The organism is Enterococcus sp. 4G2_DIV0659, assembly GCF_002140715.2.
Lineage (GTDB): Bacteria > Bacillota > Bacilli > Lactobacillales > Enterococcaceae > Enterococcus_L > Enterococcus_L mansonii.
This window is the reverse complement of sequence record NZ_NGLE02000001.1, coordinates 1,700,344-1,758,014: the sequence shown is the minus strand read 5'-3', so window position 1 is coordinate 1,758,014 and position 57,671 is coordinate 1,700,344. Positions and strand designations below refer to the sequence as shown.

Annotated in this window: 56 protein-coding genes (2 of these 56 only partly in view); 7 read left to right on the top strand and 49 right to left on the bottom strand. The window is 36.2% G+C overall.

Annotated features, from left to right (window positions below):
* A protein-coding gene (gene dhaK, locus A5880_RS08085; RefSeq protein WP_086330468.1) for a dihydroxyacetone kinase subunit DhaK crosses the window boundary here: on the bottom strand, positions 1-558 show its 5' portion. The gene continues 426 nt to the left of window position 1, outside the view; the window shows 558 of its 984 coding nt (coding positions 1-558); the start codon lies at positions 556-558; its stop codon lies off the left edge, out of view.
* Between the two features lie 201 nt (positions 559-759).
* Here dhaK and A5880_RS08080 point away from each other — a divergent pair, with 201 nt between their 5' ends.
* Complete coding sequence (locus A5880_RS08080; protein ID WP_086330467.1) at positions 760-1,752, top strand: dihydroxyacetone kinase subunit DhaK; 993 nt, start codon at positions 760-762, stop codon at positions 1,750-1,752.
* Between the two features lie 107 nt (positions 1,753-1,859).
* Here A5880_RS08080 and dhaS read toward each other — a convergent pair whose 3' ends face one another.
* From dhaS to A5880_RS08065, 3 genes are all read right to left on the bottom strand, one after another.
* A complete protein-coding gene (gene dhaS / locus A5880_RS08075) occupies positions 1,860-2,408 on the bottom strand; it encodes a dihydroxyacetone kinase transcriptional activator DhaS (protein ID WP_086330466.1) in 549 nt (182 codons plus the stop codon).
* Between the two features lie 243 nt (positions 2,409-2,651).
* On the bottom strand, positions 2,652-4,775 hold the full coding sequence (locus tag A5880_RS08070; protein WP_086330465.1) for a coiled-coil domain-containing protein: 2,124 nt from the start codon (positions 4,773-4,775) through the stop codon (positions 2,652-2,654).
* A gap of 333 nt (positions 4,776-5,108) precedes the next feature.
* The gene (locus A5880_RS08065; RefSeq protein WP_086330464.1) at positions 5,109-5,687 is read right to left on the bottom strand and encodes a TMEM175 family protein; all 579 of its coding nucleotides are present in this window, start codon (positions 5,685-5,687) and stop codon (positions 5,109-5,111) included.
* A 166-nt stretch (positions 5,688-5,853) separates the two neighbouring features.
* On the opposite strand from A5880_RS08065, the gene A5880_RS08060 reads away from it, so the two are divergent.
* Entirely contained in the window at positions 5,854-6,051 is a 198-nt protein-coding gene (locus A5880_RS08060) for a hypothetical protein (RefSeq protein ID WP_086330463.1), read from the top strand.
* A 129-nt stretch (positions 6,052-6,180) separates the two neighbouring features.
* Here the strand turns inward: A5880_RS08060 and A5880_RS08055 are convergent, their stop codons facing one another.
* The 7 genes from A5880_RS08055 to A5880_RS08025 form a co-directional block, all read right to left on the bottom strand.
* Entirely contained in the window at positions 6,181-6,708 is a 528-nt protein-coding gene (locus A5880_RS08055) for an HdeD family acid-resistance protein (protein WP_086330876.1), read from the bottom strand.
* A gap of 161 nt (positions 6,709-6,869) precedes the next feature.
* Entirely contained in the window at positions 6,870-7,244 is a 375-nt protein-coding gene (locus A5880_RS08050; RefSeq protein ID WP_086330462.1) for a DUF956 family protein, read from the bottom strand.
* Between the two features lie 128 nt (positions 7,245-7,372).
* Positions 7,373-8,284 carry a PTS system mannose/fructose/sorbose family transporter subunit IID gene (locus A5880_RS08045; RefSeq protein WP_086330461.1) on the bottom strand — a complete coding sequence of 304 codons (912 nt, stop codon included), beginning with the start codon at positions 8,282-8,284 and terminating at the stop codon, positions 7,373-7,375.
* 23 nt (positions 8,285-8,307) lie between these two features.
* Positions 8,308-9,111 carry a PTS mannose/fructose/sorbose transporter subunit IIC gene (locus A5880_RS08040; RefSeq protein ID WP_086330460.1) on the bottom strand — a complete coding sequence of 268 codons (804 nt, stop codon included), beginning with the start codon at positions 9,109-9,111 and terminating at the stop codon, positions 8,308-8,310.
* A gap of 33 nt (positions 9,112-9,144) precedes the next feature.
* Positions 9,145-10,143, bottom strand: coding sequence for a mannose/fructose/sorbose PTS transporter subunit IIB (locus tag A5880_RS08035; protein WP_086330459.1), 999 nt, complete (start codon positions 10,141-10,143; stop codon positions 9,145-9,147).
* A gap of 279 nt (positions 10,144-10,422) precedes the next feature.
* A complete protein-coding gene (locus tag A5880_RS08030) occupies positions 10,423-10,917 on the bottom strand; it encodes a mannose/fructose/sorbose PTS transporter subunit IIB (RefSeq protein WP_086330458.1) in 495 nt (164 codons plus the stop codon).
* A gap of 241 nt (positions 10,918-11,158) precedes the next feature.
* Positions 11,159-14,050, bottom strand: a complete 2,892-nt coding sequence (locus A5880_RS08025) for a sigma-54-dependent transcriptional regulator (RefSeq protein ID WP_086330457.1) — start codon at positions 14,048-14,050, stop codon at positions 11,159-11,161.
* 223 nt (positions 14,051-14,273) lie between these two features.
* On the opposite strand from A5880_RS08025, the gene A5880_RS08020 reads away from it, so the two are divergent.
* Together A5880_RS08020 and A5880_RS08015 are read left to right on the top strand one after the other, a co-directional pair.
* On the top strand, positions 14,274-16,019 hold the full coding sequence (locus A5880_RS08020) for a GW dipeptide domain-containing protein (protein WP_086330456.1): 1,746 nt from the start codon (positions 14,274-14,276) through the stop codon (positions 16,017-16,019).
* Positions 16,020-16,267: 248 nt separating this feature from the next.
* Positions 16,268-17,899, top strand: coding sequence for an ABC-F family ATP-binding cassette domain-containing protein (locus tag A5880_RS08015; protein ID WP_086330455.1), 1,632 nt, complete (start codon positions 16,268-16,270; stop codon positions 17,897-17,899).
* A gap of 85 nt (positions 17,900-17,984) precedes the next feature.
* Here the strand turns inward: A5880_RS08015 and A5880_RS08010 are convergent, their stop codons facing one another.
* The 16 genes from A5880_RS08010 to A5880_RS07935 form a co-directional block, all read right to left on the bottom strand.
* The gene (locus A5880_RS08010) at positions 17,985-18,656 is read right to left on the bottom strand and encodes an ImmA/IrrE family metallo-endopeptidase (RefSeq protein ID WP_086330454.1); all 672 of its coding nucleotides are present in this window, start codon (positions 18,654-18,656) and stop codon (positions 17,985-17,987) included.
* 242 nt (positions 18,657-18,898) lie between these two features.
* Positions 18,899-19,654, bottom strand: a complete 756-nt coding sequence (locus A5880_RS08005; RefSeq protein WP_086330453.1) for a peptidoglycan amidohydrolase family protein — start codon at positions 19,652-19,654, stop codon at positions 18,899-18,901.
* Positions 19,617-19,889, bottom strand: a complete 273-nt coding sequence (locus tag A5880_RS08000) for a phage holin (protein ID WP_086330452.1) — start codon at positions 19,887-19,889, stop codon at positions 19,617-19,619. Before A5880_RS08000 ends, A5880_RS08005 begins: the two co-directional genes overlap by 38 nt.
* Positions 19,890-19,894: 5 nt before the next feature.
* Entirely contained in the window at positions 19,895-20,221 is a 327-nt protein-coding gene (locus tag A5880_RS07995; protein WP_086330451.1) for a hypothetical protein, read from the bottom strand.
* Between the two features lie 23 nt (positions 20,222-20,244).
* Positions 20,245-21,414: a hypothetical protein gene (locus A5880_RS07990; RefSeq protein WP_086330450.1), complete on the bottom strand. Its 1,170-nt coding sequence runs from the start codon at positions 21,412-21,414 to the stop codon at positions 20,245-20,247.
* Positions 21,411-21,884: a hypothetical protein gene (locus A5880_RS07985; protein ID WP_086330449.1), complete on the bottom strand. Its 474-nt coding sequence runs from the start codon at positions 21,882-21,884 to the stop codon at positions 21,411-21,413. Before A5880_RS07985 ends, A5880_RS07990 begins: the two co-directional genes overlap by 4 nt.
* A complete protein-coding gene (locus A5880_RS07980; protein ID WP_086330448.1) occupies positions 21,874-22,065 on the bottom strand; it encodes a hypothetical protein in 192 nt (63 codons plus the stop codon). The genes A5880_RS07985 and A5880_RS07980 overlap by 11 nt, the downstream gene beginning before the upstream one ends.
* A 4-nt stretch (positions 22,066-22,069) precedes the next feature.
* Complete coding sequence (locus A5880_RS07975; protein ID WP_256924808.1) at positions 22,070-22,732, bottom strand: hypothetical protein; 663 nt, start codon at positions 22,730-22,732, stop codon at positions 22,070-22,072.
* The gene (locus A5880_RS07970; protein ID WP_086330447.1) at positions 22,729-25,308 is read right to left on the bottom strand and encodes a phage tail tip lysozyme; all 2,580 of its coding nucleotides are present in this window, start codon (positions 25,306-25,308) and stop codon (positions 22,729-22,731) included. Before A5880_RS07970 ends, A5880_RS07975 begins: the two co-directional genes overlap by 4 nt.
* Positions 25,309-25,312: 4 nt before the next feature.
* Complete coding sequence (locus tag A5880_RS07965) at positions 25,313-26,095, bottom strand: hypothetical protein (protein ID WP_086330446.1); 783 nt, start codon at positions 26,093-26,095, stop codon at positions 25,313-25,315.
* Between the two features lie 2 nt (positions 26,096-26,097).
* Positions 26,098-26,679 carry a hypothetical protein gene (locus tag A5880_RS07960; RefSeq protein WP_086330445.1) on the bottom strand — a complete coding sequence of 194 codons (582 nt, stop codon included), beginning with the start codon at positions 26,677-26,679 and terminating at the stop codon, positions 26,098-26,100.
* A gap of 132 nt (positions 26,680-26,811) precedes the next feature.
* Positions 26,812-27,732 (bottom strand): hypothetical protein, encoded by a 921-nt coding sequence (locus A5880_RS07955; protein WP_086330444.1) that lies wholly within the window; start codon positions 27,730-27,732, stop codon positions 26,812-26,814.
* A gap of 26 nt (positions 27,733-27,758) precedes the next feature.
* Positions 27,759-28,676, bottom strand: a complete 918-nt coding sequence (locus A5880_RS07950; RefSeq protein WP_086330443.1) for a hypothetical protein — start codon at positions 28,674-28,676, stop codon at positions 27,759-27,761.
* Positions 28,677-28,691: 15 nt separating this feature from the next.
* Positions 28,692-29,774, bottom strand: coding sequence for a hypothetical protein (locus A5880_RS07945; RefSeq protein ID WP_086330442.1), 1,083 nt, complete (start codon positions 29,772-29,774; stop codon positions 28,692-28,694).
* Between the two features lie 79 nt (positions 29,775-29,853).
* A complete protein-coding gene (locus tag A5880_RS07940; protein WP_218776218.1) occupies positions 29,854-30,015 on the bottom strand; it encodes a hypothetical protein in 162 nt (53 codons plus the stop codon).
* A gap of 151 nt (positions 30,016-30,166) precedes the next feature.
* On the bottom strand, positions 30,167-33,781 hold the full coding sequence (locus A5880_RS07935) for a rhoptry family protein (RefSeq protein ID WP_086330441.1): 3,615 nt from the start codon (positions 33,779-33,781) through the stop codon (positions 30,167-30,169).
* 207 nt (positions 33,782-33,988) lie between these two features.
* On the opposite strand from A5880_RS07935, the gene A5880_RS07930 reads away from it, so the two are divergent.
* Positions 33,989-34,729 carry a hypothetical protein gene (locus A5880_RS07930; RefSeq protein WP_086330440.1) on the top strand — a complete coding sequence of 247 codons (741 nt, stop codon included), beginning with the start codon at positions 33,989-33,991 and terminating at the stop codon, positions 34,727-34,729.
* A 258-nt stretch (positions 34,730-34,987) separates the two neighbouring features.
* Here the strand turns inward: A5880_RS07930 and A5880_RS07925 are convergent, their stop codons facing one another.
* The 10 genes from A5880_RS07925 to A5880_RS07880 form a co-directional block, all read right to left on the bottom strand.
* The gene (locus A5880_RS07925) at positions 34,988-35,260 is read right to left on the bottom strand and encodes a hypothetical protein (protein ID WP_256924807.1); all 273 of its coding nucleotides are present in this window, start codon (positions 35,258-35,260) and stop codon (positions 34,988-34,990) included.
* A gap of 32 nt (positions 35,261-35,292) precedes the next feature.
* A complete protein-coding gene (locus tag A5880_RS07920; protein ID WP_086330439.1) occupies positions 35,293-35,850 on the bottom strand; it encodes a hypothetical protein in 558 nt (185 codons plus the stop codon).
* A 671-nt stretch (positions 35,851-36,521) separates the two neighbouring features.
* Positions 36,522-37,844 carry a hypothetical protein gene (locus A5880_RS07915; protein WP_086330438.1) on the bottom strand — a complete coding sequence of 441 codons (1,323 nt, stop codon included), beginning with the start codon at positions 37,842-37,844 and terminating at the stop codon, positions 36,522-36,524.
* 15 nt (positions 37,845-37,859) lie between these two features.
* Complete coding sequence (locus A5880_RS07910) at positions 37,860-38,009, bottom strand: hypothetical protein (RefSeq protein ID WP_179190407.1); 150 nt, start codon at positions 38,007-38,009, stop codon at positions 37,860-37,862.
* Positions 38,010-38,148: 139 nt separating this feature from the next.
* Positions 38,149-38,394 (bottom strand): hypothetical protein, encoded by a 246-nt coding sequence (locus A5880_RS07905; protein ID WP_086330437.1) that lies wholly within the window; start codon positions 38,392-38,394, stop codon positions 38,149-38,151.
* A gap of 43 nt (positions 38,395-38,437) precedes the next feature.
* Positions 38,438-38,743, bottom strand: coding sequence for a hypothetical protein (locus A5880_RS07900; protein WP_086330436.1), 306 nt, complete (start codon positions 38,741-38,743; stop codon positions 38,438-38,440).
* A gap of 496 nt (positions 38,744-39,239) precedes the next feature.
* The gene (locus tag A5880_RS07895) at positions 39,240-39,659 is read right to left on the bottom strand and encodes a transcriptional regulator (RefSeq protein ID WP_086330435.1); all 420 of its coding nucleotides are present in this window, start codon (positions 39,657-39,659) and stop codon (positions 39,240-39,242) included.
* 71 nt (positions 39,660-39,730) lie between these two features.
* The gene (locus A5880_RS07890) at positions 39,731-40,075 is read right to left on the bottom strand and encodes a hypothetical protein (RefSeq protein ID WP_179190406.1); all 345 of its coding nucleotides are present in this window, start codon (positions 40,073-40,075) and stop codon (positions 39,731-39,733) included.
* A gap of 349 nt (positions 40,076-40,424) precedes the next feature.
* Positions 40,425-41,294: a DegV family protein gene (locus A5880_RS07885; protein ID WP_086330434.1), complete on the bottom strand. Its 870-nt coding sequence runs from the start codon at positions 41,292-41,294 to the stop codon at positions 40,425-40,427.
* Positions 41,295-41,496: 202 nt separating this feature from the next.
* Complete coding sequence (locus A5880_RS07880) at positions 41,497-42,789, bottom strand: adenylosuccinate synthase (RefSeq protein ID WP_086330433.1); 1,293 nt, start codon at positions 42,787-42,789, stop codon at positions 41,497-41,499.
* A 310-nt stretch (positions 42,790-43,099) separates the two neighbouring features.
* Here A5880_RS07880 and A5880_RS07875 point away from each other — a divergent pair, with 310 nt between their 5' ends.
* Positions 43,100-43,582, top strand: coding sequence for an AmiS/UreI family transporter (locus A5880_RS07875; protein WP_086330432.1), 483 nt, complete (start codon positions 43,100-43,102; stop codon positions 43,580-43,582).
* Between the two features lie 58 nt (positions 43,583-43,640).
* Here A5880_RS07875 and dnaB read toward each other — a convergent pair whose 3' ends face one another.
* From dnaB to rpsF, 6 genes are all read right to left on the bottom strand, one after another.
* A complete protein-coding gene (gene dnaB, locus A5880_RS07870) occupies positions 43,641-45,014 on the bottom strand; it encodes a replicative DNA helicase (protein WP_086330431.1) in 1,374 nt (457 codons plus the stop codon).
* A gap of 223 nt (positions 45,015-45,237) precedes the next feature.
* Positions 45,238-45,690, bottom strand: coding sequence for a 50S ribosomal protein L9 (gene rplI, locus A5880_RS07865; protein WP_086330430.1), 453 nt, complete (start codon positions 45,688-45,690; stop codon positions 45,238-45,240).
* A gap of 99 nt (positions 45,691-45,789) precedes the next feature.
* Complete coding sequence (locus tag A5880_RS07860; protein WP_086330429.1) at positions 45,790-47,772, bottom strand: DHH family phosphoesterase; 1,983 nt, start codon at positions 47,770-47,772, stop codon at positions 45,790-45,792.
* Between the two features lie 212 nt (positions 47,773-47,984).
* Positions 47,985-48,224: a 30S ribosomal protein S18 gene (rpsR, locus tag A5880_RS07855; protein ID WP_010762117.1), complete on the bottom strand. Its 240-nt coding sequence runs from the start codon at positions 48,222-48,224 to the stop codon at positions 47,985-47,987.
* A gap of 25 nt (positions 48,225-48,249) precedes the next feature.
* Positions 48,250-48,798: a single-stranded DNA-binding protein gene (gene ssb, locus A5880_RS07850; RefSeq protein ID WP_086330428.1), complete on the bottom strand. Its 549-nt coding sequence runs from the start codon at positions 48,796-48,798 to the stop codon at positions 48,250-48,252.
* 46 nt (positions 48,799-48,844) lie between these two features.
* Positions 48,845-49,147: a 30S ribosomal protein S6 gene (rpsF, locus tag A5880_RS07845; RefSeq protein ID WP_086330427.1), complete on the bottom strand. Its 303-nt coding sequence runs from the start codon at positions 49,145-49,147 to the stop codon at positions 48,845-48,847.
* Between the two features lie 342 nt (positions 49,148-49,489).
* On the opposite strand from rpsF, the gene A5880_RS07840 reads away from it, so the two are divergent.
* Positions 49,490-51,016: an AMP-binding protein gene (locus tag A5880_RS07840; protein ID WP_086330426.1), complete on the top strand. Its 1,527-nt coding sequence runs from the start codon at positions 49,490-49,492 to the stop codon at positions 51,014-51,016.
* 62 nt (positions 51,017-51,078) lie between these two features.
* Here the strand turns inward: A5880_RS07840 and menC are convergent, their stop codons facing one another.
* The 6 genes in view from menC to menB are tightly spaced (at most 18 nt apart) and all read right to left on the bottom strand, a layout consistent with a single transcriptional unit that may run on beyond the window.
* Positions 51,079-52,188, bottom strand: coding sequence for an o-succinylbenzoate synthase (gene menC / locus A5880_RS07835; RefSeq protein WP_086330425.1), 1,110 nt, complete (start codon positions 52,186-52,188; stop codon positions 51,079-51,081).
* Entirely contained in the window at positions 52,169-53,011 is an 843-nt protein-coding gene (menH, locus tag A5880_RS07830) for a 2-succinyl-6-hydroxy-2,4-cyclohexadiene-1-carboxylate synthase (RefSeq protein ID WP_086330424.1), read from the bottom strand. Before menH ends, menC begins: the two co-directional genes overlap by 20 nt.
* Positions 53,012-54,736 (bottom strand): 2-succinyl-5-enolpyruvyl-6-hydroxy-3-cyclohexene-1-carboxylic-acid synthase, encoded by a 1,725-nt coding sequence (gene menD / locus A5880_RS07825; protein WP_086330423.1) that lies wholly within the window; start codon positions 54,734-54,736, stop codon positions 53,012-53,014.
* On the bottom strand, positions 54,720-56,102 hold the full coding sequence (locus tag A5880_RS07820) for an isochorismate synthase (protein ID WP_086330422.1): 1,383 nt from the start codon (positions 56,100-56,102) through the stop codon (positions 54,720-54,722). Before A5880_RS07820 ends, menD begins: the two co-directional genes overlap by 17 nt.
* Positions 56,099-57,565: an o-succinylbenzoate--CoA ligase gene (locus A5880_RS07815; RefSeq protein ID WP_086330421.1), complete on the bottom strand. Its 1,467-nt coding sequence runs from the start codon at positions 57,563-57,565 to the stop codon at positions 56,099-56,101. Before A5880_RS07815 ends, A5880_RS07820 begins: the two co-directional genes overlap by 4 nt.
* An 18-nt stretch (positions 57,566-57,583) precedes the next feature.
* Positions 57,584-57,671: the 3' end of a 1,4-dihydroxy-2-naphthoyl-CoA synthase gene (gene menB, locus A5880_RS07810; RefSeq protein WP_086330420.1), read on the bottom strand. 728 nt of this gene lie beyond the right edge of the window; only the last 88 of its 816 coding nucleotides appear in the window; its start codon lies beyond the right edge, outside the window — the gene reads right to left on this strand; its stop codon occupies positions 57,584-57,586.

Here is a 57,671-nt window from a genome sequence, read left to right as displayed (position 1 = left end):
AATTGTTTTTAAATTCTCAACCACTTTTTCACCCAATGCCACTAACTCTTCTACCGTTGCCCCATTGCGGGCTGCTGCTCCCAAAATTTTGTGGACTAAAATCGTTCCTGCAACACCACGTTTTCCTTGAGTATAGGTACTATCTTCAACCGCAATATCATCGTCTACCACAACGGTGCCAACGTTGATATCTTCCATTTCTGCTAAATCCTTTGCCATATCGAAATTCATGATATCGCCAGAATAATTTTTCACTACCATCACAACACCTTGCCCTTGATCGATGGCTTTGATTCCTTCAAAAATTTGGTCAGGTGTGGGTGAAGTAAATACTTGTCCGCACACTGCAGCTTGCAGCATACCTGCCCCAACAAACCCAGCATGAGCTGGTTCGTGACCACTACCGCCTCCGCTGATCAACGCCACTTGTTTGCTAATTTCTTTTTGTTTTAATACAAATGTTTCTGGAACTTGTTGAATGGTTTCATGATGGGCACGAACAAATCCTTGAACCATTTCTGGAACGACATTTTGTGCTTGATTGATAATTTTTTTCATGGGGTTCCCTCCTATTATTCTGTCGACATCAGTTAATCACATCTTTTGTATACGTTTACAATACTCGCATATGAAAAAAGTTGCAACGGACAAACAATAAAATGTGTCCGCTTTCATTTTGTTCTATGTAATGACTATAGTTTTCAGATTAAATACAGCGTATAATAGAAATAGATATTATTGAAAAGGGGCACATGCTCAATGAAACAATTAATCAATTCCGGCGGGCATATTCGCCAACAATTATTAGCTGGACTTACGTATACATATAATGACAGCTTAAATTGGCAACCAAAAACAGGGATTGTCACTAAAAAAAGACTGCCCGACAACAAGGTAATCTTACTCAGTGGTGGTGGATGTGGTCATGAGCCTGCTCACATTGGCTATATTGGGGAAAATATGCTGGATTGTGCGGTGATGGGCGCTATTTTTGAACCTCCTGCCAGCTCAGAAATTCTTCAAGCAATCGAAGAAACATACAATGGCCATGGCACGTTGCTGATTATTAAAAATTTTGAAAAGGATGTCGCCAATTTTTTAGAAGCAGAGAAACAGGCAAAAGCAAAAGGCCTATTAGTTTCTCATGTAATCGTAGATGATGATTGCTCAATTGAAAGTGGTACGTTCGAAAAAAGACGACGCGGTGTTGCTGGAACTGTTTTAGTGCATAAAATGCTAGGAGCAGCTGCTACAGAGGGAAAATCGTTAAATGACCTCCAAGTGTTAGGAGAAACGCTGATTCCTTCGATTAAAACATTAGGTGTAGCTTTTTCACCGGCGTCTCCTATTGGACTGATTCCGCAACAATATGAATTAGCAGAAGACGAAATGTACTTTGGTATTGGGATTCATGGGGAGCCTGGCTATCGGATTGAAAAAATGCAATCCTCTGAACGAATTGCCATTGAACTCGTCAATAAGTTAAAACAGCAATACCCAAAAGAAGCGTTAACGCAAGTAGCCGTTTTGGTAAATGGATTAGGTGGGATTCCTCTACTTGAACTGGGGATTTTTATGAATGATGTTCAACAATTATTAGATATTGAAGATATCGAAGTCGGTTTCAAACATATGGGCAATTTTCTAACGGCCTACAATACTCATGGACTTTCTCTTACTCTTTTAACCATCAAAGAAAAAAAATGGCTAGAGTATTTAAATACACCAACAGATGCTTTTGGTTGGAAGTAATGGGCAAGTTGAGATAGAGACTTCTTTCTACTCAACCGCCTGTATATACTAAACAGGGGTTAGTGCTGATTCAATCAGCCCTGACCCCTGTTTTTTTGCATCCACCCTCACATCTTTTCCTCAAAGCCAATCAAAAAGACTAATTTCATTTGCTTAGCAAAATGGCGTGAATTGACTTTACATCCTTCTAAAATCCATTTCGTTGTCAAAGAAACGAAGGCATTTGCATAAAACTCTTCCAAAAAGGTACGATCCTCTTCTTCAAATTGAATATATGATGGATTCCGAATAACCAGAATTTGATGGATAAGCCCTTTTAGATGCTGTATATAATATTCCTCAAATGAATTTTGTCCATCAAAAAACAAAATCTTTCGGTAAAACACTTGATTCTCCTCAAAATAAATCAGTAAATTCTCTACAATCGTCTGCCAATCTTCATACGCAAGATTATCCTCGATTTTTTCAATCGCCTCTTGTTGAAAAATCCAATCCACCAATTCATATTTGTCTTGAAAATGATCATAAAATGTCTGACGCCGCATCTTACTTGTCTGCATGATTTTTGCAATCGTCACTTTATCAAAACCATGCTCAACAACAAGTTGTTTGAATGCTTTTGTAATTTTCTTTTTCGTAATCAATGATCCTGTCATTTGTCTACACCTTTTATTTCTTGATTACGTTCATTGTACCAGATTAAGAAAATCAATGGTTTAAATAGCCTTTAAAAATATGCATACCATTAACTCAAAGCTAGCAACATTAATCGTTTATCAGCTTTGTCCTTCAATTAACAGCTACTATATAAAAATATGATAACGATAAGAACAACTAATTAAATAAACTGACAGACCTTTTCTCTACTAAAAAAGGCCGATCAGTTTATTTTTATATTTTTAATGATTCACTTCATTTTGACGGGCAAGATATGTCTCTAGATACTCACCTAACAGCTTGTATCCTTCCATTTTTTGTTCCACTTCTTTAGGACAATAAATCCATTTACCCATAACTTTTCGTTTCTTAGATAAAGTACTCAAATCCGATAAAAAGTCTGGCAAATTGTCAATTAGTTGCTGACAACTTAATTCTTTCCCCAATAAAAGATCTTTCTTTTCTCGTTCAAAAACAGAGGCCCAGAGATAAGGCAATACCTCGATTTTTCGGATATTTACATAGAAATCATCCTTTGGCATCATTCCTTTATGCCCTAAACTTCTCCCAGACTGAAAGAAGGAATGGATATCCCACTCTAATTTTTTCAACCGTCGTAAAGAGGAACCTTCTGAATCTTCTTGTTGATAGTTTTCAGAAATTGGCCAACCGCTTCTCGTCTCAATTGTTTGCGGATGTTTTTCTGAAACACGGTCAAGCATTTCTTCAATTGCTAACGTCACAGTTGGTCTTTCTTCTGACGTTTCTGTTGTCGGTTTTTGTGGTTTTGTTGCTTGTAAGAAACTTTCTTTTGTTGGGAAGTTTCTATTCTTTTGCATTGGCACATTTGTTTGTGTTGAAGCTGGCAACACAGGAGGTGCCACAGGTCCGATCTTCGGATTATTTGATCTAGTAGCTGGTGCAACTTGCGTGACTGTTTCTTTTTTCACCGGAATACTTGTCTGGCGCATTTTTTGTTCTAATTCAGCAATCTTTTGATGGGCTTTAATTAACTGAACATCCACTTTGCTGACAGTTTGCGTTAATTTCTTGATTTCAACAGCATTTGATCTTAATTGATCTTGGTCTTTTTGATGTCGTTCAGCCAGTTGTTTTACGGACTCACTTTTTGTCAATTTAACTACAGGCACTTTTTTCTTTTTAGCCTTCACTGTTGTCAGCTCAGATTCCATTGTTTGTAATTTTTCTGTAAGTTGTTCTATGACTTGGCTTAATTTATTTGTTTCTGAAGCTGTTTCCTTCAGTCGTCCGTGATCTTGTTCAATCCGCGCTATCGCTTCAGGATCTACTTTGCCTTCCATGACATTATTTTCAACTGTGCTCAATTTTTTATTGATCTGTTGTAGTTGTTGTGCAATTGAAGTCACTTCTTCACTTGTAGTTGCTACTTTGTCAGCCAATTTAGCTTGAGTTTGGTCTGTCTCCACTTTTTTTACCGCAGAAAAAGTCATTTTTGGTGGTTTCTTTTGTTTGTTTTTTTCTATTACTTGATTTAATTCTAGTATTTTTTGATCGGAGCGCTCTATACTTTCTACTAGTGAATCGATTCTTTTTAACGCTTCATCCAAACGACTTTCCACAGTAGGTGCGCCATCTTCTCCTGGTCCAAAAACAATTTTAAATTTTGGTGGTTTTTTTGGTTTTGGTAAGTTAGATAATTGTTGATTTACATCAGATTTAAATTTAGCAAATTCTTGCATAAGTTGATCAATTTTTTTAGTTGTTTCTTTTAATTTCTTAGCGTTCTCAGCTTCTGCGGATTGTCTTGCAGCAACCTTACTTTGTACCACCTTCACTACAGGAGGTGCTTTCTTCGTTTTGACCGATTGTACTTCTTTATAGATATCATTTAAATTTTCACTAAATTGATTCATCATTTCAGTCAATAATAAAACTTCACTGTTTGTTTCTTGTAAGCCTTTGACCATTTCTAATGGTATATCTTGTGAAAAAGAAGAAACATGTTCTAATGGTAATTCTGGAACCTCTAAATGACTGATCCATGTGCGTAAATCGCTTATTTGTAATTTGCTTAACGGATGTGCTAGCGCGATAAGTAACGTAATGTACACTGCTTTTTGCGTAACACGTACATACAGGTTCTTTGCGACACAATCTTCAAATTCTTGATTAAACTGTTCTGGGAGATTATTAAGAAGTGTTTCAAATTGCTCAGGTTTTTCATAATCTGTTGATAGTTCAAATTTTCTCAACAAATAAACCGAGTATTGACTTAATACTTCATCTGAATAAAGTTCCTCACCTAAGCGACTTGCTTCAATCTCTTTTCTGAAAAAAACTTTCTTATTTTCTGATGTACTTTTCGTAAGATTCAACTTTTCCATATATGCTAACTGCCCCTTTTTAACTTGTATCTTACCGTCTTACTAGTCAAAATGCTTATTTTCTCGTTGTAAAACAAGTCCCTTTGTGCGTTTTATAATTATATATTTCCTGTCTTGATTTTACACAATCATTTTTCATTTTAACCCAAAAACAACCCCGTTTGTTTTCATAAATTGTTTAAATATATAAAAAAATTGAGAATAGCCTTATTAAAAATAACATTTTTTTGATTCAAATCCTCCATTTTGTCGTTTTTAATCGAAAAAAAGAATGTAGAATAAAACAAAAATAAAAAAGAATTTGTCTTATTCACTACATTCAAAATAGGCGAATTACTCTTTGTATTGTTTTTCAATTCTTCGATCAGGAATAATCCACATAATTAAAATACCGATATTTATAATCAATACACAATAAGGATGGATCAAAACACCCAATAATATCCCCAAGATGTTCAAAAAAATAGTTATATATGATTTTTTATAACGCTGAAACAATTCACGCAGTTTAGAGTCTTCACCGTTCGCTCGAATCAACTCTTTTGTCAGTATCAAATAAGAAATATTCGCTAAAAGTGTCACGAGCCCATAGATAATCTGAGGCACAAGACTATGGATGAAATCTCCCACCCATGCTGTGGCAAACGGTACAAGTGTTAGGGTAAAGATAAACAAATTATTGGCCCACAAAACACGTCCGTTGATTTTATGAACCAATTGAAACATATGATGATGATTGTTCCAATAAATTGCTAACATCACAAAACTTACTATATAGATAAATAATTTACGTTCAACACCTACCAAACCGGCTAAAGTATCTGTTGTCGGCTGACGTAATTCTAATACTAAGATAGTCATCACGATTGCAATCACCGCATCGGTAAAAGCTTCAATTCTTGATTTTGACATACTTGCTCAACTCCTCTTTTTTATTTTACGTTCTTTTTAGCTATTTGCAATGAATACGCCCAGCCTTAAGATGGAGTGAAAATCAGCCTAAAGGTGGATTCCCCAAAACTAGTTTCTTGCTATACTTTATTCATAGAGAACGAGAGAAAAAATGGAGGTTTTATTAATGAGACAACGATCAATGGTAATGAATATATTAATGGTCATCGGGTTATTTTTTGCAGGAAGTATTATTTTGAGTATTGTACTTGGACTTTTAGGTAGTTTATTATGGTTTGCAGTCAAAATCATGATTCCTTTAGCCATCGCTGTTTGGTTAGTACGTGTAATTTCTGGTCCATCAAACCGTCGTAGATACTATTAAATTTTTATCTATAAAAAAACCACCTAAGAAACAAAGGCACTTTTGCCTTTGTTCTTAGGTGGTTTTCCGTTAGCTTTTTTACCAAAAAAACATTCTTACACAGATTTCAAATTACTTTTCTTCTTTACCTCATCTAAATGCATAGACAATATGTGTAATCCCAAATAACATGAAATAAAAACCAACTAAAAAACTTAATGTTAGAGCAGAAGATAGAGGATTCATCAATAGCATTATACCTAAAATAATCCCTAATACATCAACAATCAGCGTAAACCAAAAATACCCTGTACTAACTGATTTTGCTAAATCCAAAGCAAACAGTCCAAATATTGAATCTAAAATAAACCAAATCGCAAAAATAAATGGCAACGCTGCTACACCAACATTTAAATTAAAGAAGAAATAGATACCAATGATGATATCAATCACACCTAAAATAATTGGTCCATACGCTTTGTAACCAGTCAATTCTTTCATTCTATTACGAACGAGAATTTCAAATATTCCTTTCAAAATCGCAAATACGGCAAAGACCATTACAATCGCAACTAAATTTCCCGCTGGATCTTGAAATGATACAAGTGCTGTTAATACAAAGAGAATCCCTAGAATTAAAGAACCCCAATCCACACCATTTCTTCTAGTTTCATTCATAACTACTACATCTTCTTTCCTATCTATTTTCATCTACATATTTATGGTACTCCTAAAAAATGACAGGGTCAAAAAAAATGACTTAAAAAATAACAAACGTTTTATATATGTACAAAAAACGAGTGGGATTGAGATAAATACCTTCGCCCCAATCTCACTCACTATTTCTTTTTACCTATTGATAAAAATGCACGTTTAATTACATCAAAAAATCCTAACGACTGTACCATATGATCTGGTGCTACATATGTCTGTATTTCTCTAAGCACTTTTTTAGGTTGTTTAGAGGAAAAAGTAAAGGTACCATTTTTCTTCGTCTGTATAGCATATCGCGGAATCCATTTTCCTTTAAACATCACTGAAGCAATGACATAATCAACTTCTTCCCACGGAATTTGAACAAATTTTCGGCTATCACGAGAGTTATAAAATTCAAACCCTTTATCCCCAATCATAATCTTTCCATAATCTGTAAGTCCCGTAAATGCAGTAGCATCCGTTATGAAATCTACTTTTGTATTCAGAGATTGAACCATTTTATCTACTCCATTTCTTCCATAATTTCTATTTTCTATTATATGTGTTTTTATTGAATTAAGCTATGTAAATGAAACTTGGGACAAAACCGAATGGCCTTATCCCAAGTATAAAACGCATAGATAGATTATAGTAATCCCACTACGTGACCTACCACACCGACTACGAACAAACCAAGAATGATCACGATTGGAGAAACTTTTTTCTTCAATAACCACATACATAAGAATGTCAGTAATAACGCTGCTAAACCAGGAATCAATTGATCCAAGTTATTTTGTAAAGTCGTTACTTTCATTGCTGAAAGTGCCTTACCTGAGCCAACTTCTTCAAAAGCTTTCTGTAACCCTTCGCCATTGATTGGAAGTTTATCCCATTCTACATAAGCACCTTTGTCTAGTTTAACCGTAGAAACGATTGGTATAAACTTGATCGATACCCACCGCTGTACTAAAGCTGCCAGCACGAACATCCCGAGGATCGAAGCACCTTTTGTAACATCTTGCAATAAACCGCCAGAAAGGTCTTCTGTGATCTTAGAACCAGCTTTATAACCGAATTCTTGTGTATACCACATAAATGACCAACGAATCAGATTCCACGCTAGGAAGAAAATGATTGGACCAAGAATGTTTCCGCCAATTGCAAGTGAAGCACCTAATGCACCTAACATCGGACGAATCGTAAACCAGAATACTGGATCACCAACACCTGCTAAAGGACCCATCATCCCAACTTTTACCCCTTGAATTGCGACATCATCAACAGGTGCGCCATTGGCACGTTCTTCTTCTAGTGCTAAAGTTACACCTAGAATCGGTGAAGCAATGTATGGGTGCGTGTTAAAGAACTCTAAGTGACGTTTTAATGCTGCTGATTGATCTTCTTTTGTTTTATATAATTTACGGATTGCTGGGATCATTGAAAATGCCCAACCACCATTTTGCATACGTTCGTAGTTCCAAGAGCCCTGAATGAATGTAGAGCGCCATGCAACGGCTAAACGATCTTTTTTGGATAATTCAATTTTTTCTGCCATGTCTTTTCTCTCCTCCTTCAGGATTAATAATCATTTAAGATATCGCCTAGTGGGTCACCAGTATTGCTTCCGCCGCCACCATTTGAAGAACCGCCCATTTTAGAAAGGTTCAAGTAAATCAAGGCTAAAGCTACACCTAAAGCACCAAGTGCGATCAATGTTAATTGAGAAATTGCTGCTACAACGAATCCGATGATAAAGAATGGCCATACTTCTTTTGTTGCCATCATATTGATTACTAATGCGTAACCAACAGCTACGACCATACCACCACCGATGGCCATACCTTCTGTCAACCATGCTGGCATTGATTCTAATGCAGATTGAACCGTTTCAGCTGGAATGAATAATAGCGCTGCTGCTGGAATTGCAATACGAATCCCTTGCATACATACTGCTAAAATGTGTAACATTTCGATTTTTCTGATATCGCCTTTTTCAGCTGCTGCATCCATCATATGAACGATTGGTACAGCAAGTGTACGAACGATCATTGTTAAGAAAAGACCTGCTACTGCAAGAGGTACAGCAATTGCGATTGCTGATGGAACACCTTTAACACCTTGTCCGCCTAATACTAAAATAATTGCTGATGCAACCGATGCTAATGCCGCATCCGGTGCGACTGCGGCTCCGATGTTTGCCCAACCAAGTGCGATCATTTGTAATGTTCCGCCAAGAACAATACCTGCTTCTAAATTCCCTGTTACTAAACCGATTAAGGTACACGCCACTAACGGTTGATGGAACTGGAATTCATCTAGAATTCCTTCCATACCAGCTAGAAAGGCAACTAAAATTACTAGAATAATTGTTATAATAGACATGATAAGCCTCCTATTTTCATTTCAATTTTTGGATTATTTTGAGTGTGCTTGCGCTAACTCATGTTTTGCTTTTTTAAGGATTTCATCCATGTTGGCGCTAGAGTCATTTGGTACTTTACGAACGTCAAATTTAACGCCCAAGTCTTCCAGTTTTTCAAAAGCTTCTACATCTTCTTGTCCCATCGACAACACTTTGCTTACTACCACTTTTCCTACTGAATGAGCCATAGAACCCACATTGACTTCTTTGATATCTACGCCTGCTTCGACTACTTTTACCACATCTTCTGGATTTTCAAATAGCAATAAGGCTTTGGTGTTACCAAAACGTGGATCTTTAGACACTTCGATCATTTTACTGATTGGAATAACATTCGCTTTAACCCCAGGAGGCGCCGCTTGTTCGATCAATTTTTTACGAAGTTCGTCTTTTGATACTGCATCTGACACAACAATAATACGGTTTGGTAAAACTGACTTTGTCCAAGCTGTAGCTACTTGACCATGCAATAGACGAGAATCTACACGTGCCAAAACGAATTTGATTTTGCCATCACCGACAACCGTACCCTCAGGTAGTGCACCTTTTGGCTGGGCGTCTGCTACTGCCGCTTTAGGCGCTTCTTTCGGTTCTAATTCTTCTGGTCTGATGCGTACGCCTTCTTTAGCCGTTTCAAGAACATGTGCAGCAATTTCTTGTGCAGAATTCATTGAAAAACGTGAAGCATAGGCTTCGATCAACATTGGTAAGTTCAAACCACTAACAATTGCCCACTTGTCTTTATGTTCTTCAAAAAGACTGTTTGCTTGGTTAAATGGTGTGCCTCCCCATAGGTCGACTAAAAATAGCACTTCATCTTCCTCATCAAATGTTGCGATTGCTGCTTTTAATTTTGCCTTTAAATCATCTGGGCCTTCACTAGGCATTAATACAACTGCTTGTACCTTTTCCTGTTCGCCAAAAATCATGGAACCGGATTGTAAAATGCCCTGAGCAAATTCCCCATGGCTAGCAAGAATAATTCCTACCATAATTTGATACCTCCTGTATTTTTTTCAAATCCTTTATCATTACCCTCATCTGTCAATTTGTTGATACAAAAGCGGCTTTAGAAAAATATAAATAGAACAAATGCGTTATACTGCTTGCTTTTATACCTCTTTTTATCTAACAAGATGATTTTTGATAACATTTTTATAATCGTTTCTATTTAAATATCGTTCGTTGACCACCCCTTTCAATTCTCATGCATCTACGTTTCAACAATTGATCGTCTGCAACTTCATCTATATAGAAGCTGAAAAGAACCATCATACTAGCTGATCTTTTTTCAGCAGTTCCATCAAATCAACTTGACTATCAGCGACCACTTTTCGGATTTCTAATTTGATTCCTTGGTCACTTAAATACTTAAATGCTTCAATATCTTGCTTATCAACAGCAACCGCATTGGTAATCATACGTTTACCACCTGTAAAACTCATTCCACCAATATTGACAGAATCGATCACAACTTTGCCTTCTACCACTCGTTTGACATCTTCTGGATTTGTAAACAATAACATGACCTTTAGATTATCAAATCGTTCATCACTAAAGACCTCAATCATTTTCTCAACCGTGATCACGTTGACTTTTACCCCTGGCGGAGCTGCTTGAACGAGGAGTGCTTTTCTTAATGTATCATGTGCTACAGCATCACTAATAACTAAGATTCGATTTACATTGGTACTTTTCGTCCAGACTGTCGCAACTTGCCCATGAATCAAACGATCATCGATTCGTACTAAACGGATATCCATCATGTATTGCTCTCCTTCTTACTCTTGTGATTAGCTGATAGTACGCAGTGTAGTCCTTGCATTCTTTACTATCTAAAATACTATGTTCGATCATTTATTGCCAAAATAATGTCTACTCCCATAAATAGAGACATTTTGCTCACCAATCTATTTAATTAAAGCAAGTTTCGTGCCAACTTTAGTGTATTGTATATAAAGAGGAATTAACAACGGTTTCTTTAAGAAAACGCACAAAGAGGATACACTAAAACAGTGTATCCTCTTTGTGTATTCCCCCTAGTGTATTTTCTGTATTTTGTGTTTGATTCAATTGTGTATTTTGAATTAATAAAATAATGTAATAGACTTCTTCTATTGGCAATTCTAATCTAAAGGTTTGTTTTAAATAAAGATTTGCTTTCATCACAACCTCATAATTAGGGTCAGCCATAATTTGTTTTAGCTCCCCTTCTGTCACTGACAGCGGACCGTCACGCAACACACGTTCTAATGCCCCCGCCAAATGCATTACTAAATTAACATAAAAAGTATAATCTACCTGTAAATCAAGTTCTGTTTTGATAATATCTGTAAATTCCCAAAGAGGCTCAATTATTTTTTTAGGATTGATAAAGGTAAAACTTTGCTCCATATAATCAATACACAGCGTTTTAGCCACTTGTTCATCCATTTCTTTGGTTTTTACATAGCAATCACTTTCTGTCAATAATTGCTCAATAACAGCTTCTGCTTCACCTGAAAAGAAGGTTTCCATAGGAATAAACGGCGCTTCAATTTTCGGATTAGTAATCCCGGTAACAGCAATTACACGATATTCTTCTTGAATGTTTAGCAATTGTTCTTTCATATCGATAATCGCTATTGGCAAGACTGCTAGCTCTAACTCCGATTGAGGCAGAATAGATGCTTCAATCATTTCTTTCATTCGTTGAGCTGTTCCTTCCCCTGATGCACAAATAGCAACAATTACAGGCTTTTTCCATGAAGCTAAAGGATCGATTTCTTTTTCCTGTTGAATATCTGCATACCCTTGGAAATTTTTTAATGAATCGTATAACGTATCCAGCTGTGTATCAATCAACGTTGTTTTTCTTGCGGTTTCTAAAACGATAGGTGTTGTAACCATATCCACCGTACGCACTTCGATCCCAGTTTGTCTCTTGATTTCATCTGAAAATGTGGCTAAAGAACCCATATCTACTAGTAAAATCACGCCACTATCTTCATTTACCTCTTGTACGACCGTAATAATTTGCCTCAATGCTTCTTTGGGTTGCATTTCTAATGGCATATCAACCGCTCGTAAATTATCAACATTCAATAGTTGCGAAACAACTTGAACCATGCTTGTTGCCGTACTTTTTCCATGGGCAGCAACAACAATTCCGATCCGTCCTGCATCTTTATTTTCTCTTAACGAAATCAAAAGAACGGCTAAATAATACGTTTCAAATTCAGGGATGTTCATTTGATAATTAATTTCAATAATTCGTTTGATTTCTTGCGCTGTTTCAAATTCCATTGGATAGTCCAACACCATATTCCGAATGTTTTCATTCAGCTTGTGTTGGCGCTCTTCGCCATTTTGAATTCGTTTCAAAAACGAACTAATGTGTAAGCTCATCGCATAAATAAAGTTAGGTTGAAAATTGTAGTTTAGCTTTTGCCTAGCAAAGTGATAGATTTCTTTAGTGACATCAATAATTCGCTGATCGACGATTTCTGCCAGTTTATTTTCAGTATCAAACGTAAAACCGTGGTCTTTATAAAACGATTTTAAGTGAACGTTGATATCTGTCGTAATAAAGTTATTAATGACTTCTTGTTCTAGACCATCTTCTTTTAATAACGCTGCTTTATCTCCAATGATTTCATATAAATTATAAGGCAATTCATAGGAGTCAGACTGTATGGTTACTAATGACTCATTAGGCGTAACAATCATTTGCGGCTCCAAATATTTGGATAATTCAGCTAGTGCTTCACGATTACTTGCTAGTTGCATCATGCCTTCTTTGATGCTGTCAGTTAGTTCGTCAATGGTGATCGTCAACTCTTCCTGTTCCATATGATTCAAAAAACCTCTTGCCGTCACTAATTGGACATTTGACTTTAATTGTCCCACATTTCCATATGAAACACTGCCAATCAACGCTTTTACTACATCTTCAGATAAAGAAATTTTCCGTTGAATACGTGATGCCTCCATTGAAATCATCACTCTAAGTAAATCAATTTTTTCTTTTGCTGGTCGATCGATAAAATTGGGTAGCTGGATAATAATCGGAATCCTTCTAACAAATGTATTCAATAAAGATGACGTAGGATTTTCGGTTGTCGCACAAATGATTCGCACATCTGCCCGCCGGTTTTTCACACTTTCACCTAGTCTTGAATACGTGCCATGATCCATAAAATAAAAAATCATTTCCTGCCCTTCTGGCGGTAAGCGATGAACCTCATCTAAAAATAAAATACTACCATCTGCTTCATGAATGATTCCTTCTTTTGCTTTATTTGCTCCTGTAAAAGCCCCTTCTGCATAACCAAATAGATGTGACATTAGTAATTCAGGATTATGCGCATAGTCTGCACAATTAAAGACAACAAGCTTTTTATCTGAGTCGATTACATGGTTCAATAAGGCAAACTGAAACATGGCATGAGCAAAATAAGTCTTCCCTGATCCAGTGGCTCCTGTAATTAAACAATTCAATCCTTTGGGCGGATACAAGATTGCCGCTTTGGCTTGTTCTACAGGCGTTCTCATGCTCCCAGTAGAGCCAATCATTCCTTTAAAAATATCTTCTCCAACAAATTTTTTTGCAGGTTTATGTACAGAATGAGGATTCACCTTTTCAACAAGGCTATGCTCACGATAGCTTTTTACAGGTTTGGATAGCGGACGGTATTTAAAAACCGCCTTATCTACATATTTGACTGGACGCCCATCCGTTTTCTCCAATAAGCCTTCCCTAACAAGTTGATTTAAATCTTTGCTAGCATTAGATCTTTGGATATTCAAGGCTTCTGAAACATCTCCTGTCGTTACACCACTTCCTAAAGAAACATCGCTAGGAGTCAATGTTTCCGTTTGATCTTTTACATAAAGAAAAATACGTTCGATACGTTTCATATCACCTCTCCTTTCAACTCAATTAAAACGATACACTAATTTTATGTGTATCATACAGTGTATCGTTTTAAAAGTACACTAATAACCTTTTATTAGAATGTTTCACATGGAATAAATATTAACAGATTTATGACTGAATATTGATAGGTGGAGACCCTCGTATTTCGATAAACTGTGTATAGCAGCTGCAAAACAATTAAATAAAAGAAAGTTGGAAATTATTATGGCAAAAATTGGAGATGACTATCCAGCAAAGTGGAAAAATTTACCACTTGATGCTGCAATTGATACATGGGGCATGTACACTCGGGAATGTACATCTTTTGTAGCAAATCGGTTAAGTGTTGTGAATAAATTTAATATCACACGACCGCCTAGCAATTGGAATGCAAATGTATGGGGAAATAATGCCCAAAGTATGGGATATAAAGTAGATAAAAATCCAGCTGTAGGTTCTGTAGCTTGGTGGAATGCTAAATTTCACGTGGCATGGGTGGCAGAAATTAGTGGGAATAATGTTCTTATTGAGGAGTACAATAATCCAGCTGGTTCTGGAAACTACGCAACAAGATGGATCGATAAGAATGCGGTAGATGGTTATATTCATTTTAAAGATCTACCAACTCAGGTGTACAACAAAATTACTAGCAAAAAAGGTGTTTCTTTAGGAAAATTATTCGACCAATCTACACGTAATGATGGGATTTATGCTACCGGACCTTGGAATACTGGGCCAAATATTGTTAAAACTGACAACGGGAAAAATTATCACAACAAAATCGTTAGCGTTACTCAAGAAGCAGTGACCGATAACAACGTAACTTGGTACTATGTTAACTATAATGGTAAGAATCTAGGTTGGGTAGACTCCAGAGCCTTTCAGCAAAAAGTTTATAGTACAATCATCAGTAAAAAAAATCGTTCTGTGGGGAAAAAGTTTAATCAAAGTATAAGAAATGACGGCATTTACGCTGCAGGTCCTTGGAACACAGGTCCTAGTGTTGTCAATACAGGCATGGGAAAAGATTTTCATGGACAGATGGCTCAAGTGACTCAAGAAGCGGTGACTGATTATTATGGACAAAAAGTAAATTGGTACCATATCAAAGTAAACGGGAAAAACCTTGGGTGGATCGATGTTAAAGCATTTGATACAAAAAACTATAATACTATCATTAGCCAAAAAACTATCTTTGTAGGTAAAAAATTGAATCAAAGTACAAGAAATGACGGCATTTACGCTAATGGACCTTGGAACACAAGCCCTGGTGTTGTTAATATAGGTATGGGAAAAGATTTTCATGGGAAAATAGCTCAAGTGACTCAAGAAGCAATTACAGATTGTCTTGGACAGAAAGTTACTTGGTACTACATTAAAATTAACGGAAAAGAGATTGGCTGGATCGACAGCCTTGCCTTTGATGCAAAAAACTATAATACTATCGTTAGTCAAAATGCTATTGTTCTTACTCAAAAAATTGACCAATCAAAACGCAATGATGGGATTTACGCCGCAGGTCCTTGGAATACTGGATCTAACGTTACCCTTACTCATGCAGGAAAAGACTTCCACGAAAAAATTGCCTTAATAACTAAAGAAGCCATCACTGATTGTCTTGGACAAAGAGTAGGCTGGTACTATTTTAGTATCGATGGTAAAGAAATCGGATGGATTGATTCACATGCATTTGCTAATCATGTTTACAACACAATTATTAGTTTAACAGAAACGAATTTTACGAAACAAATAAATCAAGATGAACGTACTGATGGAATCTACGCTAATGGGCCTTGGAATACAATAGAACCTGATGCTATCAATATTGGTACAGCAAAAGCTTACAATGGAAAAATAGCCCTAATCACGAAAGAAGCCATCACTGATTTAAAAGGCACAAAAGCAACTTGGTATTACGCTACAGTTGACGAAAAAGAACTAGGCTGGATCGATGCTGAAGCTTTCGTATAAACGTTGTGTTATTCAATAACTAGGATGTTAAAAACATATCAAGACTAATAAGGTAAATTCATCATATGAACGTACCCTTATTAGTCATTTTTTACTCTCTAGATGACAGAAAGTTCAACTTTGTGATTCATGGAAATAAACATATACAGCAATCTTTTCTGAAAAAGTCTGAAATCCCTTGAAAAATATGGGTTTCCTCGCTATAATGCAGAGAGGTTTAACTATTCTATATGAAGTGAGGAAAACAATTGATTACTGTAAATGATGTAAGTTTGCTATTTTCAGACCGCAAACTTTTTGATGATGTAAATATTAAATTCACACCTGGCAACTGTTATGGTTTAATCGGTGCAAACGGCGCTGGTAAATCCACATTTTTAAAAATTTTATCTGGTGAAATTCAACCAACAACTGGATCGATCACATTAGGGCCAGATGAACGTATGGCAACATTGAAACAAAATCACTTTGACTTTGAAGAAAATACTGTTCTAGAAACAGTTATCATGGGTCACAAACGTTTGTATGAAGTAATGAAAGAAAAAGACGCAATCTACATGAAAGAAGATTTCACTGATGAAGATGGGATCAAAGCGGCAGAACTTGAAGGGGAATTTGCGGAGTTAGATGGTTGGGAAGCTGAACCAGAAGCGGCTGTTTTACTACAAGGATTAAATATTCCTGAAAGTTTACACGACCAAAAAATGAGCGAGCTAACAGCTGGTCAAAAAGTCAAAGTATTACTTGCCCAATCACTATTTGGTAAGCCTGACGTTTTACTACTAGATGAGCCGACCAACGGTTTAGATACTCGTTCAATCAACTGGTTGGAAGAATTCTTGATCAACTTTGAAAACACTGTTATCGTCGTTTCCCATGACCGTCATTTCTTAAACAAAGTATGTACGCACATGGCCGATCTTGATTTCGGTAAAATCAAACTTTATGTTGGTAACTATGATTTTTGGTTGGAATCAAGCCAATTAGCGGCAAAATTACAATCAAATGCCAATGCGAAAAAAGAAGAACAAATCAAAGAATTACAAGACTTTATCGCTCGTTTCAGTGCCAATGCATCGAAATCTAAACAAGCGACTTCTCGTAAAAAAATGTTGGATAAAATTACCTTAGATGACATCCAACCTTCATCACGTCGTTATCCATTTGTAGGCTTTACTCCTGAAAGAGAAATCGGAAATGATTTACTTCATGTGGAAAATGTCTCTGTAACGATTGATGGTAAAAAAATTCTAGATAACATTTCATTCTCTTTAAATAATGTAGATAAAGTCGCATTTATTGCAGATAATGATATTGTTACTACTACTTTATTCAAAGTAATTATGGGTGAAATCACACCTGATACTGGTAGCGTTCGTTGGGGTGTGACAACAACTCAAGCTTATTTACCGAAAGATAACAGCAAAGATTTTGATACTGATCTAACGATTTTAGATTGGTTGCGTCAATTTGCAAGTAAAGAAGAAGATGACAATACTTTTTTACGTGGATTCTTGGGAAGAATGTTATTTTCTGGAGAGGACGTTTTAAAATCTGTTAATGTACTTTCTGGGGGCGAAAAAGTTCGTGTAATGTTGTCTAAATTAATGTTGTCTAAATCGAATGTGCTAGTTCTAGATGATCCAACAAATCACTTGGATCTAGAATCAATCACTGCTTTAAATGATGGGCTAATGGCATTTACTGGCGCAATTTTATTTGCTTCACATGACCATCAGTTTATTCAAACATTAGCAAACCGCATTATTGCTGTTTCTGATAAAGGAATTGTGGATCGTGCAGATACAACGTATGACGAATTCTTGGAAAATAAAGATGTTCAAAAACAATTGGACGAATTGTTTTCTGGTGAGTATTAAACGTGTCTAAAAAATAATCCTGTAAGGTAGAATTCGCATTTATAAGCGATCCTGCCTTACAGTTTTTTTGAGTAGTTGAGATACGTTAAGAACGTTGAACTAGCGTTTTATTTAAATAACACTCTAGTTCGTAAGCCAGTAATTTAGCTCTCATTTTTCCCTTCCCATAAAAATTATACTGAATATCTTCCGCAAGTGCTTCAGACACCATCAAAGACAATCCTAAAAACGCCTGCATCATTTGAACTAAACGAATGGAAAGGTGCTGTTCGGAAATCTTAAAACGATTAGATAGTTGCGCTAAATTCCACCCATTTTTTAGAAAATGAATGAATACATTATCAGGTACTAAGATAGCTGATGCTCCGATATTCGCTTGAAATTCTTTTAATTCTTTTTGATAGAAATGCTCCAAATGGTTCTGTGTATCTAGAAAAACATTATTTCTTTCGTTTTTGTGAAATAAATAGTGAATAATTTCATGGCTAACTACAAAGTGCCTCATTGTCTCATCTAGTCGTTGATTAAACACAATTGTTGTTTCTTGTTGGTCTTGGATAAGCATCCCAGAAATTCGTTCATTCATCTTTTCTTTAAAATAAAAACCTCGTATGCCCACCCCTTGAGACTTCATTAAATCCCAAATATAAGAATCACTATATTCGTCGTAATTAATCTTCTTCTCCATCATCAGTGTCAAAAGATAGTTATTGACTTTAGCAGAAAAATCAATATATTCATTTACATATTTGAACATCTCATCATCCCCCATCTTATTTTATTTCTTCCGTAATCTAATAAACGATAAATACTTCTCCAAAAAAATAAACGAATCAACTCTTTTCAATTTATTTCTTCTTTCATCATTTGAAATTCTTTTCATTTTTCATTTAAAACAAACTATCTATGACGTTTTTTTCTTTATAAATTTCTTTTTGTAAACCAATTGTAATTCTTTTGTAATATTTTTGTAATCAGACTTAAGACCTATTTTTTTTATTAATTAAAAAAACCAGTTCCCCAAGTAGTATCTACTTTTCCATCATCTGGGCCAACTGCAACATAGCGACGATTCGATCCATAGTCTAGATAACTAATCCAAACATACCCATTGCTATGAATATAGTAATCATAATGGATGGCCATTCCAGGAAGATAATAATCAAGCGCTGGACTAGCATAGTCATCGGGATTTGTGTCTCGGCTTACGGCTAATTGTCTATCTGGATAAAACGTGCCAGATAATGGAATCAATCCTGCTGAAGGCGTTGATGGGCTCGGTTGTGGTTGCGGCTTTGGTTCTGAGTGATTGCTAGCGCCATAACGATAGATCGTAATGGCAGGACAAGGACAGCCATTCAACGACCAGATTGTGTCATGATCATTAATGGTTATACCGTTATGCCCATAATTACAATGAATAATGGCATCGTTATTGTCCGAAAATATTCCTGTGTGCCCAGCTGCACCACCAGATGATCCTCGATTTCCCCAAATAAAAATATCTCCTCTTTTAGCTGGATAGTTACCTGTTGCATCTTTTGGCACTTGTTTCCATCCGGCATGTTCTAGATGCGCAAAAAGAGTGTCTGTATTTCCCATTGTCTGAGCTGGTAAGAACCCACCATTAATCAACGCAAAGTAAACTGCACTGGAACAATCATAGCTATTTGGACCTAGCCTTGCGTTCATTGAATAGGTCACTTTTCCTTTTTTCTCATTCATCCATTGAATCATTTTTTCTATATTCGCCATCTTTTTTCAACTCCTCTAAGATTTCATCTGCTTTTATCGCAGCATGTGTAAAACTGTTATTTTTCCACCAAGTGATGCCTGTTGAAACGATTGTAAAAATCAAAGAAACCACTTGATAAATAGTATCTTCTACAATATCAAGTGTGCCCTTTCCTGTTATCGCTAAAATTTGATTAAATAACGCCAGAAATAAAATAATCGTTCTGGCGATTGTATTTGCGGATGCTTGCTTCATATTTGTTACTCCTTTCTAAATAATGTTTTAATTCTTTCATCATGCTTGATAACTGTATCTTCAATCTCTCCGATTTTTTCTTCATGATCCTCTAATCGATGGACTACTTTAGAATAGCGTTCATGCAGCAATTTTGTTTCTTCTGCTACATTCTGCGATAAACTTGTGATCGCTTCAGATAAACCATCAAGATTGTGCTTGATCGGATCAGAGATATTATGTTTGATTGCTTGATAGGCTTTTTTAGCGATCCAAATGATCCAAGCACTGAACGAACCTGCTATGGTAAATAATGCTGCAAGTTCTGCTATCGTAAATCCTAAAAATGTCATAACTCACCATCTTCCTTGTTTTTTTATAAAATAACGTAGGTCATATTGATAAAATGAACATTTCCTACTTTGAAATTGTATGCCGAACCAATAGAAACATCAGATGTATTGACTAACATCAGGTCTCCATTTGTTTCAATAATCAATGCTGTGTTCGCGTAAATGGCTGTATTTTCGCTTTCAGTAACCATATTGACTGCTATTCTAGATGTTGGAAACAATTCTGGATCTGACAATTTTCCTATTTTAATTTTTTTATTTCTCGAAAAAGAAAAAGCTTGTTCGCTAGTTAAGTTCACGTTAAAAAACACTGTCTTATCTTGTTTGATGATTTGTTTGCTTTCAATAGAAAAATATTCCGTCTCGTCAAATGTCACAGCCTCTGATTTATCTACATACGTAGAGCTTCCACCAGTATGTGTATTCAATAGCTTAAATAGTGGTTTAAGGTCTAACGTATAAAATAGTTCCTCTATTCCATCTTTTATCATGTAAAACTGTACCGCGGTCTTCTCTCTTTGAGTGCTGGTTCGATCAAATTGAACTTGTCCTGTAATGCATGTCGAGCGTTTCGATAAAGGCACCTCTACTTCATTGAATAAAACGTTATAATTTTCTACTTCGTCTTTTACAGCAATGCTAAAAGTCAATTGATTGTCCGCCAAATTGTCAAACTCATAATATACATTTGGATAGACAAAATGCTTCACCCATTTACCCTCTTGACGAGCATAGGCATATCCATCTGAAGGTGGTTCAGGAAATACCGACGTTATCACGCCGTGTTCATCCATTGTAATTGTCGTTCCGTCTGGTTTCACCACTCCTACTGTTTCAAGTACAATATTCGGAATATCGATTTTTTCTTTGACCAATTCGATAACATTTTCCGTATTCAAATTAGCTGTAATATTATATGTGCCGTTTCCGCTGACATCCAGATACGTATCTGTGTTAGTGAGTTGTGTTGGTCGAGTATTGCCTCCTCCCTCACCGCTATTGATTGGGGTAAATCGTTTGCCATCGTAGGCTAGTACCCAAACAGAATCGTCTGGCAAGATATACGCATGATCACGATTTGGCTGTTTAATTTCTGATAAATGATTCACGGGAACTTCCCAAGCACCAGAACCACAAAATTCTGGAACTGCTGGTTGTTTCTCGTCATCATTACAAATTTTTGGTTTAGTCATTTTTTTTGTCCTCCTTTGATAATGTCTGCAAAACAGGCAGCACATTCTGTTACTTCAACCCCTAAAAATTGAGTTAAAGCTTTGATAAATAGTTTATTTTTAGTTAAAGCTGTAGATAATAGTGCCTCATCATTTTCACTTGCTTGCCAAGCTTCAAAGGCGGTCATCATGGCAATTGCTAAGTGTTTTACTGTACACCACTTTTCTTTATCACCACGACTGCCATATAGCTCAAAAAGGTATAACATATCCGCTCGCCTTAGTTCAGCTAAAACAGTGATTTCTTCTTTCATATCGGTGATTTTTTGCAACTGCATTTCTAACGCTGTTTCAAGATCAATCAGACCGTTTTCTAACTCTGATACTCGTTTTTCCAATAATGTTTTGGTGTGCATTTCGGCACTGGCAACTTGAACAAAACTTCTAATCAGATCTTCTGCAATTCCATCTGTTGAATGTTTATTTTCCATTTTTCTCACCAGCTTTCTTATATTTAGCGATTTCCGATAACAGTTGATTTTTTCTTTTTCGCTCTTCATATGCAATCGAGTCACTTTCTGTTTTAAACAGACTAATGACGGTTTGATAGTCTGTCGGATGATTAAGTAAATGGTTTTTCATCTTTTGCGCTTTTTCATCATGTTTATTCATTCCATCACCTATTTACATGAGAGTATTTCAAATAATTAACCAATGTGGCGTTGAATACCCCTGTCCCTTTCAATTCCACTTTCTTATAACCTGGCGTAAGAATAGCTCCTTGTTGCCAATTTGGCATCAATCCAGCTGCTTTAAGAAGATCGTAGTTGGCTAATCCCTTCATAGGAAAGACACCCTCACCATCAATCCACGCTCCATTATATTGAGCTTTCAAATAAGGCGTCACATCAATTCCTTCAATCCAAATTTCAAAATCAGAAACACTGCTCGTAAATAAAGATACGCCAGCATCTAATGAGTGATTATGAGGGGCTGTTGTATGCTTATGCGGATTCGGGGTGATTGTTGTTTGATTCACGTTTAACCCCGTCTCATTGACTTGAACTGAGGTCATCCCAGTTGAGCCATTACCGCCAATCGGCATAGCAAAAGGTTGAATAATAATTTTAAATTCAAATCGTTCATAGTAGATCAAGTCTGGGCTAACAGAGATATAAAAAACAGCAGGATGATTCGTATCACCTTGCCGTGTAAATTCCATGCCATAAATATCAACGACTTGATTTCTTCTTTGAAGTTGATCTTGCTTACTTTCAACTGTTCGATCAGCGATTCGTTCGGCCATTTTATTTAATGCTGAATCATACGTCATTTTCATTGTTGCCCACTCTCCCTGTCTACTTTTAAAAATTTCTCTAGCACAACACTATTTTGTTCAACTCCGTTTTGATCGATGGCGTAATTGATACTCGTTATATAAAACCAATCGTCTAGTTTAAGAATCTTTTTCATGTAGTTGGAACACTCTTCTACTGCCAATAATTGATTGTCATATAGTAAACGGACTTTATCGCCTACATTGATATCATCAGGTAATTCTTCTACCGTCAATTCGATTTGATACGTACGTCTTGATTGTTTCAACTTTTTCACAGCCGCATCATAAGCTGTTTTAGCTGCTTTGGCTCGGTCTTCATCGGTGATTTCTTTTTCGTTTGTATTAAATGGCGCTAAATCATTGAATGAAAATGCCCCTTCAATTACTTTAGCGGATTCCAGTGCTATACTTTCCGTATCAATGACAGAGTATTCAATATTCCCATTGGGTGCTAGTTTTGAAAATTGGATATAATCGTACCCTCGCTCATTATTGATTCCTTTTCTTAAAATCAGAACTGGAAATTTGGGATCTTGGCTTGCTTTATTTTCATAGATCTCTCTTAGACTCATACTGGACATTCCAGAATCTGATTTTTCCCCATAAACGGTAGCAATGTTCACCACATGATCAAAATTATGGTTGATTGTTGGCTCAGCGATGATACGGATGTTTTGTTTGCTACTAGGTTTGGTCGAAAAAATATAGGATTTTTTTTCTCCGAAAGAACCAATTTCTAGAGCACGACCAAAATGAAAGCCTACTCGCCAAAATAAATCTGGGGTCAATTCACAGGTTTTCGTTAAACCTTCTAATTTGTTTTGTCGACTGTATACATAATCGATCACACGCATGGCTGAATCTTGCAGATAATTCACATTCCAGCCTGGATAGCGAAAATCGAGTGTGCTGTAAATATCGTTAATTGTTCGATTTTTAGCCGCTAGATTAGTGGAGATTTGACGGTATTCCCATTCAGAAACTACATGAGCTAACTCAACAGATAATGTTTCATTATCTTTGTCTAGCGTATACCCTGTCACAATACCGTGAAAAACTTTTTGGTTGATATACAACTTGATTTCCTCACGACCTTTGATCCATTCTGTATATTCAATTGGTAACTCGATTTGAGTCGTTGGTACATACATCAGCTCATTGTTCCAGCTAAGTGTGTTTAAGATCTTTGTCCCTCGTTTGATTACCTTGCCATTTTCTAAAATCTCAAAAAAGAATTTAGTATTGCTTTTAGCATACGGATCGATTTCAACATCAAAGGCTTGTTCAAAGATGATGATTTTATCAAAAATTAGTTCGTCGATAGCTGAGCCATTCGTACGTATTCCTTTGATGTAAACAGCTGTTCCATTTGCTACTTTTAGTTTCACGTCAAAACCAGCGTTTTCAACGCCGATTACTTTTGGATAGGCTTCTTTAACATCTGGCCGGTCCATCGGTGCAGCTTTGATACGCCCAAGTTCCTGATCCGTCTCCGCATTGATAAAAGCAATATATTGGTCGCCTTTATCAGAACTAAAGTGCCAACCAGAGGCATGAATTTCTCCATTTTTAATTCCTAAGAAATCCAAAGAGCCAACATTGGTCATGGTTTCAAAGGTCTCTAATTCTCCTAAGTCAGAAGGTAATTTGTTTAAAAAAGTATGCCAACGTTTCGCAGCATCATAACGCCTTTGTAAATGCTCTGTACCTGCTCGTTCAAAGTTTTTGACAAAAGCAAATGTGGCTTGTTCCACATCTGTAGCATTTTTAAATCCTTCTACCGATTTAGGTTCAACTACACCGATCCATTGACCGTTGAACATACACCAATCGATCAAACGAGTCTGCACTTCCACACTTGTATAATTGCCATTAATCCCTGCGTGGCTAAGTAAACGCTGAACATATTCTCGTCCATTATATGTTGGACTACCAACCAAGGGATACGCAGAGCCGTCCCATTGAACAAGTCCATAGGCTGGACCATCTATTTGATCAGTATCAGGGTTCATTGATCCACCTGTCTCAACATCGATATTTCCCAGTAAGCCTGCAATTGAACTCATATTGTAGCCAGATTTATTTAGTAATTGAGCAATTGACCAAGCTCTGCGCTCTTCCTCTGATGTTATTTCTGGTGCTGGAGTAGAACCGCCACTAGAGCCTTTGGGATTACGATAAAACGTAGCTGGCGGATTTCCATTATAGCTACGTCTGGACGCATGATTATCGACTGATATTCCATTTGCAAATAAATTACAATGAATAATACTAGTACTATCAACAAATATTCCAGCGTGACCATCATCGCCGCCAGAAGCTCCTCTTATTCCCCAGATAAACACATCACCTCTTTGAGGGTTACTGACTTGCTGCCAGCCTGCACTTTCTAAGTGCCCAAACAAAGTGTCCGTATTGCCCATCGTACCGACAGAAAAAACACCTGCGGCAATCAAGGCATAGTAAACGGCTGAACTACAGTCATAACTATTTGGACCTAATCTTGCCGGTCTACTATAAGTCACTTTTCCTTTGCGTTGATCCATCCAATTGATTGCTGTTTCATTGCTTGACATCTATTCAGCCTCCTATCTTACTTTGCGCTTTCCATGTTCCGCCTTTACGGATTTGATTGGCACTTTTGTTCGGTTTTCCATCATCGCTAAAAAGTGTTTTAGGAACATCTACCCATTTACCTGACTTGCGAATCTGCCAAAAACCGCCTTTATTGTCCAGTGATTTCCATGTACCATTTTTTCTAATAGCCATTGGACGATAATCATCAATAATATCTGCAAATCGAATGTAGCTATAGGCTAGTGGAAATGTATCATCTCCATAAATCGTTATTTTTAACCACGTAATATCCGTTGCATCAAAGGTATTTTTTGTTACATCGTTGTACCAAGTCCCACCTGAACTATCTTGGGCATGTGAATTGTTCCATCCACCCAATGCATATAAGGGCTGCGTTCCGTAGTATTTCTTTTTTAACGTTTCTGTAAAAGCATGTGTGTACGGTGCACTTTCAGGGTTCTCTGTATTGACGGAAGTTTTAGCAACAATCAGTTGCCAATCGTATTCTGTTGCTAAATTACCAGCATACACATAGGGCGTGTAGTTTCCTGTTGCCGCTGAAGTTCCATAGGCTACCAGAGACAAACGTAATCGGTAGATACTGCCGTTTATATTTTCTGCTGTTACCCCTTTACCATACCCTAGCCCTGCTGGATACCCAGGCGGATTTCCCGGCATTGCATTAAATGCTGCAGCGGTTGGCGCTCCAGCAAGATAAACGTCTCCAGGAACACCAGGATCATGTCCCCAACTACCACGAATTGGTGCATAATTTTTATTCGGCATCCTTATTCACCCTCTTTTAATTCTTGTTTTAGTTCTTCCTTCAATTCTGCTTTCAATTGTTTCAACAAGGCTACATTGATCCCGCCCGCTAAATCGTTTTCTGTAGATTTATTATTCGTTCGGATATAATGAGCACCATCAGGAGAACCACCAAATAAGTTGATATTTCCGCCAGCGATCCCTTTTCCTGGAATAAAGCCGCCTTCAAGACCGCCTTCCCAGACGCCGATTTCTTTTAGTTTCTCAATGATTTTCAATAAAGCATCCAGCATTTTTTCAATCAACTCCCATTGCCCACAATCTGAGCAAATCAACGCTTTATTCATCAGTCGTTGATTATTTAGAAAATCCTGAATAAAGTCTTTAATATCACACATATCCACTGCTGGAAGTTCTTCTCCTAAATAGCCTAATAAGCAATCATTCATATCATTTAAATCTTCACAGTTCTTATGCAAAACAGGTAATTTAGGATTTAATCCTGTATTTTTCTGTAAACTTTTGCATTCCTTATCTGTAATCCCATTCAACACAAATTCTGGGTTGTCTGTTTTTAATTTTTCACACGCTTGGCAATCTGTCATGTTGTTTCATCCTTTCTTTTCTGTCATTCTTTATTCTTTTATAGTCCATTTTTTGATAAAAGTAGTGTATCTAACAAAAAACGCTTCTGCTGTATAAAACAAGCAAAAACGATTTTTTCTTACATACTTAGTTTAGATATATGGAGAAAGCGGTGATTTGTTATTATTGACAAATTGTATTTGAACATTGGCGCGGTCATCAAGCGAACTTGATACACTATCATTAAAGACTTCAAGAAACTGAATCCACCCACTATTGCTTCCTGTAGAAAGTACACCTTTCATACCAATAGTGACTGTTTTATTGATATTGTCTGTAAAACTACTCATGGTATTATGCGTTTTCTGATAAATCAATGCTTCACTATCATCTTTTACATATAAATTAATAACAAATGTATTTACATCACTCACTTGGTTTGAGGTATAACTACATGTGTTGATTGTTACACTTCTAATTTGCCATTTCGCATTCAATCCACTCTCTTGACCCATGCCAAAATGAACTTTACCCGTGACGCGGCCTTTTCCTAAGCGTTGTGTATACGAGCTATTTAACCAATCTGTCCAATTAAATACAAAATTTCCCGTACTTCGATCAATTGATACGCTCATTTCTGGTGTTGAATATTCAATTAAATAACGTGCATTCACTTCCCAGTTTTGAGCCGCTAACGCATCTAATGCTGCCTCTACTTTTGCCATTTTTTTCCATAATTTATTGATTGAGTCTTCTAATTCATGAATCTTCAACCATTGCCCACAGTCGCTACAAACCATCGCTTTATTCATCAATTGTAAATTAGTCATTAATTGATCCATAAATTCTTTCCAATCACATACGCTTTGGTCTGCCAAAGTCTCTTTTAAAGCACCGATTAGACAGTCATTAAGATCATTTAAATCTTCACAATTGGTATGTAGAACATCCAAATTCGGATTTAGTCCTGTGTCTTTTTTCAAGCTATTACACTCTTTTTCTGTAATGCCATTTATGATAAAATTCGCTGCATATTCTTTTAAATTCTCACATGCTGCACAATATTCAGCCATTGTCTTCCTCTCCTTTTCTGAATTACTTAAATATATGGTGGAACGGACGTTAAATGTTTGTTAGTGAAACGTACTTGTCCATCCACGATATTGCTCCGTACTTTCCCTTGATCCTTAAACGTAAAAATCTGCAACCAGCCACTATTCTGTCCTGAAGTTAAGACTCCTTTCAAATTGACAGGAATCGTTTTATTGATTTTATCAGTGAAGCTTTTCATAGTATCATGCGGACGTTCGTACGATACTGTTCCTCCTGTCATTTTTGGTACATAAAACTTGATAATAAACTCCAAGCTTCTAACATTCAGTGAGTTGTAAGAAACAGTATCTAAGGTGACACTTCTAACTTGCCATTTGGCATTCATACCATTTTCCTGAGTCATACCAAAATTAATTCTACCTGTAAGTTTCCCTCTACCCATCGGCTTGGTAATGACAGAACCATTCATGTCCCAATCTGTCCAGTTAAATTCAAAATATCCTGACCGATCAATATGAATCTTTAACTCTGGGACTTCTGCCTGAACGACGCGACGAACATCGACTTCCCATTTTTGAGCAGCTAAAGCGTCTAATGCCGCTTCCACCTTTGCCATTTTTGCCCATAATTTATTGATTGAATCTTCTATTTCATGCAATTTCCCCCATTGTCCGCATTCGCTGCAAATCAATGCTTTTTGGAGAGTATATAGATTGTTTGTTACTTCTTTCATGTACTCTTTCCACTCACAAACACTATAGGCTGGTAATTTGTCTTGTAATGAGCTGAGTAAACAGTCCAGCATATCATTGAGGTCTTCACAATTGGTATGCAACTCTTTTAAATCTGGGTTTAAGCCTGTATCCTTCTGGAGACTTTGACACTCTTTGTTTGTAATCCCATTGGCAACAAAATGCGGTGCATACTCTTTTAAAGCACCACAAGCTGTACAATAATCAGACATTGGTTTCCCTCCTTTTTAAATCGTTAATCTGTCGACTTTGACATACGCACAAGTCATTTCACAACAGTTATTTGTTTCTACGATAAGTCTGTTCGTCCCGTGATGGACTGTAAAGCCAAATGTATTGCCCACAGGTATAACGAGTTGATTGATACTGATTGTCTTTTCTGAACAACATTTATCTTCTAGATAAAAAATCTCGCCACTCGCAGTCAATGTCAACTTCCCGTTATATTCACCTAATATTTGCATCGTATTGCCGTTTAAGGTAACCACAGGATCTTTCATTGCTCCAATCAAGGTAATCGTGACCTTATCACTGTCTAGAATCGTATCGCTATAGAATTGACCTGCGATAATATCTTTACATGGCTCTGCTTTACAAATTTTATGTCCAAGCATTTTTTCTTCAGACCAAATCTTTTTCCCTGCCTCGCAGTTATAGATGATCTGATAGGTATCACCACATTGGCTATAAAAAGCACTGGTAATTTCTTTTTTCAGCTCGCAAAGCGAGTTCTCTCCATTTAGAAACTCACATTCACAGACACATTTTGGACATGGTTCATGGTTCGTTTGACTGCAAGAAATACAACAATCCTGACACTCGTCAACTTCCTGAAAGTCTAAACATTCCATAAAATTGCAAGCTGCATATGGTTTTAGAAAAACTTTTTTGGTATCTGCTTTGTGCCAGACTCCTTCGTATAACACAAAATCAATATCAAAATTAACGACATGTCGTTCCATTGAATAAGACTCGCTGAAATCCTTAATAAAAGCATTTGTCCATAATAGCTGTTCGCCTTCAATAGCCCATAACTTACCTGCTTTGACAAGATTCATGTATACGTAGTCTTTATAAAATTTCTTTTGATCACAGCTCAATTTCCTTGTATCGAGTTTTAATGTCATGCTTAGCGATTGCTCCATAGAAAACTGCTGCTTGGCTTTAAAATTAGCGTAACTTCCATGACCGAAGCTATATTCTGTTGTACCTGTTTTAAACCCGCCGCTTAGATCCGCTGATTGCAACATTTCGTAGTTGTCGATCACAAGATCGTTGAATTGGATGTATTTTCTGTTTAATATCGTCATGGTTTTCTCCTTTCTTTTGGGTTGGTTGGGTAGATAAAAAAGAACAAGAACAGCTAAAAAGCTGTTCTTGTTCTTTTTGTTAATTATTATTGTTGTAATACCACTGAGCGAATTCTAAGATTTCTTTATCAGAATAATCTAGGCTTTTCAGGACTTCTGCTAGTGCTGCTATATCAGTGTTGAAAAGAGAATGTTCTACCATTCTGCCTTTACTTACTTCATATGATAAATCATCTTTCATTTCTCCATCAATATTTCCTTTTAACTTAAGATCGACATCTGAAACTTCATTTGTTTGACCGTTAATTGTAAATATCATTTCAAAAAGGAAGAAATTATTTTTAGTTATTATACTTATAACCAACAGATAAACAGTTTCATCATTTAAAAGCTTATCTTAAATAACGACTTGCTCGTTTCATAATATAATCAGCATTTCCACCAACTACATTTTGTGTCACTCTATTAGCATTATTTGTTGTATGGTTAATGTTATTGACAACAGTTGAAACAGCCGGAATAAGCATTGACTGAGTATTAAATCTACCTGTCAACGCGCTAAATGCTCCACGAACATCAAGATTGTTTACTTTATTCATAAAATCAAGACCAAAGGTACTAACAGCTGCTCTGCGCTGAACAAATTCTCCTGGTGTTAGCATGGCTGGTACAGTATCTGTACCTTTCTTTTTGAAAATGCTGGATAAACCACTTAATGAACGATTACCAGCTACTTCACCTCCAGTTGCATAATTGCCTGTTTTTTGGGCTTTATTAATAGCCGATCTAACTGGATTAGAAGAATTATCAATTATGCTTTGAATCTTATCAACTTGATTTTGGACTGCTGTACTAATTCCTTCAATTTTAATTGCAAAACTATCTACAAAAGATTGTCCTAGCAAAGTTCCGAAAGATGTAAATACCGAGTTATATTCACTAAGATTTGCAACTTGCGTATCAATACTAGAAAACAAATTCTGTATCGCATTATTGAATGCGCCTTTCAAAGACATTCCCCAGAGTGTACCAATCATCAAAAAGTTTACAAACTTATTATTTAACGATTGAATTAAAGTAGTAATTTGTCTCAAAATAGAAGCGGATACTTCCATTGTATTAAAACCTTCGATAATTTGCTGCCCATAACTAGCTCCAATAAGAAGAAATTGTCCTTCCAATTTTTTTAAATCTGCCATCAATTTGGCAAACGATTCAATTAATAATTTAATTTGATCAACCCCATCTGTTGTACTTTCGAGGTCGCCAATTCGTTTTACAGCTTCTGTAACATCTGTAATTGTTGTATTAACAGCTGTAAAATCTATATTTTCTGCAGCAGTATTAATATCTCCAAATATATCTATGATTTGTATAAAAACTTCTACTGCTTTCTTGATTTCAATTAGTTCTTCTGCCTTCAACATATTTTCAAAACTAGTTTTAAGACCGTCTGGTCCTAAATTTTTGATAATATTATTGAGCCTAGTAATTCGATCATTAATCATAATGTCCTCTAATTTGTCTTTTACCAGATTATTCAATGATTCCATCACAGGTATCATTGCATCCACAGAATTCTTTATATCAATCCAATCTTCTGCCTTCAACATCTTAGAAAAGAAATCTAATAGTTTATCTTGACCCATTTTTTCAATTGCGCTGTTAATATAATCAATATTTTGGTCAATTTTCTTTCTATTTAATGTAATTTCTTGTAAAATTTCCAAACTTTTTGCAATCTCTACAATTTTCTCCATACTTGAGACTGCTAGCATTAATTTTGCCTCATCAAATGTTCCTGAAAAAATACTACCAATCTTCTCAAAAAAGTTCTTACCTTCACCTAATAGCTTAACTACATCTTGAATGTCCTCAATTTTTTTCTTAACAACTTCATAAGAAAATTTAGTTTTTTGAGTATTTTCTAAGCTTTTTGCAATTTCAGCAATCCTATTCATTGAACTACTTACAAACCATAAATCTCCTGCTGTGATAGCATCATCCAATAGATCTTGCCAAGTCGACTTGTTTAAATGGCTTAAAACTTTCTGAATTTCTAAGATCACTTTTCCAACAGACTCAAAATCAATGTCTTTAGCTGCTTCATTTAGAATCTTTAACTTATCTGTCGTTTTTTTAAGAACTTCAATAGTCGCTGTAATAACATAGGTATCGGCTAATTCAAAAATACTTTCCCAAAGTTGATCCCAGTCAGCTCCATCAAAAAGCCTTAAGACCTCTTGAAGTTTCTTAATTTTCTCCGATATAGAGGCTAAAGCTCCTTCATCTAAAGCTTGCTTATCAAAATCTGATAGTAATCTGCTAATTTCTTTTAATTGATCTATCATTTTTGTCAATACCCAATTATCAGCTGCTTCTAAGCCATGGCCAAACAGTTCAGCCCAGGATCCTCCTTTAAAAACACTTAACACTTCTTGAATTTTTTCTAATTTTTTCTTAGCAGCTTCAGTATCTAAAGGAATTTCTTCTAAAGCAGATAGATGAGTAGCTATTTCAAGCATTTGACCAACCATTTCAGATAAAACTATTGTATCTCCCGCTTCTTTAAAATGCTCATAAATTTGCTGAAATTCTACTCCCTTGAATATCTCTAATATTTCTTGAATTTTTTTTAAGTTGCTTTCAACAACTTTATCATCAAATGAAACCTCTTGTAACTTAGAAAAATCTTCACCTATAGAAACAAAATTAGAAACAGTGTTAGCTAAACCTGCTGTATCAAAGGCTTTAAACTTGCTATTTAAAGCTTGAATCAGGTTACTGCCTTTAATAGTTTCCAATACTTCTTGAATACTTTGGATTTTCTTTTTAATCACTACAGATTGGATCTTAAATTTACTAAGATTTTCAAAATCTTTTGCTATATCTATGAATATCTTAATCGTTTTTGATACAGATCCTGTACTCAGAGAACCAAAAATATTTTTAACAAGTGTAATAGGATTACCTAAAGTACTGAATTCTTTAATAACTTCAGCAATAACTTTTATCTTCTGTTTTACCTTATTAAAATTTGTCGGAACCTTTTTATCAAGCTGACTGATAGCCTCTGCAACGTGCATAAGTTCAGAAGCAACCAAATAAACCGTAACTAGACCTGAACCAGCAATCAATGCACCTACACCTGTTGCAACTAGTGCACCTACTACGCCTACTATTAAACTCATACCACCAATAGCTATTCCAATACTAAGCATCTTAGCTGTAACTTTCCCAAGATTTCCGGGAACTTTATTATTGATTTGTTTCAAGGCTTCAGCAGATTTTATCAATAATTCTGTTATTCCCCACACTACACCAAGACCTGCAAGAGCTGCGAGTGGATTTTTCTCAGAAAGTTTCCCAGCAACAATCACAAGAAGACCCATTCCACTTATAGCCACACCCATATTTAGTAACTTAGGTACTAATTTTCCTAAATCTGATGGGACTTTGGCATCGATTTGCTTCAGTGATTCTGCAGCTTCGCCCAATAGCTTAGTAATTCCTCCCACTGTTTCTAGTCCTGCACTTGTTGCTTCTGAGTTCTTCTCCGCTAGCTTACCGACAATTCCTACAACACCTCCCATTCCAGCTATGGCTACCCCCATATTAAAAAGTTTTGGAGTCAATTTATCTAAGTTTGATGGAACTTTACTATTAATCTCTTCCATCACTTTCGCTCCTTCACCTAGTAGCTGAACAACTTCACTAACCGTATTAATTCCAGTACCTATTATGCCTGGACCGCCCCCTACTATTTCTGGAACTTTATCGCTTATATTTTTAAGTGCATCAGCCCCATTTTGGATAGATTTTGCGGTATTTCCTATACCACTGTAACCTCTTGCCTGATCTAATACTTTTTCAATCTTCTCAAAATTGGGTTGAAATTTGGTTTTGTTAAATTTTACTTGTTTAATTTTAGAATAAACCTTAGAAAATTGTTTTTCAATCTCTTCAGCATTACTATTTATACTTATCCCTATTTTTTTTATTGCCACTTTTTCCGCCTCCTTTCTAAGTTTATCAAGCAGAATGTAAATAATGTTTCTTCCTGCTAATTAAAGTGCCCTTGAAAAAAATTATACTAATTATTTAAAGTTCCATCGTCTAATTTTAGAATTACAATTAAAAAATACTATAGTTTATGTTATAATATGTTTTACTTATTATATAAATATCACAACATGGACCAAGGAGTGTTTCTATTGAAAAAATTGGTTTTACTGGTAATTCCTATTGTTTTAATGTCAGCCTGCAATAATTCTCAAAATTCTATTTCCTCTACTGATCAGTCTGCCACTAGCAATTCTAAAGTTAAAAAAACTGAAAAAAATACCTCTAAAACACTAACTGGTGATTTTATTGTTGGAAAAGACAGTGAAATTCTTCCAGGTGTTTATGATTTAACAGCTATCGATGACGGATTTGGCACAGTTAGCGTTAAAACAGAGAACGGTGAAAAAATGCCTTTTCGTCGCTACATGGCTTCCCCTAAAGGGCAAGATAAAGTAACAAAAATCTATCCAGATGATGGTAAGCCTGATATCTACAGCGAAACCGTTCAAGGTGTTCTATTACATGAAGGAGATGAGGTACATATTCGTAAGGTATCCATCAAATTTACAAAATCGACATCCTCTGATACTACTAAAGTATTAACAGGTGACTTTATTATCAAAGAAAATGGTGACTTAGCTCCTGGCATATATAACCTGAAAGCTGTCGATGATGGATTTGGTACTGTTAGTGTTAGAACATCTAACGGCGACAAAATACCTTTTCGACAATATATGGCTTCTACAAAAGGAAAAGAACGAGTAACCAAAGTTTATCCAGATGATGGTAAACCTGACATTTATAGTGAAACAGCTCAAGGAGTGACATTACACGAGGGTGATGAAGTTCATGTACGTGATGTCTCTGTTGAATTTACCACCGCTGATTAAAGTTACATTGTAAACGTCAAAGAAATAGCTGCCTAGTAAGCAGCTATTTCTTCGTTATCGATATCCATATGTAAATCTTCACTCTTAGAATTAACCTTTTGCCATTTCCTTAACTATTCTTTCGATACTACCATCTTACAACAGAAATATCGTCTAAAAATTCGGATATCGTTCATGTCCTGTTTAATCGCCATACTCTTTATTATCACAAACAAAAAAGAGACTCTGTCAGAGTCCCTGTTATTCCATAAAAAACAACTAATCCGCCAAATCATCATTCGTATAAAACAAGACCGCATACTCTTTCGGTTTTTTAACCTTACGTTTCGTCTCGTTCCCAAGCGATTTCCATTCCAGAAAATTACTATAACTTTCTTCATTCGCATATTGCCCATAAGCTACCAATAATTCAGCAACGCCCCAACCATCTAAAATCAGATTCGGACGCTGCTTTAATACTTTCGCTACATAATGCGCCATATACGTATAAATATTCAAATTAGCAAAAAATGTTTCTGATTCTTTTTCCACCGAAGTCTCATTTTCACAAGCTTGTCTGTAGATTAACCGAAAAAAACATCTGCTTCATTAAAGACTTCTGGATGATTTTCCATGATTTTGTTTAGGTTTTCGATGACAGAGAATGGCAGCATATACTCGCCCATCTGATCATCAATCCCTAAGAACGTTGCAACTAAATTATAGATTGCCAAGTGAATATCGTCACCAGCACTCACAAAAACAGATAATAGCTCTTCTTTGCTAAATTCTTCCATATCACCATTTTCTTTCAACTTATTGAAAAACGGGATAATTTTCATGATTGCATCAACAATTCTTAAATCTGAACGTGGAGTAATCGTTACATCTTCAAACGCAACGCTGAAAACATAATAAGAACCCACTTCTTTTGCACCTTCTGGCTTTTGCTCAAAATGAGATTGAGGGACACGGAATCTCACACTGTAATCAGCTTTTTTTACTTCCGTTTTATTGGCATCACCAATCACAGAAACCTCTTGATCCTTTACCACCGCAAAAGGTGTATCATTTTCATTTGTTTTTTTCAAATTATTGCTGATCGCTAAAAAATCAGCGGCTTTCATGCCTTTTTCTGTCATCACTGTTCCTCCTAATTTTAAAAGCTGAACAGGCTCATTAGTCTCGACTGAAAAATAGAAAAACATGACTGAGGCGTTCTTTGACTCATTCAGGTTTTATCTTTTTTCCGAGAGACTAGCCTGTGAAGCTAGATAATTTTAAAAGCTGAAAGAGCTCGTTCAGCACCGACTGAAAAATAGGAAAATATGATTGAGGCGCTTTTTGACTCACTCATATTTTATCTTTTTTCCGAGGTGCTAGCTCTTGAAGCTAGATAGTGTTAAAAGCTGAAAGAGCTCGTTCAGCCTTGACTGGAAAATAGGAAAATATGAGGGTGACGCTTTTGGTCACAATCAGATTTTCTCTTTTTCCCGAAAGGCTAGCTCTTGAAGCTAGATAATTTTAAAAGCTGAAAGAGCTCATTCAGCACCGACTGAAAAATAGGAAAATATGAGGGTGACGCTTTTGGTCACAATCAGATTTTCTCTTTTTCCCGAAAGGCTAGCTCTTGAAGCTAGATAATGTTAAAAGCTGAAAGAGCTCGTTCTGCGCCGACTGAAAAATAGGAAAATATGATTGAGGCGCTTTTTGACTCACTCGTATTTTATCTTTTTTCCGAGGTGCTAGCTCTTGAAGCTATATAAGCTGAACGGGCCAATAAATAGTAGCCCGCAAAGCTAAATAATTTATATTACTCCGCTACACGATACATTTCAAAGAAGTTACCATTTTTATCGCGTTGTACTGAAATTGTAAATTCAAATGTTGTTTCTTCGTTGTTTACAGTTCCAGGGAATGATGTGATTAAAACATTGTTATATACATAGTTTTGTTTCACGCCATCTGTTTGTTCTTGTGTAAATGACATACGTACACGACGTGCATCTAATACGTCTTCATTTCCAACAAAGTGTTCTACATCCACTTTTTTCGGATAGCTAATCACTAAGTCTTTGCCAACTAATGATTTATGGAATAAGATTTTTCCATCTGCTAAAACGATAAATTGTTTTTCGTTGATTTCAACGACTGCTGGTGTGTTTACACGGTTCAATAATGATTCTGTTACATTACAGCTATCTGCAATTGCAGCTGATGTAAACGCACATTCTTCCATATTCATGTCCGCAAGTTGAACGTAACCATAGTCTACGCCTTCGATTGTCGTTGCTGAAACTGCTTTTTCAGCCGTTTGAATTACCCAACCACTTGTTAATGTTCCTTTAGACATCAATGGGTTTAGTTTCCAGTAGTTCGCTGTTGCACTCTTACCTGTTAATGTTCTTTCGATAGCAATACTTGTTGCGTCATAACCTGCGCCAAAGCAGCTTGCTTCAACTGGATCAACAGTTAATTCACCTGCAAATTCATCGATACAGCCAATTTTAACAACATCATTGACTTCAAAATCTTCGATACTGTTGTACACATAGATTGAAGAAAATCCAATAGTTGAAAGCGTAGCGTTTTCCGGAGTGACATCCACATGAATAATAATCCCATTCTCACTTGCCATCCAACCTGTACCGCTAATAGCCTCTGGAAGTTTAGATAAATCAATAACAACTGGTTGGAAACCAGCTTCTTTTACAGTGACTTGTTTTTGGTACACATCTGAATCTGATTGATTTTGATCCGCAATATCAGAAATAGTTGTTTCTACACCGTATGTTCCTGCTGCTGGGAAGTGAATATAGTACGTAATCACTCCTGCTGCAAATTCTGTCGCATCTGCATTTACTCCAAAAGAAGCACCTGATGTTGCGCCAGCAGCATTCATCACAGTTAATGTACCTGAATTTTTGCAGCCTTCTGCTAAACAATTAAACATGTCTTCTGGTGTGCTGTACACGTTATAAACCGCACTTGTTCCAGTATGATCAATATAATTTTTTGTATTTACTTTTACGCAGCTGTCAATATCCGTCAATACGGCAAAGTCAACTTCCATTAATTTATTTAATGATTTCATTCCAATTTTAGAAATCAATGTATCATTGCTACATCTTGTCATTTATAATTCCCCCTATTATTGATTGTTTTGAACGACACGTGTTGCGTCGCGCTCATATCTTCCGCCAGATTTTTTATTTAATACTTGTAATTTTCTCTGAATAAACACTTGTGCATCCACAGCGTCCTTCTTTGTTACTTCTTTTGTTTTTTTCTCTTTAGCCATTTTCTTTCCTCCTAATTTTAAAAGCGAAGCGAGCTCGTTTAGTCTCGACTGGAAAACATACCAGAGGCGTTCTGTTTTATCTTTTTCCGAGAGTCTAGCTCGCATAGCTAGATAGTATTTATCCCTTCAGCTCTATCCACTATTGTCCTTCTTTAAACATTTTTACCGTTTGTCCATCCAAAGTGTATGTCTGATTGAGTAGAAAGTGTCCATCTTGATCCATCACATTACTCACTTCACCAACATAAAAAGTTTTGGTTTGTCCGCTTGGTAAAACCATTCGTGTTTCACGCTGAAAGGTATGTTTTGACACTTGTCTGCTGCCGCAAGATGAACAGCCAGATTTTTTTACTTGATTTTTAATTCCTAGAAATTGAATTTTCATCGCTTAGCCTCCAATTGTTGCCTTTTTCTTAGTCGACTAAGATTCATTCATCAATAAATTCTATCACTGAGTAAGAGACTTTCTTGATACGGCCGCCACAAGATTTACATATTTTTTCTGTGTATTTCACACCTAAAGAAGACAACTCATTGACCAACTCTAAGGAATAAGGTCTTTCGACTTGCATATTCTGCAATGAGCGGATAAATACTTGGTCATTGCCTACTTCATGACATTCGCCTGGTTTTAAACGAACATGGTTGTAGACCGTTGCTCCATTTTTTTGACTGGCGACATTTAACGTCGTTATTGTGTCGATTGCATCAATTAGTTTAAAATACTTAGGCATTGGCTTCCCTCACTTTTCTCTTACTTCTGATAGTATTTATGAACCTCAGTTTAAGCGCTTTATACAAATCTTTTTGAGATGTGCGATCGTCACATCCTGATCTATATAAACGGAGATACATTTTTATCAGACGATTGCCTGACTTGATAAAAAATCTATCTACCGGAGTTGTCAGATGTTTTTGGCTATTACAGCACGTTTGACTGGAAGATAATCTATTCTATTGGTTGAGCTTCCGTCAGTCAGTGCTCTAATCATTCATCTTCAATAAGTATCTTACAATGAAACGAACATCTGAAAATTCGATTATCGTTCGTCTATTGACTTTCAACGATTCACTGAGGTATCTGTTTCGTTTCTAGACTATGTTTGCCTGTTAGAAACTTTTTTATGTATCAAAAATCGTTATTTTTAGCCGTTTATGCTGTAACAACTATTTTTGATACTATCATCTTACAATGAAACTTTGCTTCAAAAATCCGATTATCGTTCATACTTAAATGTTCAAATTTAAATCTTTTGCTACTTGTAAAAAGAACCAGTCTCGTAATTCAAAGGCCTTTGTTCTACCAACAAAAATAAGGCCATTTGTGATCAAACCTTGAATCGTATACTTGGGCATTCGGCGCATATACAGCTCTTGGATGATTACTTTCGTATCTTCACAGCATTCTTCTAATAGGTTGGAAACCACTCGTTTATTTCTTTCCAAGGCTGCTAATCTTTGATCTTGTTCAATCGTAATCATTAATCGATCTTGAACATCATATCCAGCGCCATGTCCTTTGATTCCTGCATTTAAGTCATTTTCACGATAAGGGTATCTTAGTTCTTCTTCCCGTTGTTTGATGTATTCATCCACTCTTGGGTAATCTGCTAAGATGTCTTTAATGTAGTTAAATGTTGATTTTTTCATTTTGTTGCCTCCCTTTAATGATCTAACCTTTACTTCTCCTAAGTAACAAACTCCTTTTTTAAGCCCTTTTATTAAATAATCGTTGTCGCTAATTCCTGTACCTTTTGCACCGTTTCTTCATCCTCCATCCAATGCTCTGATTGAATCCATTGATAAATGAGCTCCATTTTCTTTGGAGATTCCGGATCTTTATTAACGAAACTTGCTGATTCTAATACGTCATAAGCGATCGTATTCATAAGGTTTATATCTAGTTTCTTTTGCATTTTAAAAATACAAGCTAACGTTGGGTTCCATTTTTTACTAGCAGCCAACTTCGCATTACTGCCAGCAATGTCGGACCAATTCAACTCTCTTTCTATCCTTATTTCATCAATAACTTCCCAAAATTCCTCAATTGTTGTTATTATAGACATTTCTTTCACCTCTCACTTTCTTTATTTCTACTAATTAGATTCGTGCTACATCAATGAGCGTGCAGCTGAATAATCTTCTATTTTTCATTTTCTTTCATAATTAAATTGACGGTTAATGTATAAACAAGTTATTTAATTGTTCTACAAAATAATCATACTGTACATCCGACTACTTGCTCTTTTAATTTTCTGTCAAGATACTCCCAAAAAACATTCACTATGCTGTATTTAAAAAATTCCCGCAAAAAAACAGGTGCAATCAGGTACTTTTTGAAAACGTCTAACGTTCAAAAAGTGCCTGATTAACACCTGTATTACTATGATTTATATTCAATTAGTTTAACGATCATTACGATCTTTTCTTCCCTCTAGAAAATACTGCAATACAGCCATTTCCTGTATGACTGGTAATCGTTGGTCCTAGTGGATATATGCGAATTTCTTTCACCTCAACTTGTTCTTCGATCAATGAATTGACTTTCTCTGCGCTTTCTAAATCGCCTGCATAAGCAATAAATACGGTTTGCTTTAAAGGCTCTACTAATCCTTGAACTGTTTCATCCGCTAGTTTCTTCAACGCTTTGCTACGTCCACGAACTTTTCCGATATTTTGTAATTTACCTTGCCCGTCAACAACAATAATCGGTTTTACATTCATCAATCCGCCGATTGCTGCTGCTGCTTTGGAAATTCTACCGCCACGTTCTAGATGCTTTAAATCATCCACTGTAACCCATGAATGCACGGTCATCTTGTTTTCTGATAACCATAGTAAAATCTCTTCTAAAGTATGCCCAGCCTCTTTGAGCTGAATCACTTCGCTGACCAGTAGCCCTTCTCCTAAACTAGCCGCTTTTGTATCAATAACATAAATTTCGGCATCATTGTATTCTTCTTTAAGAATATCAACAGCTTGCATGGCGCTTTGATAAGAACCACTTAATCCTGAAGAAAAAGCCAAGTATAGTATAGGGATTTTCTTTTCCACATAAGGTCTAAAAAATTCAATATAGCGTCCCACATTGACTTGAGAGGTCGTTGGCATACCGCCTGTTTTTATTTCTTGCAAAAACCAATCATAATCAAATGTTTTCCCTAAATCATCCACCAACTCTTCTCCATTTAGTTGGATGGTCATACTAATAAAATCAACCTCATTAGCTTCTAAATATGTATATGGTAAATCACAACATGAATCTGTCATTACTTTAAATGTCATTTTAAATCCTCCCTAGCTGTTTTTCTATTTTAACATATAATTGATGGTTGCTCATATTTTATTAAAGGAATGGACAGCCAAAATTAGGAACTTGTAGGAAAAAAATGAATCAAAAAAATGAGTGGGACATCACTCTTTGAGTCATATCCCACTCATGTGGATTCTAGATTAGACACTTCTATCTAATCTCGTAATTTATGTTTTAAATTTGTGCCCAAACACTTTCTAATACGTTGGTTTGGTTACGGTCTGGACCTACTGAAAATGTTGAAATGCGTACGCCGACCAATTCAGAGATACGGTGTACATAGTTTCTTGCATTCGCTGGAAGATCTGCTAATGTTTTACAGCCAGTGATGTCTTCTGACCAGCCTGGTAATTCTTCATAAACAGGCTTACAACGGCTTAATTCTTTCAAGCTTGCTGGATAATGATAAATTAATTCACCATCTAATTCGTACGCTGTACAGATTTTTACAGTATCTAATCCACTTAATACATCAATTGAATTCAATGATAGGTTTGTAATTCCTGAGACACGTTTAGAATGACGCATCACAACAGTATCAAACCAACCCACACGACGTGGACGACCTGTCGTTGTACCGTACTCTTTCCCAACTTTACGAATTGTTTCTCCTGTTTCATCAAACAATTCTGTAGGGAACGGACCATCACCAACACGTGAGGTATAAGCTTTACATACACCCACGACTTTATTGATCTTAGAAGGTCCAACACCGCTTCCAATCGTAACGCCTCCAGCAACTGGATTTGATGAGGTTACAAATGGATAAGTTCCTTGATCGATATCCAACATAACGCCTTGTGCGCCTTCAAATAACACACGCTTACCAGCATCTAATGCATCGTTTAAAATAACAGAAGTGTCTGTTACGTATTGTTTGATTTGTTGGCCGTACTCATAATATTCTTCAAAAATATCTTCAAACGCAATAGGTTCACTGTCGAACATTTTGACGAATTGACGATTTTTTTCTTCTAGATTGATTTTCAAACGTTCTTCAAAGATCTCTTTGTCTAATAAATCAGCTACACGGATACCAACACGAGCTGCTTTGTCCATATAGGCTGGTCCGATTCCTTTGATTGTTGTACCGATTTTATTGTCGCCTTTTGCATCTTCTTGTAATTGATCCAATTTGATGTGGTAAGGCAAAATGACATGTGCACGATCTGAAATACGTAAATTATCTGTTGTGACATTATTTTCTTTTAAATAAGCTAGTTCTTTTACTAACGATTTTGGATTAACTACAACGCCATTTCCGATTACGCTGATTTTTTCTTTGTAAAAGATACCAGAAGGAATCAAGTGTAGTTTATAAGTAACACCATCAAATTTAATGGTATGACCTGCATTATCTCCGCCTTGATAACGTGCGATGACCTCAGCATTCTCACTTAAAAAATCTGTGATCTTTCCTTTTCCTTCATCGCCCCACTGCGTTCCAACTACTACAACTGATGACATTCGAACACCTCGTTCTAAATTATTTTGTCCTGATTCATTGTACCAGTAAAACAGAACGCTTTCAACCAAAAAATCGAATATTAGTATTTTTAAAAAATGAAAAACGGTTAAAACACGAACATTATTTATTAGATGTAAAACCATTGAATAAAAAGGCGAATATTAATGGAAGGATTTCATCATTAGAAAAAAACAGATACCTCTCTTTCATAAACTTTTTGATGATAAATAACAAATTGTTGATTACTTTTCTACGATTTTAGCGTAAAATATAATACGCAATTCATTTTTATATAGGAGGATTTTTATTTTGTTAGGTGTTGTATTATTATTTGTTGGTATCACATTGATTAGTAACGGCTATTGCGGATTAGCTGGGGTAAATGGCAAATCTACTGCATTTATAAACTTATTTACAGGAAGTTTAACATTTATAGTGAATGCAACTTTATTATTGCGAGGCGATTATTTTGCAGCGGGTACAGGATTTTTGTTTGCTTGTACAAATCTATTGATGGGGGTTATCTACTTATTTGATTTAGATTGGCGCTCTTATGGTATTTTTGGATTATTTGTTGCTGTAAATGCGATTCCTTGTGCATATCTTGCTTACGCTAGTGGTGATTGGCGCTTTGCTATCATCTGGATTCTTTGGGGGATTTTGTGGTTTTGCGGATTTCTGCAAAACGTTTTGGCTCTTCCAATTGGAAAATTTGTTTTATACTTAGCAATTTTTGAAGGTATCGTTACTGCTTGGATACCAGGATTTTTGATGATAACAGAATTATGGTAAGAAAAACCAACTGTAGATCAACATTCGTGTTGATTCACAGTTGGTTTTTATATACTACCTAAAAATCGTCTGGTCTTTGGGAAAGTGAAGCAAATTTATTAAATTCCTTAATAAAGAGCAGTTCAACCGTTCCCCTGGCACCACTTCTGTTTTTTTCAATAATGACTTCAATAACATTATCAATTTCTGGCGGTTCATGATCACCGTCTTCTCCGCCTTCACCACGCTCATAATAATCATCACGATATAAAAATGCAACGATATCGGCATCTTGCTCGATCGATCCAGATTCACGGATATCACTTAGCACAGGACGTTTATCCTGACGTTGTTCCACACCACGAGATAGCTGTGATAAGGCAATAACAGGAACTTTTAATTCTTTTGCTAATTTTTTTAACTGACGGGATATTTCAGATACTTCTTGTTGACGACTTTCGCGGCCAGTTCCTTCGATCAATTGCAAGTAATCGATCAAAATCAGACCAAGATTACCACGTTCTTGTGCTAATTTACGGCATTTTGCTCGTATTTCTGTAATTTTAATACCCGGCGTATCATCAATAAAAATTTGGGCTCTAGATAAACTTCCCATCGCAATAATCAGATTTTGCCATTCATCTTCTGACAATTGTCCTGTCCGCAAATGCCCCGCTTCAATCGAACCTTCCGCACAAAGCATCCGGTTCACTAATGATTCTGCCCCCATTTCCAAACTGAAAATAGCAACAGAACGATCTGTTTTAGTCCCAATATTTTGAGCAATATTCAATGCAAAAGCGGTCTTCCCTACGGCTGGACGGGCAGCTAAAATAATCAATTCTTCTGCTTGTAAGCCGGCTGTCATTTTATCTAATGCTGGATAGCCTGTCGGTAAACCTGTAATTTCTTCGTCATTTTGGTATAGTTGGTCAATATTAGCAATCGATGTATTTAAAACATCTGCAATCGATAAAAAACCACTTCGATTTCTTTTTTCAGAAACTTCCAAAATGCTGCGTTCGGCATCGTCTAGTATGGTTTCAACATCTTCACCTTGTTCAAAACCTTTAGTCACAATTTCTGTTGCCGTTTGAATCAAGTTACGTAGCAGTGATTTTTGCTCAACGATTTTCGCATAATAGACAATATTTGCCGCAGTTGGTACAGCTAAAGCTAAGTCAGATAGATAACTTAAACCACCAACATCTTCTAATAAATTCTCTTGCTCCAAACGATCTTTGATCGTGATAACATCAATTGCCTCATTTCGATCATTCAAGGTAAGCATAGTCTGAAAAATCAATTGATGATTACGGCGATAAAAATCTTTTGGTTCTATGTATTCTAAAGCATCGATAATAACCTCAGCATCTAAAAAAACCGACCCTAAAACGGCCTGTTCAGCTTCCATACTGTGGGGCGGTACTCGATCTTGCCATACTTCACTCATTTTTTTCTCTCCTATATCTTTGAGATCAACACAATTTACTTAGGTATAACCAATCAGTAAATCGGAATGGAACTCTTTCATTTGTCTCATTCTCACCATTTGTTCGGACCTGTTCAGTCTTTTTATTTTAACAAGAAATAGCCTAAATGTACACTGACAATCATGTATCATTTACGTATCAAAGGAACTAAAAAAACAGAGAAATTCTCTGCTTTTTTACTCATTATTCTTCAACTACATGAACTTTAATCGTTGCCGTTACTTCATGGTGTAATTTCACCGGAACTTTTGTAAAACCTAATGATCGAATCGGTTGAGATAGTTCAAGCTTACGTTTGTCCAATTTGACCTTATATTGCTTGTTTAAGGCCTCCGCGATTTGTTTTGAAGGAATAGATCCAAAAAGACGTCCATCCTCTCCAGCCTTTGCTTTAAGCTCTACAACAGTCTCTTCTTTTTCTAAAAATTCTTGCATTTTTTTCGCTTCGGCTAAAATTTCAGCATCTTGTTTCTCTTGTGCTTTCTTTTGACCAGCAAGAGCGCTGATGCTACCTTTATTGGCTTCTTGAGCATAGCCATTTTTTATTAGGAAATTTTGTGCATAACCTGTTGGTACTTCTTTTACTTCTCCTTTTTTTCCTTTACCTTTAACATCTTGTAAAAAAATAACTTTCATACGTATTACTCCTCCTCATGTAATAATGAATGACCAACATCAATGGTTCATTTTATTGTGTTTTAACTGTAAGCTAAACTGGATATGATCTTTAAAAAACTAGCCGTGCGAATCTGAATCATACATCACATCTGTATTTTGATGGATCACTTTTAGCAGCTGTTCTTTTGCCTCAGCCACCGTTACATTAGATAATTGTACCGCAGCATTCGTAAAATGACCACCTCCGCCTAAGTTTTCCATAATCAACTGGACGTTTATCGAGCCATTACTTCGTGCACTAATACCTATCTTTTTATCTGTTCGCTTAGTGATGACAAATGCTGCATTGATTCCAACCATTGATAGCAACGTATCTGCTGTTTTAGCGGCAGTCACACTATCATATGCTTTCTCTTCACTTCCAGTAACCACGACTGTATCTGCTCTTACATACTCACTTTTAGCAATCAAACTATTCATCTCTAAATAGCTAGTTAAATCTGAGCTTAATAAATATTGTACTAGAGATGAATCCGCACCACAAGTTCTCAAATAACTAGCAACATCAAATGTACGTGCAGTGGTACGAATACTAAAACTTTTTGTATCAATGACAATTCCTGCGAGTAGTAATGTTGCTTCCACTTTGTCTAAATGTTGTTTCGTATTACTTTGATATTCAATCAATTCTGTTACTAGCTCTGATGCAGATGACGCAGACGATTCGATATAAGAAAGTAATGGTTTTGCTGGAAATTCGTCTCCACGACGATGATGGTCTATAATCACTACTTTATCGAACCGTTCATATAACTCTTGTGAAATCGAAAGTGACGGCTTGTGGTAATCAACCATGATCAGTAAACTGCTGTCTGTTTTTCTTTTCATCGCTTCTTTAGGTGCAATGATTTGTCTAGCTAATTCAGGATACTTTTCTAATTCAGCCATCACTCGCTCAACATCAGAGGTAATTTCTTGTTTCTCCAGAACAACCCAAGCTTCTTTTCCATGAAATTTAGCCAAACGGGCCATACCAAATGCCGAGCCAATCGCATCCATATCGGGAAAACGATGCCCCATGATATAAACATCTGAAGACTCAGATAGTATTCCTTTAATAGCGGTGCTCATTGCACGAGAACGAACACGCGTTCTTTTTGCGACAGATGCTGTTCTTCCTCCGTAAAAAATAGGCTTTGCATTATCTTTTGCTTCTTTAACAACAACTTGATCACCACCTCTGACTAGGGCTGTGTCCAAGTTTGTTTGAGCTGTGTCACCCGTTTGACTTAATGTATCTCCTCCATAAGAAATCCCCATACTTAATGTAATCGCTATCTCTCGTGTACTAGATTCTTTTCTAATCTTATCTAGAATTTGAAACTTGCTATCCATCATTTTTTTCACATCTTCTAGTTGCGCAATAAAAAAATAACGTTCCGCATTGAGTCTTTTATAAAAAACTTGATATTCATCCATCCAATCAGAAACCATCGTTGTGATGAAACTATTTAGATAGGAAATTTCCTTTTCATCCATACTATCTGTAATATCATCATAATTATCTACTGAAACAATACCAATTGCCGTCTGCATTTCTAACTTTTCTTGGTATAAATTACTTTCTTTGGTAATATCTTCGAATGTAATTGTATTTTGCTCTGCATCAACATTAAAACGATAAACATGCTCACCAACTTTAAAAATATCTTTACCTTTTTCAGCCAATGATACATACGTTTGTATTAATTCAGGACTAATCAATGTTTGACCATCTTTTCTAAAAATACTTTCTGCAAACGGATTCAACCATTTTGCTTCCTTCGTTTCAAAATCATAATTTATAATTCCAACAGATACTTCATTAAACGCATAATCTAGCGATTTTTCAGCAATTGTACTAGCTTCTCTGATTTTTTCCTCGTTCGATATTTCCATTCGTTTAGCCAAATAAAAAATTCGATTTACTAAAATAAGATTGAGTATGAATAATCCAATTATAGAAATATATTTATTAGTTACAAAGAAAAATAGTATTATTTCTAATAAAAAGAGAACGAATACAGAACCCAAAATCCGTTTCATTCTTTTTTCTTTCATTATAAAGACTCCCCCGTTGTTTTACAGATAGTTTATTTTAGCATAAAAAAAAGATTTCTGCGAATAGCTTCTAATGTTTCACGTGAAACATTAGAAGTATTTTTTATTTTATAGTTCCATTCAACAAATAAACTTTATACTTAATAAATCAACATTATAAAGATGAAAAAGGATCAAAGAACTATGTTCTTTGATCCTCAGTAAATTCTATATTATTGCTCTTCACCAACAAATGGTAATAAGCCCATGATACGCGCGCGTTTGATTGCAATTGTTAATTTGCGTTGGTTCTTAGCGCCAGTACCTGTTACACGACGTGGTAAAATTTTTCCACGTTCAGAAATGAATTTTTTTAATAGTTCGATATCTTTATAGTCAATATATTCAATATGGTTCGCTGCAATATAGTCGACTTTACGGCGTTTACGTCCGCCTCTTCTTTGTTGTGCCATTCTTATTCCCTCCTATCAAATTCGTTTAGAATGGTAAATCATCATCTGAAATGTCAATAGTTGAACCTGATCCAGCAAATGGATCAGCATCTCTATCAAAATCAGGCATACCGTTGTTGTTAGACTGAGAGGATGATTGATTAAAATTGTTTTGTCCTGCGAAATTATTGTTTTGTGATTGGAAACCTCCGCCACCAGCATTATATGTTGGTGTTGAACCTGATCCTTCTTGTGTTTGTCTTTGTTCTGATGCAGAACGAGACTCCAACAACTGGAAATTTTCACATACAACTTCAGTCACGTATACACGTTGACCTTGTTGATTTTCATAATTTCTTGTTTGAATGCGACCAGTAACGCCTAATAATGTACCTTTACGTGCATAATTCGCCATTGTTTCAGCAGGTTTACGCCAAATCACACAATTAATAAAGTCCGCCTCACGATTTCCGTTTTGATTCGTAAAATTACGGTTTACAGCTAATGTAAACGTCGCAACTGCTGAACCACTAGATGTATATCGTAAATCTGGATCTTTTGTTAGTCTTCCAACTAATACAACATTGTTAATCATTTAAACATCTCCTTTCGCCTATAAATGTTTCACGTGAAACATTTTACTATACTTCTTCCTTGATAATCATGTGACGAATAATATCATCATTGATTTTAGCAAGACGATCAAATTCATTGATTGCTCCTGCAGTTGATGGAGAAGATACTTTAACGATATGATAGATGCCTTCACGGAATCCGTTCATTTCATATGCTAAGCGGCGTTTTTCCCAATCTTTTGATTCGATAACTTCTGCTCCGTTATCTTTTAAGATTGTGTCGAAACGTTCTACTAAAGCAGTTTTTGCTTCTTCATCAATGTTCGGACGAATAATATACATAATTTCATAATTCGTAGCTTGACTCATTGATTTTCACCTCCCTATGGACTTCAAGGCTCTTAGTTGACTAAGAGCAAGGAGAGTTATCTAAAATTAAATAGACTACTCACAATTTTTCATTATACACCTAAAAACTTATAAAATCAAGCCTTGTTACGAATTTATGGTATTTTTTTATCCAGTTTATTCTTTTGTTTCGTCTCTTAATAATAATACGTATAAATTTCGTATTTTCATTATTTATACGTAAAAATAATGCAATGATTATCAAATTAATGTAGGTTATTTTATTTTCATGGTATACTACCCTTGTTCGTTTTTACACAATCTTTTCTCAAACCAACAACATTTTGAAAGGGTGCTTTTATATTGAATCACTTGTTAGATTATCAACCACTCAATTTATACACAAATTATCTGAATGCTTCACTTAATTTTCCTGATACAGCTATCATTCACGATGAGACACTACCTGCATTTCCTGAGCTTGGAACGAAATATACCTACCAATCAAGCCATAAAGCTATTTTAACTCGTGCATATCAATTAGCTAGTTTAGGCGTAAGTACTGGAGATAAAATCATAATTTTTAAAAGTTCGATGTTCGACACCTACTTACTAGCTGTGGCAGCTTCTTATTTAGGCGCTATTCCGGCAATGATTTCTTATCATTTTCCCGCTGAAACGATTGATGTTTTTGTTGATCGTTTAGAAGATCCTTTTATCTTATTTGATGATGAAACTGCTGATAAAATAGAGAAAGTAAAAAATAGTTCCCCCGAAAAACAAATTTCAATAGCTACCCTTTTACAAACACCAACAACAGAAGTACCGCAAACAGAGCTTGCCAAAGATGCAATCGCTTATATGACCCATACTTCTGGAACAACTGGGATTCCAAAATTGATTTGTCATTCTGCTAATTCAATGGGGTGGCGGACTAAATGGCAAAAAACGATTTTCACGAAAATTTCTGAAAAGAAACTTGTTGGATTTCATATTTCACCCGTTCATTCTCGTTTCAATATCGGAATTTCTTCATTGATGGCGATGGGTTTTCCAATGATGCCTTTATCCGTCTCAAATAGTCATTCTGTTTCAAAAATGCTTTTAGAGTATCAGCCTATTGCTCTTGAAACACATCCCAATAATTTTGTTCAGTGGACTTCATTGGCTAAACAACATCCTGAAGTATTTGCCAGTGTGCGTTATTATCATTCTACTTTTGATGCAATCAATAATGCAACAATGGCTAGTTTTTTAAACGCTTCTGGAACAAATGATCCAATTTTTCTTCAGGTTTATGGACAAAGTGAATGCGGACCAATGATCTTAAAAGCACATACGCTCGAGTCTTTAAAAACTTCTGACGCCCGTGACATGGGTGTTGGTTTAGAAGGTTTGACAGAAGCACGCATAGCTGACAAAGAAGGCCACGTGTTACCAGCCATGACAAATGGACATATTCAATTTTTATCAAAAGGAAGAGCCTTGACCTACTATAAAGAAGACGATCGCTTCCAAGCTACTGTTTTTGGTCCTTGGTGGGACAGCGGTGATTATGGTTTTATGGATGAGAATGGGCATTTATTCTTGAAAGACCGTCAAGTTGATTTGATTGAAAAAATCGATAGTAATTTAGCGATTGAAGATCATTTACTCGATGCTCTTGATTTTCTTCAAGAAGTCATTATTGTTCGTGGAAAAGATAATTCTCCCCAACCGATTTTAGCCGTTGATCCAACAAAAGGAATGGATTGGGACGCTTGGTGGAAGCAAGTGGCTGACTTACCTCACTTAAACAAACCGATAATTATGGATTGGGAAGAAATTCCTCGTACTGCTACAATGAAAGTTCAACGATTACAAATTGAAAAAGCATTGAAAGAAGAATAAGTTTCTGCATATAAATAAGCTGCTAGAAAAACAATAATACTTGTTGTTTTTCTGGCAGCTCTTTATTTGACAAAAATCGGCTCGTAAATTCCATACTTTAATAGCATTTCCTCAGACAATGTAACACCAATTCCTATTCCATCTGGCACCTGAATTTCTCCGTTCTGAATTTTAATAGGTTCCGTTAAAATATCTTCATAATAATAACGATCAGACGCAGAAATATCCCCTGGAAAAGTAAAGATATTTTGAGAAGCAAATTGCAAGTTCAGCGCTCTACCCACACCTGATTCAAACATTCCACCTAACCAAACAAGTAAGTCTTTTTCTTTACAGAAGTCTATAATTTTTAAAGCTTCAGAAATCCCACCAACTCTGGGGATTTTCAAGTTGATACTTCTACAACTACCTAAAGAAAAAGCTAATTCACAATCTTTCAATGATCGAATATTTTCGTCCAAACAGATGCTTGTTTTAATTTCTCTTTGTAATTGTGCATGCTCTAAAAAATCATTCGCCGCAAAAGGTTGTTCGATCATAGCTAAGTTATAAGCATCTAATTGTTTTAAATGAGGAATATCTGCAATTGTATAGGCTGAATTCGCATCTACCATAAGTGGAAGTTCAGGAAATTTATGTCGGATCGCTTCAAGAGGCTCTAGATCATAACCTGGTCGAATTTTTAATTTTACTCGCTGATACCCTTGATCAATGTATCCATTAACTAGATCAGTCAATTTGGATAAGTCAGTTTGGATTCCAACACTGACTCCCACTGGAATTTGCGCTCTAGTCTCCTTAAAATAGGCTTTAAGACTTTTTTTATTACGCTTAGCATATAAATCCCAAATAGCTGTTTCAAGACTAGATTTAGCCATTTGATTGCCTTTAACCACTTCAAAGAGAGCAGACACGTCATTAGGATGACAGATATTCGTATGAATCAGCAGAGGGATCAAATGTTTTTGACTAATGATTCTTGCTGTATCAATTGTTTCTTCTATGTAGTCTGGCTGTTCAAAGGGAACAAGTTCGCCAAATCCTTGATTGCCAAGTTCATCCGTCACAATTATAATATCAAAAGCCTTCTCTGTTAGACGGCCATAACTAGTCTCAAAAGGAGTCCTCAAAGGAAGACGAACACAGTAACGGTCAATGCGATGGATTTTCATTGTTGGTTCCTCCTCTTAAGAACATATGAACAATTCTTTCAAAAGTGCGTGGCTTCTCTAAATGAACACAATGACCAGTGTCTTTTACAAGCTCAATGACTATATTTGGTTGTCGCTCTTTCATATTCTTAGCGATTTGTTGAAATTTCAGATCTAATTCTCCCACAATCAATAGAATAGATACTTTTATCTTTGGCAATTCCTGCCAATAACTGCTCTGAACGCCTGTACCCATAAACCATAGACTACAAGCTAGCCCAAAAGGATGTTGAGATAAACGCTCTTGTCGAACTCCACACTGAACATTAAATGGTAATGCTTTTTGACTCTTAAAAAGAGATAAATTCTCCCACTTTTCAACAAACCGTTCGATCGGCTGATTCAAGATTGAGCCAGCCAAACGTTCATCGGCTAGTTGTCTGGACAATCGTTCCATAACGTTCTCTAAGCCAGGAGAACCGCTCTCTAAGATTAAGTTTTGGATTTTACTAGGAAATAGCTGCGTAAATCCTAACGCCACTCTAGCCCCCATTGAATAGCCTAATAAAGAAAACTGAACTAATCCTAACTCTTCCGTCAACAAAGCAAGATCTTGACATAAACACTCCATTTGGTAACGATAAGGATGAACATAACAATCGGTATTGCCATGACCAATCAAATCGATTCCAAGAATATTCCATTCGCTTTCTTCTTGGAAAACTGGCGCAAAAGTCTGACTAGTACCAGTAAACCCATGGAAGCAAACCAACGTCGGTCGATCGGTTTCATAAGTTGAAAACCACTCACAATAATAATGTACGCCATTTATGTTGATTTTCATCTAAGTGCTCCTTAGTTTGTCTTTTAATTGCCTCATAACATTTTCATACAACTCCACATTTGCTTGTCGGTCACCAACGATTTCAATCACTTGAAACTTCGGCTTTTTTTGTGTTTCTTCTAGTAGTGAGGTTAACTGTTCTAGATTTTCAGCTTTTGTGTAAGTTGCGCCGTACAACGCCGCCACTAATGAAAAATCCAAATCAATTGGTGTACCGAAAATAGGTTCAAAATCTTTTTGTGTCAATTGACGTTGTGAAAGAAAAGAAAAAATTCCACCACCATTGTTATTTAGTAAAATAATCGTTAAAGGTAGATTATAGCATTTCGCCAGTAACAAACCATTCATATCATGATACATCGCTAAATCACCAATCAACAAAACATTTTGACGATCAGGATGTGTCGCACACATCCCTAGTGCAGTTGAAACAATTCCATCAATCCCATTAATCCCACGATTTCCAAACAATTGATAGCTACTTGTTTCAACAGTAGAAAATCGATCTAAAAAACGTATAGCATTGCTGTTTGAGACAAATAGTTGCCCATCTTCAACCATCATTTTATGAACAAGAATACTGGCTGTTGTTTCATTTAGCTCATTCATTTCAGCTAGTTCGCTTAATTGATGATCAGTTATTTCTTGCCACGCAATCCACTGATTACTCCAAGTATCAGGCGTTTTGATTTCAACTTTATCAATAATTGCTTGAATGAACATTTGCTCCTCTGCTTGGATAGCAATTTGTGTTTGTTTTAACTGATCCTGCCACTCTCCTGTTTCATCAACAAAGTAAATCCTAGTCTCTGAATCATCCAAAGTCTGCAGCCAAAACATCATATTTTTAGAAATAGGTAACATCCCGAACCGAACGACTACTTCTGGACGTTGAATCATGTCGACTTCTTGAATAAACAAGTCAGCATAACTCATGATCAGCAGATTTTTATTCCCGCATGAGACAAGGTTTGCCAATGGATCACCAATAATCGGCCAGTTCAAGGCTTCGGCTAGTTGAACAAAACACTCAGCTTCCATCGTTGTATGACTTCCGCCAACAACAATTACCCCTTTTTTACCTTGCCATGCGTTGACACATTTAGACAATTGGTCTTCAGACAGTTGTTGTTTTCCTGTAACGATCATCGTTGTTTTTTCGATCTTTGATGAACGACTCAACTCGGGTAATAATGGTTCTCTTAACGGAAAATTTAAATGAACTGGTCCTTGTGGTATTTGACAAGCGGTATCAGTGGAACGCATACCTTGCCAATAAGCATAATCTATCATTGCTTTCGTACCTTCTGGAATCGCCATTTCCACAAATGACTTCACGTGACTTTGAAATAATTGAAACTGATCCATCGCTTGTGGTGCACCAACTTGGCGTAATTCATGGGGACGATCTGTGGTTAGAACGATCAATGGAACATGGCTCGCTTTCGCTTCACAAATTGCTGGATAATAATTTGCTGCAGCAGTTCCAGATGTACACAGTAAAACAACAGGCTTGTTGCTTGCTTTACTCAATCCTAAAGCAAAAAAAGCCGCAGAACGTTCATCTACTTCAACAAATGTTTCAATTCTTTCTTGCCGATGCATCAGTAATGCTAAAGGTGTAGAACGCGAACCAGGACTAATTACAGCTTGGCTAACACCACTACTGATCATCCCTTCAATAAAAGCATGTAAATAGTTTGTCATTTCATTTTGATTCGTCACGAATATCTCCACCTATTCCTCTTAACATCGGTTGAAATTTGATTTTTGTTTCTTCTCTTTCTAATTCAGCCTGAGAATCTTTAACGATGCCACAGCCTGCATATAAATACCCAGTATTTCCTGAAAACACCGCTGAACGAATCCCAACTGCAAACTCTCCTACGTCTTCTTTAATGGCGATCCAGCCAATCGGTGCTCCATACAATCCTCGATCCAGCGATTCATGTTTAGTAAGCCAGTCCAAAGCTAATTCTTTAGGCTCACCACCTAATGCCGGTGTTGGATGTAGCTGCTTGATTCCTTCTAGAAAGCGAAATAACGTTTGACGCTTACCTTCGATTGGCAAGTAAAGATGCTGAATATCACGATTCTTTAATAATTGCGGCTCCTGAACTTGAATTGAATCGCCAGTCATTTTTTCTAATTCATTGACAATTCGATCTACGACAATTTTATGTTCTTGTCGGTTTTTTAGATCATTCAACAAGTGATTTCCTAACGCTAAATCTTCGCTTTTAGTTGTTCCACGTGAAACAGACCCAGCCACACTCGCTGTTGAAAACATGGTAGTAGATGCTTGTAAAAGACGCTCTGGTGTAGCTCCGATAAATACATGTTCCTCAGATTCTAAAACAAAAAAATACGTATTCGTTTGCTGTTGTTGGAGATTTTCTAAAATAGCATCTGCTTGAAACGGATCGTTACTTGCCACCTTCATCCGTCTTGCCAAAACAACTTTTTCTAATGGTCCTGCTTCTTTTAACTTCTCAACTGTTTGATCAACAAGTTTTAGCCATTTAGATACTGCGACTTCTTCTGCGGTAATCCTTGGTAAGACCTCTTGTTCTGCTACTTTGGTATTCATCAACTCTATGAATTGTTCTTTCAGATGCGCCCATTTCTGTTGTAACTCTTGTTGATTTTCGGCTTTAAAGTTAATTGTTAGGTACCGTTTTTTATTCACTTGTGTGAGTAAGAGGGTTGGAAGATAAAATAATCCCCGCTCCATTTTTCCCCAATCATTTTGCTGGCTTTGTTTGCTATCAAAAGCAAAAGCACCAAACAAAAGGGCTCCTGTTCCTATTATAGAACGGTTGTGATAAATTTTAGCTTTCTCTTTTAAAATGAATGCATCTACTTGTTCAAAAGAGGCTTGATCGCCCTTTAACTCTTCTTCTTTGCCTAATCCTACTAAAGTGAGTTCTTTCTCAGGCGTTTGCCAATAAAAGCGTTCACCATGAAATTGTTTTTGCCCCTTTTTAAAAATAGTACGCAAAGAATCCGTATCTTCATTTAATTCTTTGATCCAACTAAATTTTCGATAGCCTTGTTCATATGCTTGTTCTAATTCTTGAGGAATGCTCATTTGCTTAAAAAAGCCTCCCTTTCTGTTGATGTTAAACGATGTTTCGCTAATTTTCCACTTGCCGTTCTTGGAAGTGACTCACACAAATAAACTCTTTTAGGTAGTTTAAATTTAGCTAAATAAGCTTGAGCAAACTTGCGTACGCTTGATTCTGTAATCGTCGCGTCTCCCACAATATAGGCGACAGGCACTGCTCCCCATTTTTTATCGGATTCACCGATTACAGCAACTTCCGTTACTCCAGGCATTTCCTGTATAATATGCTCAATTTCTGTCGGATAAATATTTTCTCCACCAGAAATAATCAGCTCACTTAAGCGGCTGACTAAATAAAGATAGCCCTCGTCATCTAAATAGCCCATATCACCTGTTTTAAACCAGCCATCTGCAGTCCATTTGACTAATTGCCATTGTTCGCCGTTTAAATAGTGCCGAATAACATTTTTACCTTTTAATAGAATTTCTCCCACTTCATTAGGATTGCATACTTGTTCTTCGTCATTGACGATCTTAACTTTCATACCTGCTAGCGGCTTGCCTGCTGAACCGATCTTAGTTGATGCATCTTCAAAGCTTAAGGCGACAACTTGAGAACACGTTTCGGTCATACCATAGGATTGAATCACCGGGATACCATATTTTTCGCATTCTTCTAAAGCTTTAGGAGAAATTGGTCCACCTCCTAGCAACATCGCTTTAAATTGTGGGGCATAACCTGATTTAGGATACTTTTGTAATAGTTCTTGCAACATAACAGCAACGACAGAAATCACGGTTCCTTTTCCTTGCATCAACTCTTTTGTTATTACGTCCACATCAAATTTAGGATATAAACGAAAACTACACCCTATTACTAATTGGCGGATTATGATCGATAAACCACTAATATGAAACAAAGGTACAGGACAAAGCCAGCAATCATCGGCTGTAATTTCCATATTCTCTTGGGTTGCTAACGCACTGGCAAAATGGTTACTAAAACATTGAATAACGCCTTTCGGATTTCCAGTCGTTCCAGATGTATACATAATTGAAGCTGTTGCTTCTGATTGGTATACAGAATAAGTAATTATACTTTTTTCAGTAGGCTCAAAACAGCTCATTTCAATCAGGTTAATCTGACTTATCTCTGTCAGTTCCTTCGAACTACCGGCAGCAACGACCACCACTTTTACTGCTGCATCAGTCAACTGGTAACGAAGCTCCGTCAAACTTAGATGCGTATTCAAAAAAACTAGCTCTTTGCCCATTTCCCATAACGCTAGAATCGAAAAATACATCTCTTTTGAATTACGGCTAAATAGCGCAACCCGTTTTTCTGTTTGCGGTATTTTTATGGAAAAAGTCGATACCCAATGGTTGACTTCTTCAGCAACCTCAGCAAACGACCAGACTTCATCCTGCCAATAAAACGCAGGACGATCAGGTCGTTCATTCACTTGTTTTTGTAGCCAACTACTCATGTTTTTCACCCTTTTAGTTTATGGAAATTTAGGGAATTGGTCGAAATCAGGATCACGTTTTTCTTTAAATGAATCGCGTCCTTCTTTGGCTTCATCCATTGTGTAA

What these genes read in the sequence shown, in the direction of transcription:
- A5880_RS08080 (WP_086330467.1), top strand. Translation starts at nt 760, where the DNA reads ATGAAACAATTAATCAATTCCGGCGGGCATATTCGCCAACAATTATTA.
- dhaS (WP_086330466.1), bottom strand. Translation starts at nt 2,408, where the DNA reads ATGACAGGATCATTGATTACGAAAAAGAAAATTACAAAAGCATTCAAA.
- A5880_RS08070 (WP_086330465.1), bottom strand. Translation starts at nt 4,775, where the DNA reads ATGGAAAAGTTGAATCTTACGAAAAGTACATCAGAAAATAAGAAAGTT.
- A5880_RS08065 (WP_086330464.1), bottom strand. Translation starts at nt 5,687, where the DNA reads ATGTCAAAATCAAGAATTGAAGCTTTTACCGATGCGGTGATTGCAATC.
- A5880_RS08060 (WP_086330463.1), top strand. Translation starts at nt 5,854, where the DNA reads ATGAGACAACGATCAATGGTAATGAATATATTAATGGTCATCGGGTTA.
- A5880_RS08055 (WP_086330876.1), bottom strand. Translation starts at nt 6,708, where the DNA reads ATGAATGAAACTAGAAGAAATGGTGTGGATTGGGGTTCTTTAATTCTA.
- A5880_RS08050 (WP_086330462.1), bottom strand. Translation starts at nt 7,244, where the DNA reads ATGGTTCAATCTCTGAATACAAAAGTAGATTTCATAACGGATGCTACT.
- A5880_RS08045 (WP_086330461.1), bottom strand. Translation starts at nt 8,284, where the DNA reads ATGGCAGAAAAAATTGAATTATCCAAAAAAGATCGTTTAGCCGTTGCA.
- A5880_RS08040 (WP_086330460.1), bottom strand. Translation starts at nt 9,111, where the DNA reads ATGTCTATTATAACAATTATTCTAGTAATTTTAGTTGCCTTTCTAGCT.
- A5880_RS08035 (WP_086330459.1), bottom strand. Translation starts at nt 10,143, where the DNA reads ATGGTAGGAATTATTCTTGCTAGCCATGGGGAATTTGCTCAGGGCATT.
- A5880_RS08030 (WP_086330458.1), bottom strand. Translation starts at nt 10,917, where the DNA reads ATGATGGATATCCGTTTAGTACGAATCGATGATCGTTTGATTCATGGG.
- A5880_RS08025 (WP_086330457.1), bottom strand. Translation starts at nt 14,050, where the DNA reads ATGAAACGTATCGAACGTATTTTTCTTTATGTAAAAGATCAAACGGAA.
- A5880_RS08020 (WP_086330456.1), top strand. Translation starts at nt 14,274, where the DNA reads ATGGCAAAAATTGGAGATGACTATCCAGCAAAGTGGAAAAATTTACCA.
- A5880_RS08010 (WP_086330454.1), bottom strand. Translation starts at nt 18,656, where the DNA reads ATGTTCAAATATGTAAATGAATATATTGATTTTTCTGCTAAAGTCAAT.
- A5880_RS08005 (WP_086330453.1), bottom strand. Translation starts at nt 19,654, where the DNA reads ATGGCGAATATAGAAAAAATGATTCAATGGATGAATGAGAAAAAAGGA.
- A5880_RS08000 (WP_086330452.1), bottom strand. Translation starts at nt 19,889, where the DNA reads ATGAAGCAAGCATCCGCAAATACAATCGCCAGAACGATTATTTTATTT.
- A5880_RS07995 (WP_086330451.1), bottom strand. Translation starts at nt 20,221, where the DNA reads ATGACATTTTTAGGATTTACGATAGCAGAACTTGCAGCATTATTTACC.
- A5880_RS07990 (WP_086330450.1), bottom strand. Translation starts at nt 21,414, where the DNA reads ATGACTAAACCAAAAATTTGTAATGATGACGAGAAACAACCAGCAGTT.
- A5880_RS07985 (WP_086330449.1), bottom strand. Translation starts at nt 21,884, where the DNA reads ATGGAAAATAAACATTCAACAGATGGAATTGCAGAAGATCTGATTAGA.
- A5880_RS07980 (WP_086330448.1), bottom strand. Translation starts at nt 22,065, where the DNA reads ATGAATAAACATGATGAAAAAGCGCAAAAGATGAAAAACCATTTACTT.
- A5880_RS07975 (WP_256924808.1), bottom strand. Translation starts at nt 22,732, where the DNA reads ATGAAAATGACGTATGATTCAGCATTAAATAAAATGGCCGAACGAATC.
- A5880_RS07970 (WP_086330447.1), bottom strand. Translation starts at nt 25,308, where the DNA reads ATGTCAAGCAATGAAACAGCAATCAATTGGATGGATCAACGCAAAGGA.
- A5880_RS07965 (WP_086330446.1), bottom strand. Translation starts at nt 26,095, where the DNA reads ATGCCGAATAAAAATTATGCACCAATTCGTGGTAGTTGGGGACATGAT.
- A5880_RS07960 (WP_086330445.1), bottom strand. Translation starts at nt 26,679, where the DNA reads ATGACAGATTGCCAAGCGTGTGAAAAATTAAAAACAGACAACCCAGAA.
- A5880_RS07955 (WP_086330444.1), bottom strand. Translation starts at nt 27,732, where the DNA reads ATGGCTGAATATTGTGCAGCATGTGAGAATTTAAAAGAATATGCAGCG.
- A5880_RS07950 (WP_086330443.1), bottom strand. Translation starts at nt 28,676, where the DNA reads ATGTCTGATTATTGTACAGCTTGTGGTGCTTTAAAAGAGTATGCACCG.
- A5880_RS07945 (WP_086330442.1), bottom strand. Translation starts at nt 29,774, where the DNA reads ATGACGATATTAAACAGAAAATACATCCAATTCAACGATCTTGTGATC.
- A5880_RS07940 (WP_218776218.1), bottom strand. Translation starts at nt 30,015, where the DNA reads ATGAAAGATGATTTATCATATGAAGTAAGTAAAGGCAGAATGGTAGAA.
- A5880_RS07920 (WP_086330439.1), bottom strand. Translation starts at nt 35,850, where the DNA reads ATGACAGAAAAAGGCATGAAAGCCGCTGATTTTTTAGCGATCAGCAAT.
- A5880_RS07915 (WP_086330438.1), bottom strand. Translation starts at nt 37,844, where the DNA reads ATGACAAGATGTAGCAATGATACATTGATTTCTAAAATTGGAATGAAA.
- A5880_RS07910 (WP_179190407.1), bottom strand. Translation starts at nt 38,009, where the DNA reads ATGGCTAAAGAGAAAAAAACAAAAGAAGTAACAAAGAAGGACGCTGTG.
- A5880_RS07905 (WP_086330437.1), bottom strand. Translation starts at nt 38,394, where the DNA reads ATGAAAATTCAATTTCTAGGAATTAAAAATCAAGTAAAAAAATCTGGC.
- A5880_RS07900 (WP_086330436.1), bottom strand. Translation starts at nt 38,743, where the DNA reads ATGCCTAAGTATTTTAAACTAATTGATGCAATCGACACAATAACGACG.
- A5880_RS07895 (WP_086330435.1), bottom strand. Translation starts at nt 39,659, where the DNA reads ATGAAAAAATCAACATTTAACTACATTAAAGACATCTTAGCAGATTAC.
- A5880_RS07890 (WP_179190406.1), bottom strand. Translation starts at nt 40,075, where the DNA reads ATGTCTATAATAACAACAATTGAGGAATTTTGGGAAGTTATTGATGAA.
- A5880_RS07885 (WP_086330434.1), bottom strand. Translation starts at nt 41,294, where the DNA reads ATGACATTTAAAGTAATGACAGATTCATGTTGTGATTTACCATATACA.
- A5880_RS07880 (WP_086330433.1), bottom strand. Translation starts at nt 42,789, where the DNA reads ATGTCATCAGTTGTAGTAGTTGGAACGCAGTGGGGCGATGAAGGAAAA.
- dnaB (WP_086330431.1), bottom strand. Translation starts at nt 45,014, where the DNA reads ATGAGTGAAGTATGGCAAGATCGAGTACCGCCCCACAGTATGGAAGCT.
- rplI (WP_086330430.1), bottom strand. Translation starts at nt 45,690, where the DNA reads ATGAAAGTTATTTTTTTACAAGATGTTAAAGGTAAAGGAAAAAAAGGA.
- A5880_RS07860 (WP_086330429.1), bottom strand. Translation starts at nt 47,772, where the DNA reads ATGAAAGAAAAAAGAATGAAACGGATTTTGGGTTCTGTATTCGTTCTC.
- rpsR (WP_010762117.1), bottom strand. Translation starts at nt 48,224, where the DNA reads ATGGCACAACAAAGAAGAGGCGGACGTAAACGCCGTAAAGTCGACTAT.
- ssb (WP_086330428.1), bottom strand. Translation starts at nt 48,798, where the DNA reads ATGATTAACAATGTTGTATTAGTTGGAAGACTAACAAAAGATCCAGAT.
- rpsF (WP_086330427.1), bottom strand. Translation starts at nt 49,147, where the DNA reads ATGAGTCAAGCTACGAATTATGAAATTATGTATATTATTCGTCCGAAC.
- menC (WP_086330425.1), bottom strand. Translation starts at nt 52,188, where the DNA reads ATGAAAATCCATCGCATTGACCGTTACTGTGTTCGTCTTCCTTTGAGG.
- menH (WP_086330424.1), bottom strand. Translation starts at nt 53,011, where the DNA reads ATGAAAATCAACATAAATGGCGTACATTATTATTGTGAGTGGTTTTCA.
- A5880_RS07820 (WP_086330422.1), bottom strand. Translation starts at nt 56,102, where the DNA reads ATGAGCATTCCTCAAGAATTAGAACAAGCATATGAACAAGGCTATCGA.
- A5880_RS07815 (WP_086330421.1), bottom strand. Translation starts at nt 57,565, where the DNA reads ATGAGTAGTTGGCTACAAAAACAAGTGAATGAACGACCTGATCGTCCT.